Genomic DNA, 57671 nt, shown 5'->3' with positions numbered 1-57671 from the left:
ATCCAGGCTGGGTAACAGGAACGTCATATGGTATTTTTGGTCCTTGGTTAGTTGGGGTATCAAATGTCATACGAGGTGGCCGTTTTAGTCCGCAAGATTGGTATGAAACGTTAGAGCGCTATCAAGTTTCAGTTTGGTATAGTGCACCAACAGCTTTTAGAATGTTAATGAGTGCGGGTGATGAGGTTGTTAAGAAGTATGATCTTTCAAACCTTCGTCATATGCTAAGTGTTGGTGAACCTCTTAACCCTGAAGTAGTTCGGTGGGGAAAGAAGGTATTTGACCTCCGTATTCACGATACATGGTGGATGACAGAAACAGGAGCACAAGTTATTTGTAACTATCCAGCGATGGAAGTTCGTCCTGGTTCTATGGGAAAACCTATACCGGGCATTAAGGCAGCGATTATTGATGATAAAGGCAACGAGCTACCTCCTAACAGAATGGGGAATTTGGCTATTGAAAAAGGATGGCCCTCAATGATGCGTTCTGTTTGGAAAAATGAAGAAAAATACAACAGCTATTTTGAAATAGACGGATGGTATGTTTCAGGAGATTCTGCTTACATGGATGAAGATGGATACTTCTGGTTCCAAGGCCGTATTGATGACGTCATTATGACTTCTGGTGAACGTGTAGGTCCATTTGAAGTAGAAAGCAAGCTTGTCGAACATCCTGCTGTTGCAGAAGCAGGAGTGATAGGAAAGCCTGACCCTGTAAGAGGGGAAATAATTAAAGCATTTGTAGCCCTTCGTGATGGATATGAAATCACGGAGGAATTAAAAGAAGATATTCGTAACTTTGTAAAAAAAGGTCTCGCAGCGCATGCAGCACCACGTGAAATTGAGTTTAGAGAAAAACTTCCGAAAACTCGTAGTGGTAAAATTATGAGACGGGTATTAAAAGCATGGGAATTAGATTTACCAACAGGTGATCTGTCTACGATGGAAGATTAGTTCAGTAATGTCCAAAAAGGATCTGTCTCTAAAGTTGAGTCAGATCCTTTTTGAGTAAGACTAAGACTAGTTTAGGAAAAATGGTCAGCCTTCATGCAGATAAGGCTGACCATTATAATTAATCCACATCCTCTTCTTCGTCTTCTTTTTCTTCCTCGTTATTAGCCTCATTCTCGTCTTCTTCAGGATCAGGCTCAGGATCAGGCTCAGGATCAGGCTCAGGCTCAGGCTCAGGCTCAGGATCAGGCTCAGGTTCAGGATCAGATGCATAGTTAGATCCTTCTGCAAATGAAGAAGCTGATGATTCCCGTCCTTCAGAATCGACGGCTGTTACATAATAAGAGTAAGAGTCATTATTGACCGTAAAGCTCGTGCTTTCATTTCCTTTTACATGATTATATAACTTATAATCTGTACTTCCGTTTGCAGCTCTGTAGATACGATACCCAACAATATCGTTGTCGGAATGCTTTGACCATGAGAGCGTATTGCCATTTAATCCGATTCCTGATACGACATCAGGTTTGCGACCGTTATTTGGAGCTTTTTCATCGGTAATTAAGTTTTTCATATTATCAGGTAGATAACGAGAAATGTCACTAATGTTCCAAAAGTCGTCTGAGACCATGACACCTTCTTCAGTAAACTCTGAAGGTGTAGAGGAGAGAGCTAAATAGTTCTTTCCATTTATCGTAACATAACGAGCGTTGTCTAGGCTGTCATCAGTCTTAGAAGGAACAAATTTCGAGTTAAATAAATCTGTTGTTACGAGTCCAGCATCTTGACATATTTTAGATGGAAGCAAACCAGTTAGGCTACAAATAGAGCGTGAGACAATTCCGTCTGGTCTTGCAAAGCGTTCGCTAGGAGCCATTAAACTTGGTTGCTCTTTGTAGGCAGCATTCGCAAGATTAGCCCATATTTGTTGTGTTCTTGGCCCGTACCTTAATCCATTAACAGTGGTAGAAATTTGTTCACTCTGATCGTAGCCAATCCACACGCCTAATGTTACATTTGGATTCGTTGCGACAAACCAGGAATCACGAGTATTACTTGATGTACCAGTTTTTCCTGCCCAGTCTGCAGAAAAGCTCAATCTGCCTGGTAGAGAACTAGCGGTCCCGCCCGCTTTTAATACATCTCGTAACATATCAATCGTTAAATAGGCTGTTTGTGGACTGAAAACATCTTCCTCAATCGGTTTGTGTTCATAAATTATTTCTCCACCAGGTGTTTCAATTCGATTAATTAAATACGACTCAACATATTTTCCACCATTCGCAAAGGTAGCGTATGCATTCGTATTTTGTTCTACTGTGACGCGAGGAGCGCCAAGGGCAGCTGATTCAAATGGTTCACCTTCATATTCCATTTGAAATCCTAATTTTAGAAACGTTTCACTTAACTGCTCATGTGGTACCATCTGAAAGGCCCGAACTGCTGGGACATTACGAGAACGAGCGAGTGACTGTCGAACGGACAATAATCCTTGATGCCCATGATCAAAGTTTGAGATAGGACCTCCACCTGTGTAATTATGTGGTGTATCTGGGACTACAATTCCAGGTTGGACAGCTCCAATTTCCATAGCAGGCGCATACGCAAGCAGTGGTTTCATAGTTGAACCATTCTGTCTGTACGCTCGTGTGGCACGATTGAACTCTCTGCCATAAACTTCCTCACGCCCACCAACAAAGCCTTTAATCGCACCAGTATGGTTTTCAATTAAGACAGCGCCTACTTCTTCTTGTTGACCATTTTTCTCCGGACCAAAAAGGTGATCTGTTTTTACAGCTTCTTGCATAGCTGTATAAATGCCTTCATCTATTGTTGTATGAATTCTGTATCCGCTGCTTCGTAATTCTGTTGCAGCATCTTCACGATAACGAGATAGTAATTCGACTTTCTCATCTTCTGTTAGCTCTTTAAGATCATTGTCACTAGCAAGCAATTTTTGCTCTGCTAAAACATCCGCTGCTCGACGTAATACCTCATTCGTTAAATAAGGATACTTCTCAATCGATGCAGTTGTTGGTTCTGGGAAATGCTCACGAATGTCATACGCTAGTGCTTCCTCATATTCTTCTTGTGTAATAAATTTAGCATCTAGCATTCTTGATAGAACCGTTCTCATTCGGTTTAAGCCAGGATCTAAGTTCTCTTTAATTTCACCACCGGGTAAGAATGGGGTATATCCAAATGGACTTTGTGGCAAACCGGCAATATAGGCTGCTTGCGGAATGGAAAGTTCACTAGCTTCGACACCAAAAATTCCTCTTGCAGCAGCTTGAACACCAGCGATTTGTCGTCCTGATGCATTTCGACCAAATGGAACAATGTTTAAATATGCTTCTAAGATTTCATCTTTATCAAGAAACTGCTCTAAGCGCATCGCAAGGAGAATTTCTGTTGCTTTCCTGTCAAATGAAACTTCGTTAGTTAAGATTTGATTTTTAATTAATTGCTGTGTTAATGTACTTCCTCCTGTTTGAAGAGTGGAATTCGCAAATTCCTGAAAGGTTGCACGCATAATTGCTTTAGGGACAACCCCTTCATGTTCATAAAAATATTCATCTTCTGTAGCAATGATTGCGTTTTTTAAATGCTTAGAGATGTCGTCTAAAGCAACTTGATGCCTTTCTATATCAGAAGGCAACTCACCTAAATAGACATCGTCAGCAAAAAATACTTGACTCGTCTCTTCATAGTCATAAATTTGTGTACGCATTTCATCGGCCGTACGAAGCGGTTCGTCTTTTACTAATGCAGCAAAATAACCTGCAGCCGTTCCACCTAAGAAAAAGAGCGACATACAACCAACAATTAAACAAATAAGAAATAGATTCCAAAACACTTGGTATGTAATGCCGATTCTACGGAATACTTTTAATTCATGCAATTTTTTTGGAAACCTTTTGAGTTTCTCTATTAATGTTGAAACGTTATTTTTCATAGCAAACCTCCCATATATCAGTAAATATTATATCATATGGTGTCGATTGGTGATATGGTTTAAAGTCAATTGACAATGTAAGAAACATATGGTAAAAACATTTTAGAACAATAAGTGAATATGAAATGCGAAGAATGATGAAAGTAGTCCCTGCTTCCCTGTAAAAGAGAGCTAATGGTCGGTGTGAATTAGTACAAAGGTAGAGGATGAATTACAGTCAGGAGCTTTCTTTGTGATAAGCAAAGAACGGATAATACCGTTACATGAATGAAGTGGGAGGGAAGAATCTATTTCTTTTCTTCAACAAGGGTGGTATCGCGAGACCTCGTCCCTTTTTTAGGGGAGAGGTCTCTTTTTTTTATAAGTTCTGACTAGGTCTGACAGAACTGACGCGCAAAGAGAAAAACCTTGCAGTTTATAGATCAAAAAGATGGTTTTTCCTTTTTTGATTGACTCGACTAGAATATAGAAAATGAGGTATGGATGATGGAAAAAGAGATGAAGTTAACAGAAGCGCAACAAGCAGAAGTAGAAAAACAGTTAGACTATTTGCAACGAGGGGTTGTTGAAATTGTTCCGGAGGCTGATTTCAGAAAAAAAATTGAAAAATCAGTAGTAACAGGAAAACCTCTTAAAATTAAGCTTGGTATGGACCCATCAGCACCAGATGTTCATATTGGTCATACGGTTCCGCTTCATAAGCTTCGTCAGTTTCAAGAATTAGGACATGAAATTCAAATGTTAATTGGTGATTTTACTGGTCGAATCGGAGACCCAACTGGAAAATCAGAAACACGTAAGCAATTAACGGATGAGGAAGTGAAGAGGAACGCGGAAACGTATGTTGAGCAATATGGAAAAGTGCTCGACATGGATAAAGTAACGATCTATTATAACTCTGAATGGTTAAAGCCACTTCAATTTGAAGATGTTGTGAAGCTTGCTGCTAATATGACAGTGGCTAGAATGTTAGAACGAGATGACTTTGAGAAACGTTATAAGTCAGGTCAACCGATTTCTGTACATGAGTTTTTCTACCCTCTGATGCAAGGGTATGATTCAGTGGCACTTGATACGGATATTGAAGTGGGTGGAACGGATCAGAAATTTAATCTTCTGATGGGAAGAACGCTACAAGACGCTTATGGAAAAGAGAAGCAAGTTGCAATGACGTTGCCCCTTATTGAAGGTCTTGATGGCGAAAGAAAGATGTCTAAATCGTTAAATAATTATATTGGAATCGATGAAGACCCTAATGAAATTTTCGGCAAATCTATGTCTATTCCAGATGAGTTAATGATTAAATACTACAAATTAGCTACTGACTTACCAATGGAAGAAATTGAGAAGCTTGAAGCAGATTTGAAAGAGGGAAGAGTTCATCCACGAGATGCGAAAATGAACTTAGGAGCTAGGTTTGTTGAGATGTACCATAGTAAAGAAGCTGCTGATGAGGCAAAGAATTATTTTCAAACTGTTTTTCAAAAACGTGCACTTCCTACAGATATTCCTGAAACAAAGTGGGAGGGCGACTCAGCAATATGGATCGTTGATTTACTCGTTGAATTAAAGATGCTCAGTTCTAAAGGCGAAGCGAGAAGAATGATCCAAAATGGCGGTGTGAAGATCAACGAAGAAAAAGTGGAAGATGTACAGTTGCAGGTGGATATGAAAGAAGATCTGATTCTTCAAGTTGGAAAACGTAAATTTATGAAAGTAACAAAATAAATAAAGTCGAGAGGTAAGACTAAGTAAGTCCGATAATATTTGAGAACACGAGAATTAGTATAGGGGAATCAAGTGTATAACCACCTAAGTTATACACTTGTTTTTTTTACCGTTATATTAGTTCAATGATACCCAAGCAGAGAGGAAATAAGCGAACGCGGGAAAAAATTGAGCTTTTATGAACATATTCTTAATATAGTTTAGATACTAATACATATAGACTCGAATCACTTTGATGAATCCCTTTTTATATGTTTGCTCTACACTTAGATTAAGATTCTCGACTTTTTTATAAAAGTCATTCTTAAGAAAAGGAAAAAAGCCAGTCCAATAGACTGACTTTTTTCTGTAAGACTTAACGTGAATAGAATTCAACGATAAGAGCTTCTGTGATTTCAGCAGGAAGTTCAGCACGTTCTGGAAGACGGCTGTAAGTTCCTTCTAAGCTTTCAGCATCGAATGTTACATAAGCTGGAACAAAATCCGTTCCTTCAAGAGATTCTTTGATGATAGCAAAGTTACGTGATTTTTCACGAACACCGATTGTTTGACCAGGCTTTACGCGGTAAGATGGAATATCAACGCGACTACCATCAACAAGAATATGACCATGGTTTACTAATTGGCGAGCAGCACGACGTGTGCGAGCAAGACCCATACGGTAAACTAAGTTATCAAGACGAGACTCAAGAAGAATCATGAAGTTCTCACCGTGAATACCAGGCATTTTACCAGCATCATCAAAGATACGACGGAATTGACGCTCATTAATTCCGAACATGTGACGAAGCTTTTGCTTTTCTTGTAGTTGTAAACCATATTCAGAAAGTTTCTTACGTTGTGTTGGACCGTGTTGCCCTGGAGCATACGGACGTTTTGCTAATTCTTTCCCCGTACCGCTTAGTGACATTCCTAAACGACGAGATAATTTCCAAGATGGACCTGTATAACGAGCCATAATTTGACTCCTCCTTGTTATTTTGATGTTGCAAAATAACAACCGCTTGGCAATCTCATACAATGTTCATTTTGCTTTCATGCATCTTCGCTTCGACAGCTAGAAGTTACACGATGCACCTCGATATGCAGCCGCACGAGGAACAAAATGGCTACCAATGTACGTTTACCTTGGCTGTCTTATTTCACACAAACACCATTATATGAATTTAAAAATGAAAAGTCAATAGTAACTAGAGATAACCCTTTTCTAAAGTTTATAACTTATTTTTCGCAAGTAGGAGTAAGCATAGTATAATTGGATATGGAAAGTAAATGAAGGTTTACCAATTAAATCTTTCGTGTACGGAACAGGCAGGGGAGTAAGTTGTACTAGAAGGAAGTTCAACCTAACCTTATTTGAAGGAAATACAAATGAAAAAATTGTTGAATAATAGAGGGGGTTTGTCGAGCGATTATTAGAGGAAAATGACTATCTTGGACGAAACAAATACTAGAGAAGGAAATGAAGGGGGACTACCACTATGAAGGAAACAAAAAAGGAAAAGATAATTGATGCTGCTGTACGACTCTTTCAAACGCAAGGTTATGATGGTACTTCTGTCCGTGATATTGCTAGTAAAGCGAACGTCAATGTTGCACTTGTCTCCTATCATTTTGGTGGAAAAAAAGGACTATACGAAGAACTAATGACTCAATTCCTTGAAGGGTATCTTAAAGTAATAAAAGGGGAAGTAGATAAGACGTTTGGCTCATGTAGAGATCAACTGTTGTCCTTAATTCATTCACTTCTTGAATATCAGTCTACGAATCATTTTGTAGCTAGAATGGTTCATCGCGAAATGACAATGGACTCTGTCTTAGTACGTGAACTAATGTCAACATACCTTAGAAAAGAAAAGCACGACCTAGAAGGCTTAATTCGTACTGGGATGAGAAGGGGAGAATTTAGAAAACAGGCGATTGATTTTGTTGTTATTCATATACGTACGATGATCATCATGCCGTATCAATCTCCCCACTATTTAAGTGAATTGTATCAAATTACTACAACCGAACCATATTTTATTGACAGATATATGAAACACATAAGACAGTGGGTTGATCTTTGCCTTTGTAAACATATGGAACTTAGTACGTCCACGTCTTATCTACTACCAAGGTCTATCTCACAATAATATTTGAGGTTTTTTAAGGCTCGCATTAGGCGAAAGTTGTTGATAACCGCTTAGCAAACTACTTGCTTGGTGTGCATCTGACCCATAAACTAATGGGATATCCAAGCTGATGGCTTGGTCAATAATGACGTTACTTGGATAGGGTTCCCTGCATAATGGTTTTATGCAACCAGCTCCATTGTAGTCGAGCTCATATCCTTTTTTCTTTATTTTTTTTAAAATATCCAATGTTTCATCAGTGAAAGGGGATGATATTGGGAATTTTTTATGAAATTTTCGTGCTAGTGTAATATGACCGATTCTTTTCGGGTGAAACGGACCTAAGTCTGTTTCAATAGATTTCGCTACAGTATCATAATAGAGCTTATAGACAGCTTCTACTGAACCTAACCTTACAATCGCATCACCAAATACCTCAGGACTATAATCAATACATAGATAATCAGAGGCAACCTTTAAGAAATGAACCGATAGAATGCTATCATCTAAAACCGGACCTACTTCGTTCAAAAAGTCAGATATCTCCTTTTCAAACCCTTCAATAAAATCTATTTCTAGCCCCAGATATACATTTAATTTTCCTTTGTAGAATTGCTTTATTGCTTGAACTTCCTTTATATAGTCTTCTAGAAATGCACGACTCATTGCACTATCCTTTTGTGGAGTTGGATCAACAAAAGATGGAGGCAGTGGTGCGTGCTCTGCAAAAGTAATACCTTGAATTTGATTTTCTATTGCCGCTTCACAGTATTTATGAAGAGAATCTTTACTACCATGGGGACAATAGGGACTATGTACATGACCATCATGTATAATAACCACTAAGTCTCACTCCTTTAAAAAATAATGGTGAATTTGAGAAAAAAACCGAGCATAAGTTCTATGCTTTTTACAAATATAGTACCTTTCTTTTTGGCTTAAACCAATCTAAAAAAAGCATACAAAGTAGCATTTTCATGGTATCATAATATTTATCAAAATCGTAAAAATCTTAGACAAATTTGTCAAAAATAGAGGGTTTTTGTTTTATATGCCGAAACAACAAGAAGCTTAAAAATGTAATGTTGTAGATTAGAAGAGCGGAAGAAAGGAGTCCTCACATGATTTATTTTATCTATCCAGCTATAGCGCTTATAGTCATTTTCATAATTGTGAGTGCAATTATGCGGAAGCGTATTTATAAAGAGGTTGATCGATTAGAGGAATGGAAAAATGGAATACTGAACCGGGATATCCCGGATGAAATTGGTAAAGTAAAGCGACTGCAAATGTCCGGACAAACAGAAGAAAAGTTTGAAACATGGCGAAGTGAGTGGGATGAAATTGTCGGAACCATTTTACCTGATATTGAAGAACGTCTCTTTGACATAGAGGACTATGCTGCTAAAAATCGCTTTAAAAAAGCACAACAGGAATTAGCAACTACGGATCAAAGGCTTGTTGGGATTGAAGACCAAATCAAACAACTTTTAGAAGACGTGCAAAGTCTTGTTTCTAGTGAAGAACAAAATCGTACTGAAATAGATGAGGTTCGGTCAGCCTATAAAGAGCTATTTACAATTATAACTAAAAAAAGAGGTTCTCTAGGTCCTGGACTTACTGCATTTGATGAAAATATGGATAAAATCAATGAATTGTTCGAGTCATTTGACCAATCGACTTCTGATGGAAGTTACTTGCAAGCAAGAAATTATCTACTAGAAGCTACTACTCTACTTAAGGAATTAGAAGAGTTAATTGAGCGCTATCCTAGACTTCTCGTGCAAGTCGAAACAAAAATTCCCGCTGAGGTGAAAGAGATACAAAACGGCATGGAGGAAATGGATCAAGCTGGCTATCAACTCGAAGCATTTTCGATTCAGTCTAGGTTAGAAATGATTGAGAAGGAATTAGTAAAAATCAAAGAGGATTTATTCGTTTTAAAATGTGATGGAGTCGAGGACAAGCTTACTGAAATGTCTAATCAAATTGACCAGCTTTATGAGATGTTAGAATTCGAAGTTGAATCAAAACAATATGTATTTACTAAATTAGACGAATTAACAAATCAGGTTCAAATAAGCAGAGAAAAAGTTGAAGCATTATTTAATGAAACGGTGGATGTTCAGCAAAGTTATTTCATCTCTGATCAGCAAATAAATGAGCAAAAGCAAATGAAAGAAAATGTACATAACTTAACGAATAAGTTGTATGTTCTATGTGACTTAGCAGACAATCAAAAACAAACATACACGTCGATTAGAGACTTAGTTGATGAATGGCAAAGTGAAATGATTAAGTTAGATACTCGTATTGAACAAGAAAAAGAGACTTTGTTTGCTCTTCGAGAAGATGAGCGGAAAGCAAAAGAAACCTTACATTCTCTTCAGGATACGATGGTTGAGATGAACCGTGTATTAAAAAAGAGTAATATTCCAGGATTGCCTAATCGAGCACTTGATCAATTACAAAGTGCTGAAGAGAAAATTATTGATGCTTCGAATCAGCTACAAGTAGTTCCACTTGAACTCGGGCGTGTAAACGTGTTAGTAGAAGAAGCTACAATAATTGTTGAGGAAAACAGTGAGTTGATTCATGAAATGATTGAATTAGCTGAACTAGTAGAACGTGTTATTCAATATGGAAATCGCTATCGTAGTCGTTCGGAAAAAGTGGAAGCTGGTTTAAATGAAGCGGAATTACTTTTCAGACAATATGAATATGAAGAAGCACTTGATTGTGCTGTTCGTGTAATAGAAAAATATGAACCAGACGTTCTAAACGTTGTAAAAGAATATTTGCCTGTGTAAGATGTAGAAAAGGTCTGATTAAGGAGTCGAGTTACTTCTTGGTTAGGTCTTTTTTTTATGAATTAACAAAATGATAAGCGGTTACGAGAATTTACGCGAGTTCTTCGGTCGAGAAAGAACTCGGAGTGAGTTTGATTTATTTTTTTAGGGATCTTGCAAAAGCCAAGTTTTTCTATTGTCATTTAACATTTTTGTGCTAACATATATGGATGCGTAGAGTTAGAACGAGACTTTAGGAGGGAAGATGAGATGATTTACTTAGATAATAGTGCTACGACGAAACCTTATCCAGAAATAGTTGATACTTACTCAAAAGTAGCATCGACTTACTTTGGGAATCCGTCCTCTCTTCATTCTCTTGGGATGCAGGCTGAAGGTCTTGTAACAGAATCCCGAAGCAGGATAGCGAATGTACTTGGTGTAAAAGCAAAGGAAATCATATTCACTTCTGGTGGAACAGAGGGAAATAATATAGCAATAAAAGGCACGGCTTGGGCAAAAAGAAGTCGCGGAAAGCATCTTATTACGACCCAAGTGGAACATGCTTCTGTTTTCGAAGCGTTTGCTCAGCTTGAACAAGAGGGCTTTGAAGTGACCTATTTACCAGTTGATCATGAAGGGAGAATTCATGTTTCAGAGCTTGAGTCTGCGATACGACCAGACACGACTCTTGTTTCTGTTATTCATGTAAATAACGAGACAGGTACGATTCAACCTGTTTATGAAATTGGGCAATTATTAGGGAACTTTCCACAAATTCATTTTCATGTTGATTATGTACAGGGACTAACGAAAGTCCCTTTGAATATTCGAAAAGCAAGGATAGACCTTTGCTCATGTTCTGCTCATAAATTCCATGGTATGAAGGGAACTGGATTTTTATTTGTAAGAGAGGGACTAAGAATCGATTCATTGTTTCATGGGGGAGACCAGGAAAATCAGCTACGTGCAGGTACAGAAAATGTAGCTGGTATTGTTGCGATGGCTAAAGCACTACGTGTCGCTTTTGAAAAACAAAGTAGGCATAGCGAGCTTGTACGTCTACGTGAGCAATTAATTAGAGATCTCGAAACAATTGAGGGAGTCGTTATAAACAGTCCAATCAAACATGTAGCACCTCATATTATAAACTTTTCGATACTTGGGACGAAACCTGAAGTAGTTGTCCAAGCGCTAACAGCAAAAGAGGTCTATGTATCTACGAAGTCAGCTTGTTCGTCCAAATTATCTGCACCGAGTCGAGTGCTGAGTGCGATGGGATTCAGTGAAGAAAGAGCTAGTTCAGGGATCCGTGTAAGTTTTTCATATGAGACAACAAAGCAAGAGATAGATCGATTTATAACGGAGATTAAAGCTATTATTCCGGAATTACGGGAGGTAATCAATTCATGATGTATGATCATATTCTAATTCGATTTGGCGAGCTTGCCTTAAAAGGGAAAAATCGCTCAATATTTGAAAAACAATTGCAGCAAAACATAAAAATGAGTCTGAAACTCATACCCAACTTACAAGTAAAAAGGACATATGGTCGAATTGTGATTGAACTAAATGGTGAGAATCATGAACCAATTGTTGAAAAGTTACAACATATTTTTGGTATTCATTCTTTTAGTTTGGCTCTGAAGGTTGAAAATACGATAGAAGCAATGCAAAAAGGTGCATTACAAGTATTAAATGATCATGTGAAAGTGAATACATTTAAGATAACCGCGAGAAGAGCTTATAAGCCTTTTCCACTTGATACGATGCAACTAAACCGAGAAATCGGAGGGTATGTATTAGCAAATTCAGAAGATATTAAAGTAGATGTTCACAACCCAGATGTAGATATTCGAGTAGAAGTTCGAGAAACCGCAACGTATGTTACATCAGGATCCTATGCAGGAGCTGGTGGTCTACCGGTTGGTACGAGCGGAAAAGTGTTATTGTTGCTGTCAGGTGGGATTGATAGCCCAGTAGCTGGTTATTTAACGATGAAGCGTGGAGCGAAAATTGAAGCTGTTCACTTTCATAGCCCACCCTATACAAATGAACGTGCTAAGCAAAAAGTGTTGGATTTGGCAAAAGCTTTGACGAAGTTTGGCAGTAGCGTTACAGTGCATTTAGTTCCTTTTACAGATGTACAAAAGCATATTCACCAGCAAATTCCAAGTAATTTACAAATGACGATTATGAGAAGGGTTATGCTAAGAATTAGTGAAAAAATTGCGAATGAGCGGAAGATATTAGCACTTGCTACTGGCGAAAGTCTTGGACAGGTCGCTAGCCAGACGTTGCATAGCATGAATACGATAAATGAGGTTACAAATTTGCCGATAATTCGTCCACTTGTAACGATGGATAAATTAGAAGTTATTAGCCTAGCTAAGAAAATAGATACGTATGAAACATCGATATTGCCCTTTGAAGATTGTTGTACGATCTTTTTACCTCCTGACTCTAAAACAAGACCAAAGAGAGAGCAGGCGAATAAATATGAGCAGTATATTGAAGTGGAGCGCTATGTGAACGATGCGGTTGAACGTACAGAGAAGATAGTTCTTACAAGTTCAACCCCCGTTAATAACGATGTTGATAATCTGTTTTAATCTTTTGTCATAAATAAATCTGGATCATAATTGGCTCATTTATCAAATGATGAATGTGTTTGTGGAGAGCTGAAAATTCTCAGCAATTACCAATAAACTTTTTGCATGTTTTACACGTCTCTTACTCATTCTATGAGTACAGAAGGAGGTGATAAACATGGCAAGTAACAACAACAGTAATTCAAATCAACTTCTTGTACCTGGTGTACAACAAGCTCTTGATCAAATGAAGTATGAAATTGCTTCTGAATTTGGTGTTCAACTTGGTGCTGATGCAACGTCTCGTGCTAACGGTTCTGTTGGTGGAGAGATCACTAAGCGTTTAGTTCAAATGGCTGAACAACAAATGGGTGGATCACAACAATAATTAAATATATCATGGCTGTGAGAAGGGTGTTTGTTCACCCTTCTCTTTTATATGCCCCAGGCATTCGCATATTCTCTACGGTTCAAGTCCCGAACTGTGAAAACAGTAGTAGCAGTTAGCTTAAGACACAAAGGAGTGCGAAATAACCTCAACGTTTTTCATCATCCCTCAAAGAACCAGAAGTCTGCAAAGAGCTGCTCCTATTACAAAAATTGACTTCTCCTTATAAATATCCAAGACGAATTGAGTTTGTAAAAGAACTGCCGAAAACGTCTTCAGGAAAAATTAGAAGAGTGGAACTGCGGCAACAGGAGAAAACAAATCTTGCTTAAAGTAATTTTATTGGACGAACCTTACCATTGTTACAGTAGGGTTCGTTTTTCTATATAAGACTAAATTAAGTACGGGATCGTGTGAAATCAATTAGGTTCTATTTATAAGGATCTAATGACAGATAGATTTTCTCTAAAAAAATTGCATGTTAGTGCGGTTTCTGGCAGGATGAAAGGTGTAAGTGGATTATTGAGGAGGATCGTTTGATGGGAACACTTTGGCATAATGGAACGTTTTTTACAATGAGAGACGAGAATGAGTCAGTTTCTGCTGTTTATGTAGAAGATGGCTTCATTCGTGGATTAGGAGATCAAGAGGAGTTAGAAAATCGTTTCTCTGGTTTGATTGAAAAGAGGCATAACTTACAGGGTGCTTTTGTTTATCCGGGGTTTGTCGACAGCCATCTCCATATTATTGGTCACGGCGAAAAGTTGATTCGTCTTGATTTATCAGAGGTCAATTCTGCTGAAGAAATGAAAAGAAAATTAGAGGAAAAATATAGAAGTTCAAATGACAATGATTGGATTTTTGGTGAAGGATGGAATGAAAATAATTTCTCTGATCGGAAAATTTTTCATAAACAGGAGCTTGATGAAATTTCACTAAATAAACCGATGTTTCTTACACGAATTTGCCGCCATGCTGCACTTGTTAACAGCAAAGCATTAGAACTAGCCCGTATAACAAAGGAAACAGACGATCCAAAAGGGGGAGTTATTGTACGCGATAACAATGGTGAACCGACGGGATATCTTCTTGATACTGCGGCTGATTTAGTGAAAGATGTAATCCCAAATGTATCAGAAGAGTATGTGGAACGAGCTCTTCAAGTAGCTGTTAACGACCTGTTTCGTGTTGGGTTAGTTGGAGGACATACAGAAGACCTCTATTATTACGGGGGGTTCAAAAAGACATTTGACCAATTCTTCAAGGTAATAGACGGTAGAGAAGTTAAGTTTCGCGCACACCTGCTTGTACATCATGAGGCGATATGGGAAATGGAAAAGGAAGGATACGACAAAGGCGAGGTTACACCTTTTATTGAGCTCGGAGCGGTCAAAATTTTTGCTGACGGAGCCCTAGGCGGAAGAACAGCTTATTTATCTAATCCATATACAGATGATCCGTCAACATCAGGAGTGGCCATTCATTCAGAGGAAAGTATGAAAGAAATTGTTATGAAGGCTCGAAAAAAAAATCGTCCTGTAGCTATCCACACGATTGGTGACGGTGCCCTGGATATGGCTTTAACAGTATTGGAGCAATGTCCATTAGAAGAGGGAAGAGACCGTTTAATTCATGTGCAAGTTGTTAATGAATCATTGATTGAGCGTATGAAGAAATTGCCATTAATTCTTGATTTGCAACCTAGATTTGTGGCCTCTGATTTCCCGTGGGTAATGGAGAGGTTAGGAGAAGACAGAATTAAGAAATCATTTGCATGGAAAACTTTGATTGATTCTGGTTTGCATTGTGCGGGAGGCTCTGATGCCCCAATTGAACCAGTTGACCCATTACTGGGTATTCATGCAGCTGTAACAAGAAAAAGAGTGGGAGAATCCCATGAAGGTTACGGGGCAGAGCAAAAACTAACTCCATTTGAAGCCGTTCAACTATTTACTTCAGGAAGTGCGTATGCGATTGAGCGCGAACGAGAACGTGGATACATAGCTGAAGGGTTTGTAGCTGACTTTACAATTCTTGATCGAAATCTTTTTTCAATAAAAGCAGATGAGATTCTACTCACGAACCTGGTTATGACTGTAGTTGATAATACAATTATGTATATGAACTAAAAATAAGCCTGTCCTACTAAGAAAGACGTATGGGGCAGGCTTACTTTTCTTATAAGAAATTGCGCTGTACTTTTTCCCAAAACGAATTATTTTTCAACTTTAATACTTTGATTGAGCGATCTGCTAAACGCAATTTTAGTTGCTTCGCGTGGCGAATGCTAAGAGCTTCATTATCAACGCCGATAATAGGGTGGTCATTTCCATCTTGTACGACCTTTAATGTTAAATCTCGATTAGCACCGAGTAAAAAAGATGTTCCAAGCGTTCTGTATTCATTATTGTTTAAGGAGGCAATTTCACTTACTTGCAGTGATGGAAGGGTTGGGTCGACAACGGCTCCGTTAACTGACATATTATAAGCTGTACTACCAGTAGGAGTTGAAACAATCATTCCATCTCCACGAAATGTTTCAAAAAGGAGGTCATCGATAAAGACATCAATAACAAATGTTTTGATGACATTTGATCGTATAGAACATTCATTTAAACAATAAAATGGTTGTTCTTCATCAATAGTTACTTCTAATACGGGATAGCGACGAACTTCTACTTCATCATTTTTCATAGCATCAATCATACGTTTGATATCGGCAATCGTAAAATCTGTATAAAAGCCTAGCGAATCTGTATTAATTCCAATATATAAACAATCATCGCGAAAGCCTGTTTTACGTGTTGCTTGTAAAAAAGCATTATCACCACCGATGCTTGCGATGATGTTTGCTTCGCTTACAGTTGAAACAAGATTAAAGTCATTGTTTGTAGCTAGTTCTCGAATTGGCTGAATTAGATCTTCCATTTCATTTGTCTGCTTGTAAGATAAATATAGATTCCTTTTTGATGACATGGTATCTCATCCTCTCAAAATGTTCATATTTGGTTTTTATGTTATCATAACCATGGACTAGGAAAAAGAAACCATTATGTGACGAGGAGTGAGAGAATGAGTCGTAAGCGTTGGTTAGCATTAATTGCAGTGGCGATGTTACTAGTTGTATCTCTTGTTGTTAATGCTGCAACTTCAACTATTTTTTCAAATACAAATTCTATTTTTGAGACGATGGGGCAAGATTGGACAGAACAAATCATCGAGTCTGGGGAAGACTTTGGTGGGTCCATTGTAGTTCTGGAAGTAAATGGTGCTATCCAAGATACAGGAGATGGAGGGCTATTTGCAACAACCGGATATAGACATCAAATGTTTCTTTCTCAAATTGAACATGCCGCAAAAAATCCAACTGTAGAAGGCATTATTATAAGGGTCAATACTCCAGGTGGAGGTGTCGTGGAAAGTGCAGAAATTCATGAGAAAATCGTGCAGGCACAATTTGAGTATGATAAGCCAATCTTTGTTTCAATGGGCAGTATGGCTGCCTCAGGTGGATATTATATTGCAGCGCCTGCTGATAAAATTGTTGCCAGTCCACAAACGATAACAGGCTCAATTGGCGTGATTATGGAATCGATAAATGTAGCAGAGCTTGCTGAAAATTATGGTGTGAAAGTGAACACGATCAAAAGCGGTCCTTATAAGGATATTATGTCCGCCACACGTGAAATGACAGATGGAGATCGAGCGATTCTCCAATCGCTTATTGATGAGTCATATGATGAATTTGTTCGGATTATTGCCGAAGGACGTAACATGTCAGAGGCAGAAGTGCGTGAGATTGCTGATGGTCGTATTTATAGTGGACGTCAAGCTTTAGATCTCAACCTTGTAGACGAGTTAGGCAGTTTAGATGACACGATTCTTATGATGCAGGAACTTGTTGGAAAAGTTGATGTTATCAAGTACGAACCACATATAGGCTTTCCATCCTTTTTATCAATGTCAATGAAACAATGGTTTAATGGGGACCATGAACTGGCGACTCTAGAACGAATATTATCAACGCATCGTTCGCCTACGCTTAAATATATTTATACAAATTAAGGGGGAGGGAACCGAGTGAATCAAATCTTTGAACGGCACTCAACACCTTTAAAAAGGAGAAGGTTGGTCAATGAACGTTTGCGAAACAGAATACAGGTTGAGCGCCCAAAGAAGGATCAAACTCAACTTGATAAAAAAGAAGACCTACATTTTGCTGGGTTTTGGATGCGATTTTGGGCATATCTCCTTGATATGATTGTGGTATTTTCAGTAAATGGACTACTCCTCTATCCTTTGTTCAAATTAACAAATATAAATGAGCTGCATTCAGTTGGATTCTTTCGTCTAGAAACTGTCTTAACAGCGCTTGTCTTTTTTCTTTATTTTGCCATTATGACAAAAATCTACGGGCAAACGATCGGGAAAATGGTCATGGGATTGAGAGTTATGTCAGCTACAAAGGATCAACTAAATTGGTCGCAAATACTTTTCAGAGAAGGAATCGGTCGCTTTTTACAACAAGCATTCTTTTTCTTATATGCAATTTATGTAATCATAGCTTTTACAAACAATAAACAAGGACTTCACGATAAGCTAGCGGACACGTATGTCATCTTTGAACGAAATAGTTGAATAGGGTAAGAAGAAACCTGCCAATATTGGCAGGTTTATTTCATATAAAAAAAGGAGATTATAATTGATAACCGCTATAAAAGGGAGACATTTATGATTTGGATGATAGTCATTGGAGCACTCATTTTGCTTGGCTTATTTATTATTATTACAAAAGTGAATATTGATATCTCTTATCGGCATAACCAGGATGATGATTTATTAGAAGTGAAAGTATCACTTTGGCGTATGAGAGTATATACGTTTTCTGCCCCTGTTATTAAGCTAGATGAAGATTCAGCTTCACTCCTTGTAGAAGAAGAACAAAAAATTGGGATGATGGAATCGAAAAAAAAGAAAAAGCCAATTACTCCTGAGTTAATTTTGGAAGATTTAAGGTGGTTAAGAGATTTTTTGAAGCATGTAGTTGGATTGCATAATATTGTTAGGCGTTTTTTGAAAAAGGTTAGTGTGAATCGGTTTACGTGGCATTCAGATATTGGAGTGGGCGATGCTGCCCATACTGCTCAACTGGCAGGAGCAATATGGGCATTGAAAGGGAGCATTATAGGCATTATCGGCAATTCAATGAGGATGAAGTTTATGCCAAAACTGTCAATTGACCCTCAGTTTCAAGGAGTTGTATCTCATACATACCTTTCTTGCATGTTTTCGTTCAGAATCGGACATGCTATCGTTGCAGGTCTAATGTTATTAAAGCATTGGAGACGAAGACCGAAAATGCCTAAAGCAGAATCGGTTGAAAAAAATATGTAATTTAAGAAGGAGGAAACGATTATGACAGACCATCCTATTCAAGGTTTAATGAAAACCGCAATGGAAAATTTAAAAGAAATGGTCGATGTAAACACGATTGTTGGTGACCCAGTTGAAACTCCTGATGGCAGCGTTATTATGCCCGTTTCAAAAGTTGGGTTTGGATTTGCTGCGGGAGGTAGTGAATTTGTCATTGAGGAACGCGGACCAAAAGAAGAGCATAAGCATCCTTTTGGTGGTGGTAGCGGTGGAGGTGTATCTATCACACCGATCGCTTTCTTAGTTGTTAATAGTGAAGGAGTTAAAATGGTTCACTTAGATAGTAACACTCATCTTTATGAAAAATTACTTGACTTTGCTCCACAAGTAGTAGATAAAATCCAACAAATGATTGGAAACGGCAATGCAGGTAACTCGAATCCAAATGCTGCAACAACGACCACGTTTGCTGAAACAACTACTACACCTAATAATCAACAACCGCCACTATAAAGAATGGGGTTCTTCCCCCATTCTTTTTTTTCTGAAAAGAAAAGTCAACTTTTTAGTTTCCACTTTGGAAGAGATAAGAAAACTACACCACCCACCTGAGGACAAACACCGATGGGAGAGAGAGGTTGGAGAATGACTAGCGCATTTTTTTAGGTGGCATGGCGGGAGGTAAGTTTTTGACTAAAAGGAACGGTGCCCAGGCTCCCTACATAACGGAAAGAGAAAGGAAAAGCTGTTTCTCTTTCCGTTATGTAGGGTGTGAGAGGTGAATGGTTAGGTGGTAAGAAAAACTACACCTCCCGCCTGAGGACAAACTCCGGTGGGAGAGAGAGGTTGGAGAATGACTACGCATTTTTTTAGGTGGTCTGGCGGGAGGAGAGTTTTTCTAAAAATTTGGCATATTTTCTTTCCTCATGTAAGATAGAGATTGTACATAATTTTCTTTAGAGGAGGAAGCATGATGGCAGAGATTACTTTTAAAAACAATCCAGTTACTTTATTAGGTACAGAGGTGAAGGTTGGGGAGAAAGCTCCTAATTTTACCGTTTTAGCTAATGATTTATCTGAAGTGACATTAGCTGATTCGAAAGGTAAGGTTCGCTTAATTAGTGTTGTTCCATCAATTGATACAGGGGTATGTGATCAGCAAACACGTCGTTTTAATGAAGAAGCAGCTGGTTTAGAGAATACTCAAGTATTAACAGTAAGTGTTGATTTACCTTTTGCACAAAAGCGTTGGTGTGCAGCAGCGGGGATTGAAAATGTTCAAACTGTTTCCGATCATCGTGACCTTTCTTTTGGGGAGGCATTTGGAGTAGCAATCGAAGAACTACGCCTGCTTGCTCGAGCTGTTTTCGTTATTGATTCTAATGATGTAGTTACATATGCTGAATATGTATCTGAAGCAACGAATCATCCAGATTACGAAGCTGCAATCGAAGCTGCGAAATCTGCTAAGTAAAATTATGAGCTTGATCCAATTTATGTATTTGACTCTATTTTTAGTTAGTAGAGGCCAATAGATTGGATCAAGCCTTTTTTTAATTGTAAGTTTATACACACTTTAATTTTAATCTAGTGGTTAAAAATAAAGACGTTATCAAAGGAATTTTGTAGAACAATTCTTTTTTTGCTACAATATACGGATGGATGAGCAAGGAAAGGGGAAAGAGAATGTATGAAAGATGATAAGATCGAGGGCCTATATACATATCTAGACGATACCGCGACTTTATTAGAAGAGAATGGACTCGGTACTTACTTAGAGGGGTTAGTTGAGGCAGGGGAGAACCTTTTTAGAGAGGAAATTCGTCAATTGTTACCAGATGATCAAGTCAAGGTGCTTAAGCAAACGCTAGAAAAAGTCTTGCAACAGGAAATTTCTCCTGAGGAAGTTCGAAAAGCCTATCAATTAGCTGTTCTAAAAGGAATGAAAGGAGCTGTGCAGCCACATCATTCAATGACACCAGATGCGGTTAGTTTGTTTATAAGTTATCTTGTTAATAAGGTTTTAGGAAAACGGCAAGACCATGTGACCTTACTTGATCTAGCTGTTGGTTCAGGGAACTTAGTGAGTACGCTTTTAAATCATGCAACAACACATCTTCAAGCTTTTGCTTTTGAAGTTGATGAAACATTATTAAAACTTGCCTTTGTAAATGCTAACTTACAAAAACATGAACTAAATTTGTTTCATCAAGACAGTGTAGAACCAATAGCGTTACAAGAAGTAGATATTGTCGTCACAGATCTACCCGTAGGATTTTATCCAAAGGATGATGTAGCACGAGATTATGAGCTACGTTCTTCGCAGGGGCATTCGCTTATTCATCATTTAATGATGGAGCAAGCCATTCAGAAAACAAAAGCAGGAGGGTTCCTCTTTTTTGTGATACCTAACTTTTTGTTTGAAAGTGAACAAGCAAAGCATTTACATGAATATGTAAAAAAAGAAACGAATATTCTAGGACTACTCCACCTACCTAAAAGTATGTTTCAATCCGAACAATTTGGAAAAAGTATTTTTATGTTACAGAAGAAAGGGGAAAGTACGAAGCAGCCGAAACAAGCATTGCTTGCAGAACTTCCTTCTTTCACCAAAAAAGAAGCACTTGCAGATATGATGAAGCAAATTAATGGATGGTTTGAAGCAGAACTTAGCATCAAATAAATATCGGCTTATCTCTTTAGGCATAATAGGACTTGACTAAGAAATGGTTGAGTCCTATTTTCAAATTTTAACTGGAAACGTATTCTTTAACCGTTTTCAATTCTGAAAATATTGAAAATGGTAGAAAGAAGAAGAAAATGAGAGAATAAACTTGAAATGATGATTTCGTGGTGCTTAAATGGAAGAGGATAAATTGATGCAAGTTTGAAGGAAAAAGGAGCTGTCTAAAAGAATGGCAAATATTATTGCAATTAATGCTGGAAGTTCTTCGTTGAAATTTCAACTACTGAACATGCCAGAAGAAACAGTAATTACAAAGGGCTTAGTTGAACGGATTGGATTAGGAGATGGAGTTTTTACAATTGAAGTTGAAGGTGAGAAGAATACAGATACGTTAGATATTCCTGATCATGCTTTTGCTGTAAAAACATTACTAGATAAATTAACAGGTTTAGGAATTATTCAATCATTAGATGAAATTGATGGAATTGGTCATCGTGTCGTACATGGAGGAGAGAAATTTAATGATTCTGTATTGATTACAGATGAAGTATTAACAGGAATTGAAGAAGTAACGGAGCTTGCTCCTTTGCATAACCCAGCAAATCTCGTGGGTATCAAAGCTTTTAAAGAAGTATTACCAAATGTACCAGCCGTAGCAGTTTTTGATACAGCTTTTCATCAAACAATGCCTGAAGCTTCTTTCTTATATAGCTTGCCTTATGAGTATTATGAGAAATTCGGAATTCGTAAATACGGTTTCCATGGTACATCACATAAGTACGTATCAGAACGTGCTGCAGAGCTTTTAGGGCGCCCACTTGAGCAGCTTCGTCTCTTGTCTTGTCATTTAGGAAATGGTGCAAGTATTGCAGCTATTGAAGGTGGGAAATCAATCGATACATCAATGGGCTTTACTCCACTCGCAGGTGTGACAATGGGTACTCGTTCTGGGAATATTGATCCAGCTTTAATTCCTTATATTATGGAAAAGACTGGACAAGATGCATATGAAGTTCTTGATACACTTAATAAGCGAAGTGGACTTTTAGGAGTATCTGGTTTTTCAAGTGATTTACGAGACATTGAAGGACAAGCTGCAGAAGGCAATGAACGAGCTGAGCTTGCGCTTGAAGTATTTACGTCTCGCATTCATAAATACATTGGCTCTTACGCAGCGCGTATGAGCGGGGTTGATGCCATTATCTTTACTGCAGGAATTGGTGAAAATAGTACGGTAATCCGTGAACGAGTTTTAAAAGGGCTTGAGTTCATGGGTGTTTATTGGGATCCAGCACTTAACAAAGTACGTGGGAAAGAAGCTTTTATTAACTATCCACATTCTCCCGTTAAAGTTATTATCATTCCGACAAATGAAGAAGTGATGATTGCACGAGATACAGTTCGTATGTCCATGTAAATGTTAAAAGAAGCATTGCTCAATCTGAGTAGTGCTTCTTTGCTTTTACAAGGGATGCGCGCTATCATTATCATTAGACTGAAAACTTTCTATGTCGCATAGAATGAAGAAAGAAGCGATAAGAGGGGGGATTGCAATTGTTACAATTGCAAGAGGGAGAAATGGTTACAGAATTTTTTCTTATAAAAGAACGAGAAATTAAACAGGCTTCTAATGGAAGTGATTATGCAAATTTCTTGTTAGAACGAAATTTAGAAGTCATACCGGCAAAGCTTTGGGATATTACAGCAGAACAGAAGGAGAAACTTAAACGCAAAGCAATTGTGAAAGTAGAAGGAAGTGTACTTACATATCGGGGGAAACTACAATTAACGATTCAAAGAATTCGAGTAGCTACTGAAGAGGATCAAGTAAATGTTTCTGAATTAATATCAAGAAAAGGAGTCCAACGGGAGGTCTTATGGCATGAGTTAAGGTTAATGATGGAAGAAGTGCAGTCAGAGACACTAAGAGCAATCATGAAGCAGCTTTTTAGTAGACGCATTTTAAGAGAGCGATTAACGACGATACCCGCTTCCAAAAGTTATCATCATACGTATTATGCGGGCTTACTCGATCATATTGTTCATGTCACTCAATCAGCACTGCAGCTTCTTCCTCTTTACCCAAAAGTAAGTAAAGATATTGTCGTGACAACGTGCCTGGTTCATGATTTAGGTAAGACAGAAGTTTTTACAGAGGCAGTAGCTCCTGAATACTCAACAACAGGAGAATTAATGGGACATATTGCTCTTGGATTAGAACTTGTTTATGATGCTGCAAAAGAAGCAGGAATTCCTAGTCATAATGACGAATTAATTGGCTTAAAGCACTGTATAGCAAGTCAGTTTGGGGAGGTAAGTCAAGGATTTGGAAGTACGGCCTCTCCTAAAACAGCAGAAGCTATTTTCTTTCAACATATAAAACAGATGAATACGATGTTACATGCATTTGAGATGGTTCAAGAACGAACAACTGAAGCATGGACTTATTCGCCAATGTTCAAAAGAAAAATGTATACAAAAGAACATGATCACGGTAATGAAGAGGGATAATTTATGAATGAAACAAATCAATTAAAAAGTCGATGGAACGAGATTAAACAATGGGAAGAATCATTTTTCATTTCGGATTCAACCGATATAATGAGCACGTATAGTAGGTTCTCCGAACGAGCTTTTGACCAACTAGGTCAAAAACGCAAGCAGAAGTGGCTAGCAATTATGGACGCATGTCTATTACATTTACAAGGGTGGCTTCAGCATACGAGGTCGTACGAAGAAACGAAGCGAAGAGTAATCGCTCATGCGAGGATGTTTGATCCTAATATTACAACAATCGATGATTTGCAAAGTCTTCCTTTAGAGCAGTTAGATTACTTAGCCGAGCAATTAATGGCCAAACAACGTCTTCTTGCTTTAGGGCAAGGTGGATTAACGGGGATGGGAGGCGCATTTCTTCTTCTTTCTGACTTACCTGCCCTAGCAGTGATTCAGTTACGCTCATTGCAGCATCTAGCACTTGTGTATGGTTATGACGTAAGACGGCCGGTAGAGCTGATGAATATGTTAAAGCTATTTCATGTAGCAACAATTCCAAAATCCTATCAAGCACAAGAGTGGGACAAATTGATTAGGGAAGTTGAAGAACAAGATCGCGAGCATGTATTTTATCAAGGTGATGATTCAATTATAACGGATTCAATCTTTGAACAATTAACGAAACAACTTGTTAAAAGCTTTGTTTTAACGATGTTACGAAAAAAAGTTATTCAAGGTATTCCTCTAATTGGAATGGCTGTTGGTGCAGGAATGAATTATCGTTTTTCACAATCAGTAATTGAAGTAGGTCAACATTTTTATCAGAAGCGTCGTATATTAGAGGAAATTTGAATGATTAGCGGGTAAACTATAAAGGCAAGTAAAACTTAAAGGATGTTTCAAATGGTGTCATACAAACCATTGAAACATCCTTTTTTACGAAGAACAGGCAACAAATTCACCTTCCAAACTTATGATGTTACTAGGTAAGCAGTTGGTGAAATAGAGGGGGTCATACGAAACCAAATCCATAAGTCATTAATAATAGAAGCAAGCTCAGCCATTTCAAGGTTCAATTCACAAGACCGTTCAAAATCTTCTTCATTCGTTAATTGCTCATGTACCGTTTCAATCTTTAATTCAATTTCCTTAACACGATCAGGAATGGTACCTCTAATATTTTCCCATGTATCAACTACATGTTCCTGAGTAATACGTTCTAGTTCATCCCAAGAACATTTCAGGGTGGGGATAGAAAGCCCAAGACGGGGGTCATAAACAAACTCTACACTCATTTGCATTCACCTCATCTTAGATCATAACGAATGGAAAGAACATTGAAAACAAAAACAACATAAAAAAAAGAAAAAAATGACTTGCCAAAACCAATCACCCCTGTTAAAGTAATGAATATTAATAAGAATTGTGTTTGGTTTTATGCAAAAGTGCGTGAGTCATAAGTGCACTCATTTTTTTGAATAATTATGTATAAAAATAATATTTTGAGTATTAATATTCATTGGAGGTAATGAGAAATGAGTAAAGAGAAAGTAGTTTTAGCATATTCAGGTGGTTTGGATACATCAGTAGCAATTAAATGGTTAGCAGATAAAGGGTATGACGTAATTGCCGTAGGACTTGATGTTGGGGAAGGCAAGGATTTAGACTTCGTTAAACAAAAAGCATTAAATGTTGGTGCAATTGAATCGTATTCAATTGATGCAAAGAAAGAATTTGCTGAGGACTTTGTTTTACCGACATTGCAAGCACATACGATGTATGAAGAAAAGTATCCACTCGTATCAGCACTTTCTCGTCCGCTTATTTCTAAGAAGCTAGTTGAGATCGCTGAACAAACAGGCGCTTCAGCTGTTGCGCATGGTTGTACTGGAAAAGGAAATGACCAAGTTCGTTTTGAAGTATCGATTCAAGCATTAAATCCTAATCTGAAAGTGTTAGCTCCTGTTCGTGAGTGGGGTTGGTCTCGTGATGAGGAAATTGCTTATGCTAAACAAAACAATATTCCAATTCCAATTGATTTGGATAATCCTTACTCAGTTGACCAAAACTTATGGGGACGTGCAAATGAGTGTGGGATTCTTGAAGATCCATGGGCAACTCCACCAGAAGGTGCATATGAATTAACAGCTGCTCTTGAAAATACACCAAATCAAGCTGAGATTGTTGAGATTGGATTTGAGCAGGGCGTACCGGTTACATTAAACGGAAAATCTTATCAGTTAGATCAGTTAATTCTAGAATTAAACCAAGTTGCCGGAAAACATGGGGTTGGACGTATCGATCATGTAGAGAACCGTCTTGTAGGAATTAAGTCTCGTGAAGTGTATGAGTGCCCAGGTGCAATGACGTTAATTAAGGCACATAAAGAGCTTGAAGATATTACGTTAACGAAAGAAGTAGCTCATTTTAAACCAGTTATTTCTAAGAAACTTTCTGAAGTAATTTATGATGGTCTTTGGTTTTCACCAATTACAAAAGCACTACAAGCTTTCTTACAAGAAACGCAAAAGACAGTCACTGGAGTTGTCCGTGTAAAACTCTTTAAAGGCCATGCAATCGTTGAAGGACGTAAATCACCTTATTCTTTATATGATGAAAAGCTTGCAACATATTCAACAAATGATGAATTTGATCACAGTGCTGCAGTTGGTTTCATTTCGTTATGGGGATTATCAACAAAAGTAAATAGCATGGTGAACAAAGAGAAGAAGGAGGTCACTCAGTAGTGGCTAAGCTTTGGGGTGGACGTTTTACAAAAACAGCAGAGGAGTGGGTCGATGCATTCGGTGCATCGATCGGCTTCGATCAAGCGCTAGTTGATGAAGATATAGAAGGAAGTCTTGCGCATGTAACCATGCTTGGGAAATGTGAAATTCTTTCAAAAGAAGAAGTTGAAAAAATTAAATCTGGGCTGAACACTCTACGTGAAAAAGCCAAGAAAAAAGAGTTGGTATTTTCTGTTTCTGAAGAAGATATTCATTTAAATCTTGAAAAAATGCTTATCGATGAAATTGGACCAGTTGGAGGAAAGTTGCATACTGGACGTAGCCGTAATGATCAAGTTGCAACCGATATGCATCTTTATTTACGCAATAATACAAAAGAGATAATGGCTGCTGTTAAGAAATTACAAGAAGCGTTGTATAATCAAGCAACAAAGCATATTGAAACGCTCATTCCTGGTTACACACATTTGCAACGTGCTCAACCTGTCTCGTTTGCTCATCATCTGCTTGCTTATTTCTGGATGCTAGAACGTGATTATGGTCGCTATGAGGATAGCCTGAAACGATTAAATATTTCACCTTTAGGTGCTGGTGCATTGGCAGGAACGACTTTCCCAATTGATCGAGCTTATGCAGCTGAACTACTTGGTTTTGATGGTATATATCATAATAGTCTAGATGCAGTAAGTGACCGTGACTTTATTGTTGAGTTTTTAAGTACATCATCTGTTTTAATGATGCATTTGTCTCGTCTTTGTGAAGAGTTAATTCTCTGGTCAACTCAAGAATTTCAATTTATTGAAATGGATGACACGTTTGCAACAGGAAGTAGCATTATGCCTCAAAAGAAAAACCCAGATATGGCCGAATTAATTCGAGGCAAAACTGGACGGGTCTACGGAAATCTTTTCTCTCTTTTAACGACGCTTAAAGGACTTCCGCTTGCTTATAACAAAGATATGCAAGAAGACAAGGAAGGTATGTTTGATACAGTAGAAACGGTTAAAGGGTCATTAAATATCTTTGCAGGCATGATTGAAACCATGACTGTGAATACTGATACGATGGAAAAAGCCGTTCATCAGGATTTCTCAAATGCCACAGAACTTGCAGATTATTTAGCAACGAAAGGTATGCCATTTAGAGAAGCTCATGAAGTCGTTGGAAAGCTGGTACTTGTTGCGATTCAAAAAGGTGTTTTCCTTCTTGATTTGCCGTTTTCAGATTATAAAGAAGCAAGTGAGCTATTTGAGGAAAATATCTTTGACGTTCTCCATCCAAAGACCGTTGTGGCCCGTCGCAATAGTGCGGGAGGGACTGGATTTGAACAAGTCAAAGTTGCGTTAGAAAAGGCAGAAAACTGTTTGAATGTTCAAACACAAAGCTGATTTTTAGCACATAAAACCAATCGTTGTGCCAATACTAAGTAAGAAATGGATTACTTATAAGGGGGCACACGTATGAAAGAACACAAGTTAACAAACATGACATATGATGCAGAAGGTGAAATGTCTGTGCATCAACAAGTTATGGATTCCTATAGCCAAGGGACACATGAACAACGTCATCAAGAAGAAGAAATGGAAAATCAATACGATAAAATGAAATAGTAAAAAAAGAGACTGATTTTCATATAGATTTGATTGAACCTGAGAGAATGGGTGCGGTAGATCTGTATGAAATCGTCTCTTTTTTTACGATCTTAAGAAATCATGGTATGATTTAAAACAATTTTGTAGAGTAGAATGAAAATAGGAATTCATGAATAATATCCCATTTTTGTTGCATCTTAAAAGTGAGGTGATCGGCATGCGAAAATGGAATCTATTTGCTATCTTGTTTTTTCTATTTATGTTCCTTTTTTCTGGTACAGGAAATGCGGCAGGGACTGAACTTATGACTGCCTTTTCTGTACGAATAACGGTTGTTGAAAATGGGATTGAGTACGAATGGGAGTATGATAGCCCTAGTCACTATGAATTTGAACAAGGTGAGCGTGTTATAAAGGGTGCTGCAGCAAAAGAAAAAGTAGAACAAATGGTTAATGACCTAAAGCTAGATGAAGAAGAAGAAGTCGAAGCATTTGTGAGCAGGCTTCAAAAATCCTCATACCCAAATATAGAACGGTTAGACATACGTTATATGAACGGAGAAGGTAAATTGTATACATGGGTCTGGGAGGGAAAATAACGGTGAGGATGTTCAAAAAGGAGTGTTTTCCTATTTTGAACATCCTCTTTTTTCTACATGAGCTTAAGGTTTTACAACCAAAAGCTCTTTTGGATAGTGGGTGAGACATTCATAACCGTCTTCTGTGATAAGTACATCATCCTCTATCCTCACTCCACCTACTTTAGGTACATAAATGCCAGGCTCTATTGTAAACGTCATTCCTACTTGTAATTGGTCTTGATTGTTCTCGTTTAGAGACGGCAATTCATGAACTTCTACACCAAGTCCATGGCCAATCCGATGAGGAAAATAAGCACCATAACCTGCATCGGTAATAATAGATCTTGCTTTACGATCTAAGTCACCAAGTACGGTTCCTTTACGACAGAGACTTAATGTTGCTTCTTGAGCAGTTAATACGGTCTCGTATATTTTCTCTTGTTCAGTGGATATGTTTCCAAAGGCAACTGTTCTAGTGATGTCTGAGCAGTACCCTTCTAACACAACTCCAAGATCAAATAACACAAGTTCCCCTTTTTCAATGCTTTTCATTTTCGGTTTGCCATGAGGATTTGCTGACTGTTCTCCACTTAAGACAAGTGTACCAAATGACATTTCTCTAATGCCTTTTCGTTTCAGTTCATATTCAATCATCGCAAGTATTTCCATTTCAGTGCGCCCCGTATTGAGTGCGTGAACACCTACTTCTACACCAAAATCAGCTAACTTAGCTGCCTCTTTCAATATCGCAATTTCCTTATCATTCTTAATTAGGCGTAATTTCATGATTGTATCTTCACAATTAAGAAGAGCGAGTTCAGGAGATAGTGCTTTTATTTGTTCGGCTCTTGCAACAGATAGCAATTCTTTTTCTACTGCTAAATTTGACCCAACTATTTCGAGAGACGAAAGATGAGTTGAGATAAGCCGCCATGGATCTTCAGAGTCACTGTACCCAATTATAGGATAATTCCAGCCAGACTGGCAAATTAGACTTGTTTCCATATTAGGCGCTATTAGACATGGCTCGTTGTCTTGGAAAACAAGCAAAGAAACTAATCGTTCGTGTGGTTCACACCTGAAACCTGTCAAATAAAATAAGTTTGCTTTCCCTTGGATGAAGGCATAGGCGACATCCTTTTCTTTTAGCCATTGTTGTAACGAGTGTAGTCGGCGTAAGGTCATTTAGATACTCCTTTCAAAGCTTGTACGATTATTCTTAATTTACCATCATATGATAAAATAAGAAAGACAAAGAGAAGAGGAGAAACCAATGAAAATATTTTTTACTTACCTTTTTTTGACGGTGGGTGCAATTATTGTCGCTTGTGGACTTGAACTGATTTTAGCGCCAAATGGATTAGTCGATGGAGGGGTAACTGCAATTGCCATTATGGTTAATTCTCAATTAGGTTGGCCGATTTGGACAGTATATTTAGCATTAAATGTACCTACTCTTCTCGTTTCAGGACGCTTTATGGGGAAGAAGTTTGTTGTGCGAACTCTTTATGCAAACGGAGTGACGACTTTAGCTCTTTGGTGGTTAGCGCCAATGCTTGCGATAACGTCATCTGAAGTTTTGATTATCCTGTATGGTGGGTTGATGCTAGGACTTGGAATTGGTATTGTCGTAAAAGCTGGTGGAGCGGTAGATGGGACGGAAATGATCGCAATTTGGGTTAATCGCCGTTTTCATATTCCTATTAGTACTTTTTTATTAGCGGTAAATGCTGTCATTCTTACTGGTGCAGCTTTTGTGTTTACACTAGAAAAAGCGATGTTTAGTATAGCGGTTTTTTACATTGTATCGAAAATGATCGACTTTGTATTGGATGGATTTAACCAAGGGAAATCGGTCATGGTTATCTCAGAGCATCCACATAAAGTAGGGGAAAAACTTCTCGAAGAGCTCGATGTCTCGATAACGTACTTGTATGGACATGGTGGATATACTGGAGATGAACGCTTAATTATTTATTGTATTACCAATCGATTTATGTATCCAAAATTAAAAGATGTGGTCTTATCTATTGACCCATCCGCTGTACTTGAGGCTTCTTACGTAACTGAGACCTCAGGAGTAAAGAAACCAACGTTCTTTCAAGGTGGAAATATAAAAGAATCGTAAAAATAGCAGGAATCTATCAGGTTGACGGTTAACTAAATGGTAGATGGGGAAAAGAATTTGTTGAAGGAGTGAATGATAGTGAAAATTAGTTATCATGGACATTCAGTAGTCGTGATTGAAACAAAGAAGACGAAACTCATAATTGACCCATTCATTACAGGGAATGGTCAAACAGATTTAAAGGTGAACGATGTGAAAGTTGATGTAATTCTTTTGACACACGGGCATAATGATCACGTTGGCGATACGGTTGAATTAGCCAAACGAAATGATGCTCTTGTCGTCGCTCCATTTGAACTTGCTACATATTTAGGATGGCAAGGTGTAAAAACGCACCCTATGCATATCGGTGGTTCATATGAATTTGAATTCGGTGTTGTAAAGTTTACACAAGCATTCCATGGATCCTCATATACGGTGGAGGAAGAACAAAAAATAATTTATATGGGAATGCCTGCTGGAATCTTATTTTCAGCCGAAGGGAAAACGGTCTTTCACGCAGGTGACACCGCATTATTTAGTGATATGAAACTCATTGGAGAAAGAAATACGATTGATGTAGCCTTTTTACCAATAGGAGATAATTTCACGATGGGACCAGAGGATGCAACGATCGCTGCTGAGTGGCTTCAAGCAAAGAGAGTGGTTCCAATTCATTACAATACGTTTCCGGTGATTGAGCAAGATCCTATTGAATTTGCTGAGAATTTATCTGGAAAGAAAGGTGTCGCGTTACAAGTAGGAGAATCAATTAAACTATGATAAGACATTAATATTGAAAAATAAAGGTGACTCAACAAGGCTCATATGTCCGTTGAGTCACTTTTTTATGGGTATATTGTGAAGCTGTCTAAACAAAGAGGCTTGGTCTTTTTCCACATTTTATAGCATATGCTTTACAAACGAAATTGTGGAGGGGTCAAAATTGAAGCAGCGGTTGTTTATGTCCTTTTTGCTGTCGGTAGCGATGCTAATCTATGGAGCAGAATATTTACCTTATGATGGTACGGTCATTGACCAGATTTTCGCATGGTCTTGGACGGTGTTTGCCTTGTTGGTCATTGGGGGAAATGGCCTCCATCTGTTATATCAAAGAAGGCCGAAAAAAGAGGTAGCTGTACCTATTCGTTATAGACAAAATTCTAGAGAAAAACTGCGAGGATAATAAGAGAGCTTGATAGTCCACATTTTCAAACGTATAATGATAGTAGTACAGAGTACGAATATCGGGTGAAACAGCCGAGTGAGGGTGTGGTGGCTATCATGGCTACAAAGCATGAACAAATTTTACAACATATTACGGATTTGGAAATTGGCGAAAAAATATCAGTGCGTTTGATAGCGAAGGCGCTTGCAGTAAGTGAGGGAACTGCTTATCGAGCCATTAAAGAGGCCGAGAATCAAGGTCTTGTAAGCACGATTGAGCGAGTAGGAACGGTTCGTATCGAAAAAAAATTAAAAGAGAATATTGAAAAGCTGACATATGCGGAAGTTGTCAATATTGTAGATGGACAAGTATTAGGTGGCCGTCAAGGGCTTCATAAGACATTAAATCGTTTTGTTATCGGTGCGATGAAGCTTGAGGCAATGATGCGTTATGTTGAAGCTGGTAACTTATTAATTGTCGGAAACCGTGATCAAGTCCATAAAGTGGGACTTGAAGCAGGGGCTTCAGTACTAATTACAGGTGGTTTCGGTACGAGTGAAGAGGTCATTAAATTAGCTGATGAACTGGAATTACCGATTATTTCAACGAGCTATGATACATTTACAGTTGCAGCGATGATTAACCGTGCCATTTATGATCAACTGATAAAGAAAGAAATTGTGTTAGTTGATGATATATTAATTCCGTTTCAAGATACCTTCTATATGACAACTCAGAATACCGTTGATAAATGGCATGATTTGAATGAAAAGACAGGTCACAGCCGTTACCCAGTTATTGATGGAAATATGAAAGTACAAGGAATGGTTGCTGCCAAAGATGTGTTAGGGGCTTCAAAACAAACACCTATTGAGAAGGTGATGACAAGCAACCCGATTACGGTGCATGAACGAACGTCTGTCGCTGCGGTTGCTCATGTAATGGTTTGGGAAGGAATTGAGCTTCTGCCTGTTATTGATAATCAGAGAAAGCTTCTTGGTGTTATCAGTCGTCAAGATGTGTTAAAAGCCTTGCAAATGGTTCAGAGACAACCTCATATAGGTGAAACAATTGAGGATATTGTTACAAGTCGGGTCGAAGATAAGTCGAAGGCTGATGAGTTGGTTTTTGAATGTGAAGTTACACCGCAGATGACTAATCAACTCGGTACGATTTCTTATGGTGTTATTACGACGCTAGTTACTGAAATAGGTAGTCGACTTATGCGTAAATACAAAAAAGGCGATCTTGTCGTTGAAAACATTACATTGTACTTTATTAAACCTGTTCAAATTGACAGTATTATCACGATTAGACCGAAAATCCTTGAGATAGGACGGAAACACGGGAAGATAGATGTTGAACTTTATCATGAAGAGGAAATTGTCGGAAAAGCGATGATGATGGCTCAGTTGATAGATTAGTTTTCATAACTTTATAATTTGAAGAATGGTAACGAGATAAGAGAAATCTCGTTACCTGTATTTTTCTAAAGGAAAGGACTTCCCCTATAAAGTAGGACAAGCTTAATTAATCATTTAATTGAGCGATGTAATGGCGTGATGCTTTGAAGCCGTAGAAGATATTGGCAATTCCAAGAATGGTGAAGACCGTACCGACTACAATATCAATCATACTTCTTTGATAGATGAGAAGGTTGGCTCCAAATGCAGTTAAAAAGAATCCGAGTGTAAGTGAAGATTTCGTCTGATAGATTCGCTTTAATAATGATTCATTTGCGCGCCATGATCTTATTTTGTTATAAATGAAAAAGACCGCAGAAATAACAATAATGATCGTAAGTAGTTTATCCATGAGAGAAGCCTCCTTGATTTTTTTAGAGATCAGAAAGTGTAAATTTGAGAGAAGCAAATGAAGTACAAAAGCTCCTCAAGGGCGGTAATGTCTTTACACGCTGCGCGTCGAATGACAGTTACCTATTTGTCGTTCAACAAAAAAAGCATCGGTTTCGCTCATTGCTTCTAAGAAACAGCCCGCTCGGCGATCTTTCTTAGAACACATTCAAAGACGATGGCGGTCTTTTCGTGAACCATTGATCACTAAAAGCCATTGTATCTTGATTTGAGTCATTTTGCCAGTGGAGGATCAGTGAACAAGTTTAGAAGGAGTGAAACAACTGTGATTAATCACATTATGGAAAAAATAGAACAATTTGAAACGGTTATACTTCATAGGCATGAACGTCCTGACCCAGATGCCTTAGGATCACAGCTCGGGTTTGCTCATGTTATTAAGGAGAGCTTTCCATATAAGAAAGTATATGTAGTAGGGGAGGAGGAGCCGTCGTTAGCGTTTCTAGGAGAGATGAATTTGATTTCTGATTATGAGTATGAACAGGCGCTTGTCATTGTTTGTGATACAGCCAATACAGAAAGGATTGATGATAAACGCTATCGACAAGGGCAGTATTTGATCAAAATAGATCACCACCCAAATGAAGAACCATACGGAAATCTTAATTGGGTTGACCCATCTTTTAGTTCAACGAGTGAGATGATTGTAGAATTAATTGAACAAGCAGGGTTACAATTAGACTCTGAATCAGCGTTGCTTTTATATGCGGGTATTGTAGGAGATACAGGTCGGTTCAGGTATTCCAATACGACTGCCAACACATTAAGAAGAGCTAGTCTATTAGTTGAACAACCGTTTGATCAAAATACTTTTTATTCAAACTTACATAAAAAAGATTTGAAGATTACACGGCTACAAGGTTATGTATTGCAACAATTTTCTGTTATAAACGATTGTGTAGGCGTGATGAGGTTAACAAAACAAGACTTAGATCGTTTTCAAGTAACCTCCACAGAATCATCACAACTCGTTAATGCTTTTTCTGATGTTGAAGGATTAAAAGTGTGGGTGTTTTTTGTTGAAGATGAAGATAAAATACGAGTAAGGTTACGTTCGAAGGGTCCTGTTATTAATACTATCGCCACTGAGTATAATGGTGGTGGACATCCAATGGCAGCAGGAGCTACTGCTTATAGTTGGGAAGAAACAGAAGAGATTGTTCAAAAGCTAGTTATCGCCAGCAAGTAATGAAAAACACAAGGGTCTGCAAAAAAGCTATACATTATTCGAGCAGACCCTATTAAAGCAGTACCTTGATCATGCTTCCTTCACTGGAATGAACCAAGAACCAACCTCTGTTTTATCCTCATACACGTGAATCTCTTGCTTTTTCAGCTCCTTGCGAATAAGGTCAGAAACTTCCTTAGACTCAGCAAAAGCGGACAGACCATTTTTTATCTTTTCTACTTTTTGTAATGCCATTTCTTTGCGGTTTAAAACCATTGATTTACCAGTTATGTCCATCATTCAACCCTCCTGAAATGTGATCGGGTGCTTGAATCCATTATACTACGAAATCAATGTGTTACGATCAATTTTCTAAAAATTGTAACAAAAAAGACGTGGTACTATTACTTCTCGCTTACATTGACTCACTCTAAAGAGATCACATGACTGAGAAAGGGTCGAATAGAAGGCCACATCAAAGTAACCTTTTTCAGTGGCCTTTCAAATAGGGGTTAACTACTTGGAACAATTTTGACGTGAATTTCTAAGGTCGTGTATAAACTGGTCCCTTCTACAGTAAGTTGGTATCGTTTGTCTCCAACACGGAATACTTTGTTTTCAAGTGTACTAATCATAAGGGCTCTCATGCTCGCTACGGTCTCAATATCTTTCCGTTTAATATCCTGTAACTCGTTTAATGCCTGTTGTTTTAAGTCAAGTAGAGTTAATTGGTTTAGTCTAAGTGTCCTAGAATTTGTGAATTGAATATCGATTTCTTTTACCGTTAATTTCTTTTGATTTTCCTCATTCAATTTATCTTGCTCACTTAAAAGTACGTCGATGTCACCTTCTAGGTCAGCAATCAGTGCTTCTTGTTCAGAAATACGAAACACTAGGCCTTCATAAACTTGTCCATATTGATAAACGAAAAAAGCCCATCCGATTATAATTCCAAGAATCATTCCAGCGAAAAAACGTTTGACTGTTGGTCGTTCATAGATTGGAGGAACCCTCATGATGCTAGTGCCTCTCCGACAATCCATTGGATAAGCAAAGTTCCCGCCTGGGCTCCACAAAGAGCCGCAAAAATCATAAAACCGGTTTTGAAAATATCATCATGAGTTCCATAGAAAAGGCCTCTTTCGATACTTGTAATCGCATCAAATGTTCCACCAATTGCAGCAACAATTGCCCAAATTTTTAAGCTGCCTGCTAGATCGTGCATAACTGACAGTGGTGGTTTGCCAATTAAGAAAGCACCGATGCCACCAATGATAGCACCACCGATAATGACTCCAAACGCAACGAAGAAATCAATAATTAATGTGGCAAGAAGTTCACGACTAAGCATGCGGTTCACCAACTTTCATTCAATCGGATAAAAGAGAATAGCGTGTCTCTATCATTTATAAGACAAACATGAAGTATTTATGACAACTAATCGAAATGCGAAATGAGCAATTCGTACCCAACAGTTATAAAAATGTACTATACTAGAGAAACAAACAGTGAATGTGAGGCGAGTGTTATGGAGATTGTTCATAGTCATGTATATAGTGAGTACAGTCTTCTATCATCAACCAATCGAATAGAGGCACTGGTGAAAAAGGCACACGAAGATGGATTTCAGGCACTTGCTCTATGTGATCATCATGTTATGTATGGTGCGGTGCCATTTTATCAAGCTTGTATGAAATATAATGTCAAACCGATCATTGGTTTGCAATTGACGATCCAAAAAAATGAGAATGAGCTTGCGTTAATTCGATGCTATGCCAAAAATAAAAAAGGTTACGTGAATTTATTAAAACTAGCGACAATAATCGGACATAAAGCAGGGAAACGAGCGTTTTTAAAAAAAGAAGAAGTTACTCCTTTCTTATCAGAAGTAATCGTTGTAATTCCATACAGCCGAGGACCAATTGAAGAGGATCTCGTGCAAAATCAGTTTCAAAAAGCATTAAATTGGTTGAGGGGATGGAAAGGGCAAACTTCTGCTTCAGATTGGTTCTTAGAAATTCAACAGTTACACGATCACGTTTCCAGAAAGCATGAGGCAATTCAGACGTTTTCTGAAACGAGTGGCATACAATTGTTGGCGTCACATCCTTGTCGTTTCTTAGAAAAACAAGATGCTACCGCTTATCAAGTTATTCGGGCGATCCGTGAAGGGGTAAAAGCGGAGGATTACCCTCTTGAAAAGGAAGAAAGATCTTTTTATCTCCTTACTCCTACTGAGATGGTTGAGAGATTTGCTGAAAGAGAAGATGCACTAGTTAATACAAAACGTTTTGCTTCTTTATGTAACGTTCAGCTAACACTAGACCAACAAATGCTTCCTGAATTTCCTGGTATTCTAAATTCGAACGAACTATTACGCAGTTTGTGCGATAAAGGGTGTGAGTTCCGTTACGGGACAATAAACGATGTGATAGAAGCGCGCTTAAATAAAGAGCTAGCAGTTATTGAACGAATGGGGTTTAGTGATTATTTTCTTATTGTTTGGGATTTTATGAAATATGCGAGGGAGAAAGGCATTTTAACGGGCCCGGGAAGGGGTTCGGCAGCAGGTTCAATCGTTGCTTATGTTCTGCAAATAACTGATGTTGATCCACTCCAATATGATTTATTATTTGAACGCTTTTTAAATCATGAACGAGTGTCTATGCCTGATATTGATATTGATTTTCCTGACCATCGTCGTGATGAAGTCATTGAGTATGTTCAACAAAAATATGGGAAGAATCATGTCGCTCAAATTCTTACATTTGGAACTCTTGCAGCTAGAGCGGTTGTACGAGATGTAGGAAAAGTACTGGGGGTTGATAGTTATCTCATTGGGAAGCTGACAAAACAAATTCCGGTAAGTCCAGGCGTCACACTAGAAAAAGCGTTAGCAAGTAGCAAAGAACTTGAATCGATGATAACAGAATCAAAAGACCTTGCTGTATTATGGAAGGTCTCTAAGCAATTAGAAGGTTTGCCACGCCATGCATCGACCCATGCTGCTGGTGTTGTAATTAGTGCTAAACCTTTAACTGAGTTAATGGCTTTACAAGCAGGTCAATCAACGATTTCCCTTACGCAAGCAACCATGGATGTAGTTGAAAAAATCGGTTTGCTTAAATTCGATTTTCTTGGATTGCGAAATTTAACGCTCTTGGAGAATATCTCTTTTTTGATTGAACAACAATATGGGGAAAAAATCGACTATACGAGAATTCCTTTGGACGATAAAAAAACGTACCAATTACTCGGCCAAGGTGATACAACAGGCGTTTTCCAGCTTGAATCAGATGGAATGAGACAGGCCCTAACTAGTTTACAACCAACGGAATTCGAAGACATTGTTGCGGTTAACGCGCTTTATCGACCAGGTCCAATGAAATACATTCCAATGTATCGTCAAGGCAAACATGAAGTAACAAAGGTTGTATTTCCTCACGAAGATTTAGAGCCGATTTTAAAAAGGACGTATGGAGTCATTATTTATCAAGAGCAAATTATGAGAGTTGCCGCAGTAATGGCAGGGTTTACACTGGCAGAAGCAGATCTACTAAGACGTGCGATAAGTAAGAAAAAGAAAGGTGAACTTGAAAAACAACGTAAGGCATTTATTAGAGGAGCCCGCCAAAAAGGATACTCCGAACAAGTAGCGTCTGACGTTTATGAACTGATTGAACGATTTGCTGATTACGGATTTAACCGAAGTCATGCAGTCGCTTATAGCATGATTAGTTATCAGTTAGCTTATGTAAAGGCAAATTATCCACTAGCCTTTTATACGGCCCTGCTATCTGGTGTTTGGAATAATGATGATAAACTATCTCATCATATCCGTGAATGTAGGAAAGCTGGATATGACGTATTGCCTCCTTCCATTTCCAAAAGTCATATTCTTTTTTCAATTGAAAATGAAGCGATTCGCTTTGGGTTGCTTCCCATTGCTCATGTAGGATTTCGAGCTGCTAAATTGATTGTTCAAGAACGAGAAGAAAAACGCTTTACCGATTTATTTAGTTTTGCAGTCCGCATTGATCAAAAGATTGTTAACAAAAAAGCAGTAGAAAATTTAATAAAAGCAGGAGCAATGGATGAGTTTCATCCTGAGCGGGCAACGTTGTTATATTCAGTTGAAGAAGCACTGCGCTTTGCTGCTGAAGTAAATTCCTTTCAAGATGAGACAGAAGGGTTGTTCACTCTTGATATCCAAGCCCCGGATTATAAAGAAATTGAGCCGCTTTCAATCCAAGAAAAACTAGATTATGAGAAAGAGGCGTTAGGATTCTATCTATCAGGACACCCGATTGAAATGTACAAGCCAATGCTCGATGCAAATGGACGTCTTCCCGTTCAAAAAGCGAAAGAGACCAAAGGGAACGTAAGGGTAGCAGGTTTACTTTCACAAGTAAGAAGAATTAAAACAAAAAAAGGAGATGCAATGGCATTTGCTGTTGTAACGGATGAGTCTGGTGGAAGTGAATTGGTTATTTTTCCGCGGACATGGGACAAAATAAAAGATCTCGTTACTGAAGGTGAACTCATATTAGTTGAAGGGCGTTATGATCATACCCGTGAACAAACGCAATTGATTGTAGAAAAAATAGATCTCTTAAAAACTTTGACATTGAAAAAAGAGGAGGAAAAACTTTTTCTTAGAATTAGTGAAGCCTCTCAAAGTCTAGATCTATTAGAACAAGTGAAAGTCCACCTTCTATCAAATACTGGTACTGTTCCAGTTATTTTATATTACGAGCAAACAAAGCAAACAAAACACTTAACAAATGAATATCAAGTCACTCCTGATGAAGCATTTCTATTGAAATTGAAAGAGATATTAGGGGAGAGAAATGTCATTTTGAAAAAATAATTCATAGATCGGGTTATTTTAAAAAAGGGGAAAAACACCTTATTTTGAAATGACCTTTTCTACTTTTAGGCTTGGCTAATGAAGGATTATTCTATATAATTAAGGTGTTTTAGTGGTCTGACCAGTTAATGTTATACTAGAAGAAAAAAAGGAGAGTGTCGTTGTGGCAACAACAAGAGAAGAAGCCTTACATATCCATCGTGTAAACCAAGGAAAGCTTGAATCAAAAGCAAAGGTCGCTGTTAGAAATGCGAAAGACTTAAGTTTGGCCTATTCTCCAGGAGTAGCAGAACCGTGTAAAGAAATTTTTGAAGACATTGAAACTGTTTATGAATATACGATGAAAGGCAACATGGTTGCTGTAGTCAGTAATGGGACAGCAGTTCTCGGTCTAGGAAATATCGGACCAGAAGCTTCTTTGCCTGTAATGGAAGGGAAGGCTGTCTTATTTAAATCATTTGCTGGTGTTGATGCTTTTCCAATTTGTTTACGTACAAATGACGTTGAAAAAATAATAGAAACTGTGAAGCTAATGGAACCAACTTTCGGCGGGGTTAATTTAGAAGATATTGCTGCTCCCGAGTGTTTTGAAATTGAAGAACGCTTGAAGAAAGAAGCAAATATTCCAGTTTTTCATGATGATCAGCACGGTACAGCAATTGTGACGCTTGCTGGTTTAATTAATGCATTAAAAATCTCCGGGAAAAAATTATCTGAAATCAAAGTTGTTGCCAATGGCGCAGGATCAGCTGGAATTGCAATTATAAAATTAATGCAACGAATGGGTGTTAGAGACGTTATCATGTGCGACTCCAAAGGAGCTATTTTCGAAGGGCGTTCTTATGGAATGAATGATATGAAGGCGGAAGTTGCGAAGTTTACGAACCGTGATCAATTAGAAGGTAGTTTAGCAGATGTTATTAAAGGAACAGATGTATTTATTGGAGTGTCGGTTGCTGGGGCGTTAACAAAAGAGATGATTGAAAGCATGAATGCTGATCCAATTATTTTTGCAATGGCCAATCCAACACCTGAAATTATGCCAGAAATAGCAAAAGAAGCAGGTGCAAGTGTGATTGGAACAGGGCGTTCTGATTTCCCGAATCAAGTGAATAATGTATTAGCTTTCCCAGGTATATTCCGTGGGGCATTAGATGTTAGGGCAACACACATCAATGAGGAAATGAAAGTGGCAGCTGTTTATGCAATTGCTAATTTAGTTTCTGAAGAAGATCTTTCTCCTGATTATGTCATACCAGCACCGTTTGATCCACGTGTTGCTCCTGCTGTTGCAGCGGCAGTAGCAAAAACGGCAATGGAGACGGGAGTTGCTCGGAAAAAGGTTGATCCAGAAAAAATTGCTGAAAAAACAAGAAAACTTGCTATTATTGGGGATGAAGAGTAATTAAATTGTTTATAACTGAGGTGAGGGTGACGTATGTCATCAGTACAACCGAAAGTCTATTTAGAAGTCATCAAACAAATTAATCAAATTATTAATGAAGATCAATTAGTAAGTGGTGACAAACTACCCTCAGAGAGAGAACTGAGCGACCGACTCGATGTTGGTCGCTCCTCTGTTCGCGAAGCTTTGCGCGCCCTAGAGCTATTAGATTTAATCGAAACAAGGCGTGGCGAAGGGACGTACATTAAGAGTTTTGGTAGTTACAGGTTAGTAGAAATTGTGTTATCATTCCTTCTTAAAGATAAAAATGCAAGGCAGGATTTAACGGAAACAAGGCGAATTATAGAGCTTGAAGCACTAAAGTTAGCTTGTGAACGTATTACAAATGAGTCTGTCAGGCAGCTTGGCCAATTCATTATCCGTGCAAAAGAAGAGTGGTCACATGGAGATTTACCAGTTGAGGAAGATTATCTGTTTCATAAAACAATTGTTGAATCTTGCCAAAATCGGTTACTACTTAATTTATGGGTATCATTGGTTGAATACAATAAAGTTGCTATTGCCCGTTCACTGCAAAGGGAGGGACGGATGCCCGTATCACTTAGTGAACACGAGGAAATCTTTGACGCTTTAAAGAATCGAGATTGCAAGAGGGCAACAATGGCAATGAAACAACATTTAGAGAATAGTCGTTTTTAGCTTGTACTATTTAGCAAATCAAGATCATAAGATGAACTAATGGTTTAAGCTTAAGCGAGTGAGGTGGAAAAATGCTTAAGGATTTTTTGAAGAAAAAAAAGAGATATGCGACGATTCCTTCAGAACGAGCAAAGCAGGAAGTTCCTGAAGGACTCATGACAAAATGTCCGTCGTGTAGAACGATTATGTACACGAAAGAGTTAAAAAAGAATTTATATGTATGTGATGCATGCGGACACCATCATCGTATAACTGCTTATGAGAGAATGGATAGTTTATACGATGCGGGATCGTTTGTTGAATTTGATAAAGATATGATTAGTGAGAATCCACTGCATTTCCCAACGTATGAAGAGAAATTAGAGGCCGATCGTAAAAAGACAGATCTCAATGAAGCGATCGTCACTGGAAAAGGGACAATTAACGGCTTTGGAGCTGTTGTTGCAGCAATGGACCCAAGGTTTCGTATGGGGAGTATGGGATCTGTTGTTGGTGAAAAAATTACAAGAGCTGTTGAATACGCAATTGAAATAGAAGTTCCCTTTATATTATTTTCTGCTTCTGGTGGAGCAAGGATGCAAGAAGGGGTTTTAAGCTTAATGCAAATGGCTAAGACAAGTGCAGCTTTGCAAAAGCTTAATCGCCAGGGGGGGCTATTTATCTCAATCATGACTCATCCAACAACGGGTGGTGTATCAGCTAGTTTTGCATCACTTGGCGATTATAATTTTGCAGAACCTAAAGCGTTAATCGGCTTTGCTGGTAGACGCATTATTGAGCAAACTATTCGACAAGAACTACCGGAAGACTTTCAAACAGCAGAGTTTCTATTGAAGCACGGTCAACTTGATCGCGTGATTTCACGTCTGGACATGAAAGAAACATTAACAACGATATTAGATATCCATGCTTCGTAGAGGAGGTGTACTAACATGGCAAGTGAATTAGGTTTTGAAAAACCGATTTTAGAATTAAAAAATAAAATTTCAGAGCTTCGAAATTTTACAGAAGAAAAAGAAATAGATTTAACTGATGAAATTATGAAGCTTGAAAGTCGTCTTGAACAACTTGAAAGAGATATTTATGGGAATCTACAACCATGGGAACGAGTGCAAATAGCAAGGCATAATGAGCGTCCAACAACTCTTGATTACATTGAGCATTTATTCACAGACTTTTTAGAAATGCATGGTGACAGGTTATATGGAGACGACGCGGCGATTGTTGGTGGTGTTGCTAAATATAAAGGACGTTCGGTTACGGTTATTGGCCATCAACGTGGAAAAGACACGAAGGAGAATATCCGTCGTAACTTTGGTATGCCGCATCCTGAAGGCTACAGGAAAGCGCTCAGGTTAATGAAGCAGGCAGATAAATTTAATAGACCAATTATCTGTTTCATTGATACAAAAGGAGCTTATCCTGGTAAGGCTGCAGAAGAAAGAGGACAAAGTGAAGCCATCGCTAGGAACCTTCTAGAAATGGCCGGCTTGAGTGTTCCTGTTATTTGTATTGTGATTGGTGAAGGAGGAAGCGGTGGAGCATTAGCTCTTGGTGTTGGGAACCACCTTCATATGTTAGAGAACTCAACATACTCTGTTATTTCACCTGAAGGAGCTGCAGCTCTGCTTTGGAAAGATGCTTCTCTTGCTCAAAAAGCGGCAGAGTCAATGAAAATTACAGCACCTGACTTAAAAGAGCTTGGTGTTATCGATGAAATCATTCGTGAAGTAAAAGGTGGGGCTCACAGAGATCTAGTTCGACAAGGAAAAAACATTGATCTTGTGTTAAATGAGTCACTTGTTCAACTATCAGAGTTAACAGCAGAAGAGCTCATTGAACAGCGCTACCAAAAATATAAAAATATTGGACAATTTACGTATGTAAACGATGTCATAACTGTAAATAAAGGATAAGTGTTTCCCTTTCCTAGGGAAGCACTTTTTATTTTGGTATTAACTGGATTGAATTTACTAAAGTAAAGTGGTATTTTTAAAAATGGAGATAAAAAATTCAGTAGAAACATATTGAGGGTAAAAGTACACATGCTAATAAATAATACGCATTGCACTTTTTAACATATTTTTAAAGTTATCTTTAAGGAGGAATAACATGAAAAGAATTGGAGTTTTAACAAGTGGTGGGGATTCACCTGGAATGAACGCGGCAATCCGTGCTGTTGTTCGTAAAGCAATCTTTCATGGACTTGAAGTCTACGGAATCTCATATGGGTACGCTGGGCTAATTGCAGGCGATATTAAGAAGATGGAGTTAGGGTCAGTAGGTGATATCATTCACCGTGGGGGAACGATCCTCTACACGGCACGCTGTGAAGAGTTCAAGACCCTTGAAGGGCAGCAAAAAGGAATTGAACAATTGAAGAAGTTTGGCATTGAGGGTCTAGTTGTTATTGGTGGCGATGGGTCATATCGTGGTGCTCAGAAGTTGACAGAGCATGGGTTCCCAACGATTGGAGTTCCAGGAACAATCGACAACGATATCCCAGGTACTGATTTTACCATTGGCTTTGACACAGCACTGAATACGGTAATTGATGCAATTGATAAGATCCGTGATACGGCAACATCACATGAACGTACATATGTAATTGAGGTTATGGGTCGTCATGCTGGAGACTTAGCGCTTTGGTCGGGTCTTGCTGATGGAGCAGAAACCATTGTCGTACCAGAGGCAGACTATGACATGGCCGAAATTATCTCACGTTTAAAACGTGGTCAAGAACGTGGAAAGAAACATAGTATTATTATTGTAGCTGAAGGTGCTGGTAGTGGTTTTGATTTCGGTAATCGAATTAAGGAAGAAATGAATTTGGAAACTAGAGTGACCGTGTTAGGGCATATTCAACGCGGGGGTTCTCCAACAGGAAGTGACCGTGTGTTGGCAAGTCGCTTAGGGGCGAAAGCTGTTGATCTTCTTTTAGAAGGCAAAGCTGGAGTAACAGTAGGAATTGAAAAAAATGAACTTGTTTACCATGATATTAACGAAGCTTTATCTCGTAACCATACAATTGATATGGATATGTACAAGCTTTCACAACAACTATCGATTTAAAAGTTTATTTTGTTTATAAATAAATTCGAAATAATGTATAAAAGCCTTTTCTTTATAAGGAAGCTTAATCATAATAAAAAATATAAAGTGAGCATGTAGGAGGAAAATATGCGTAAAACGAAAATAGTATGTACCATTGGTCCGGCAAGTGAGTCGATTGAAAAGCTTGAAGCGCTTATCGAAGCAGGGATGAACGTTGCACGATTAAATTTTTCACACGGTGATTTTGAAGAGCATGGTGCAAGAATCCGTAACATTAGAGAGGCTGCTGAGAAAACGGGAAAAACAGTAGCAATTTTGCTTGATACAAAAGGACCTGAAATTCGTACACAAACATTAGAAAATGGAGTAGTAGAATTAAAGGCTGGAGATGAACTAATTGTCTCAATGACAGAAGTCGTTGGAAATAACAAGAAAATTTCGGTTACATACCCGGGCCTTATTAACGATGTTGGGCCAGGTTCAAAGATTTTACTTGATGATGGGTTAATTGGACTTGAAGTGACTGAGGTTGCTGATGGTGAACTTGTTACAAAAGTATTAAATAGTGGAACACTTAAGAACAAAAAAGGTGTAAATGTACCAAATGTAAGTGTAAATCTACCTGGTATTACAGAAAAGGATGCTGAAGATATTAAGTTTGGTATTGACCAAGGTGTAGACTTTATTGCTGCATCATTTGTGCGTAGAGCAACTGATGTCCTTGAAATTCGTGAACTTCTTGAAAATCATGGCGGTAATGAAATTCACATTATCCCAAAGATTGAAAATCAAGAGGGTGTAGACAATATTGACGAAATTCTTGAAGTGTCAGACGGATTAATGGTAGCTCGTGGAGACCTTGGTGTAGAAATTCCGGCTGAGGAAGTTCCTCTTGTCCAAAAAGTATTAATTAAAAAATGTAACGCAGTTGCAAAGCCAGTTATTACGGCAACACAAATGCTTGACTCCATGCAACGCAATCCAAGGCCAACTAGAGCAGAGGCAAGTGATGTTGCCAATGCAATTTTTGATGGAACGGATGCTATTATGCTTTCAGGTGAAACAGCTGCGGGCGATTATCCGGTTGAATCTGTACAAACAATGCACAATATTGCAACGCGTACAGAGCAGGCATTAAACTATAGTGCAATGCTTAGAAAGAAAACGAGAGAAGAAGTTTCGTCGATTACAACGGCAATTGGTCAATCGGTTGCGCATACAGCTTCTAACCTTTCGGCTGCAGTTATCTTGTCAGCAACAGAAAGTGGATATACAGCACGTGTAGTTTCTAAATACCGTCCGAAGTCACCGATCGTTGCAGTAGCTAGTAATCCAAAAGTCATTCGAAAGCTAAACCTAGTTTGGGGTGTTACACCGATTCTTGGTAAAGAAGCGTCTTCAACTGACGAAATGTTTGACTCTACGATAAATACAGCACTTGAATCTAATTCTATCAAACAAGGGGACCTAGTCGTAATTACAGCAGGAGTACCAGTAGGAGAATCAGGTACAACGAACATTATGAAGGTTCATGTAATCGGAGAAGTTATTGCAAAAGGCCAAGGGATTGGTCGTCGTTCAGCTGCTGGACGAGTTGTTATTGCTAAAACGGCACAAGAGGCAAATGAAAAGACAACAGAAGGATCAATATTAGTAACATATAGTACAGATAAAGATATGATTCCTGCTTTTGAAAAAGCAGCTGCAGTTATAACTGAAGAAGGTGGGTTAACTTCTCATGCTGCTGTTGTTGGACTAAACTTAAGTACGCCAGTCATTGTAGGGGTTGATGGCGCTTTGAGTTTGTTTACAGAAGGCGAAGAGATCACAGTAGATAGTGCTCGAGGCGACATTTACAGAGGTCACACTAGTGTACTATAATGAGCTAGAAGGAGAAGGGAGTTCCCTTCTCCTTTTTCCTTATAAGAGTGTATGGAGTGTAAATGAAAGGAAAGATTAAAAAGTAAAGGAGCATATAATGTTTCGCTTATTACTATTATTAATAATTATCGTACCTGCACTTGAAATCGCTGTTCTTATTCTGTCTGGGAATGTAATAGGAGTATGGCCTACGATTTTTCTTATTATCTTAACAGGTGTGCTAGGGGCTTGGCTTGCTAAAAAAGAAGGTCTCCAAGCACTACGACTTGTTCAGCTTCAAACCCAACAAGGACAATTACCTAGTGGTGTACTCCTTGATGGAATTTGCATATTGATTGGTGGAGTCGTATTACTCACTCCAGGTTTTATTACTGATGCCATAGGATTTTTCTTGTTAATTCCTGTAACTAGAACCATCGCTAAAGGATTCTTATTAAAATTGTTTCACCAGATGATTAAGAATGGGAATTTTATGATCATGACAAGAAAATAACCTTCTATTACAATAGTAGTGTGACGATCTTGTATACCCTTTTTAAGGGAAGATATAATAGCTGCATGTTTTTCATAATGCAATGAATGATTTTAGGCTGCTATGAAGTAAATTCTATGAGAATCGATCAAGGGTAACTTAATGCGAGCGAGGAAGAAAGGTGGTTTCTTGTTTTCACAAGCTTCCGTTTTTATGTTGATTTTATTACTTGTGGCAATTGTCGCAAAAAATCAATCCCTTCTTGTAGCTGTTGTATTTCTACTTGTAGTTAAGTGGATAGGATTAGGAGATAGACTATATCCTATCGTTCAGCAAAAAGGGATTCATATTGGGGTTACAATTATTACAATTGCCGTTCTAACACCTATAGTAACAGGAGAGATTGGATTTAAACAATTAGGAGAAGCCGTGAGATCATCTTATGCCTGGGTAGCTCTAGGTGCAGGAGTGTTAGTAGCAATCATTGCTGCCAGTGGAATCGATTTATTAAAGTCAGACCCACACATTACCACGGCATTAGTCTTTGGTACCATTCTTTCTGTCGCTTTATTTAATGGTGTGGCTGTAGGACCTTTAATCGGCGCGGGAATTGCTTTTTTTGTCATGAAAATCATCCAATTTTTCACTCATCTTGGGGGATGAGTGAATCTAGTTAGTATTTAAAAAGGATCAATTGCATGTATCTTGACCACTTTGCAGATACTAAAAGTGGCACTTTTTTGTATTAATACATAATAATTTTAGAATTTAAGAATAACTTTGGGAGAAAACGTTCACAAAAGTGTAATAAGTAGTTATAATGGAAGTTGTGAGCATCCTACTTACATAGCATCGCTTTTGGATAAGATGTGGAAATGTAAGCATTTACTAGTTTTTACGGAAATATAGTATCAACGAGAAAAGGAGAGGTTAACGTGAGTACAACTCGTGGTCTAGAGGGTATTGTAGCAACTCAGTCAAGTGTTAGTTCTATTATTGAAAGTGTCCTTACTTACCAAGGATATGATATTGATGATTTAGCAGATAATGCGAGTTTTGAAGAGGTTATTTATCTTCTTTGGAATGGATCATTACCTAAAGCAGATGAATTGAGTCAATTTACTCAAGAACTTGCAAATCATGCAGAGGTACCAAGTGAGATTATTGACCAAATGAAAGCTTATCCAATTGAAAAGGTTCACCCAATGGCTGCGCTTCGGACAGCAATTTCAACACTGGCATTATTTGATGAAGAGGCAGACGTTATGGATGAGGCTGCTAATCGTCTAAAAGCGCTTAAGATACAAGCACAAATACCAACAATAGTGACAGCGTTTTCAAGAGTGCGTGAAGGTTTAGAGCCAATTGCACCTCGTAAAGATTTAGGGTTTGCTGCAAACTTCCTTTATATGTTAACAGGAAATGAGCCGGACGAAATTGCCGTAAATGCATTTAATAAAGCACTCGTACTTCATGCTGATCATGAGTTAAATGCTTCTACGTTTACTGCGCGTGTATGTGTAGCGACTTTATCCGATGTATACTCTGGTATGACAGCAGCAATTGGTGCCCTAAAAGGTCCGTTGCATGGTGGAGCAAATGAAGCTGTTATGAACATGTTAATGGAAATCGAAAAAGTTGAGAATGTTGAACCATACATTCGCAAAGCATTGGACAACAAAGAGAAAATTATGGGCTTTGGGCATCGCGTCTACAAAGACGGTGACCCTCGTGCAAAGCATCTTCGTGAAATGTCTAAGCGACTTACTGAAATTACTGGAGAAACAAAATGGTATGAAATGTCAACGAAGATTAATGAAATGGTAACTGGGGAAAAGGGATTGCTTCCAAATGTAGATTTCTATTCTGCAAGTGTTTACCACAGTTTAGGAATTAAGCATGACTTATTTACACCAATCTTTGCGGTGAGTCGTACGTCTGGTTGGTTGGCGCATATTTTAGAGCAATATAGTAACAACAGACTGATTCGTCCGCGCGCTGAATATATCGGACCTAATAAACGTTCGTATGTCCCTCTAGCACAACGCTAAAAGCGTACTTGGGAGTAATAGCCTCCCTGTACATAGATTGACATTTGTCAAAAATCGTAGCAACATAAAAGAGTCTTAGTTTATACTGTAATTAATTTAGGAGGTAATGAATTATGTCAAAAGGTGAAGTAATTAAAGTAAACAATGGTGTTCTTGATGTACCAAACAACCCAATCGTGCCTTACATTGAGGGAGACGGAATTGGACCAGATATTTGGGCAGCTGCGTCACGTGTATTAGATGCTGCGGTTGAAAAGGCATATAATGGCGAGAAGAAGATTGAGTGGAAAGAAATTCTTGCTGGAGAAAAAGCATTTAACGAAACTGGTGAGTGGCTTCCAGAAGCAACTCTAGATGCAGTTCGTGAATATATGATTGCAATTAAAGGACCTCTTACAACTCCAATTGGTGGCGGGATTCGTTCTTTAAATGTGGCACTTCGTCAAGAACTTGATTTATATGTATGCTTACGTCCGGTTCGTTATTTCCAAGGTGTACCTTCACCTGTAAAACGTCCAGAAGATACAGATATGGTTATTTTCCGTGAAAATTCAGAAGATATCTATGCTGGTATTGAGTACAAAGAAGGTTCAGATGAAGTGAAAAAGCTGATTGAATTCTTACAAAATGAAATGGGAGCTTCTAAGATCCGTTTCCCTGAAACTTCTGGTATTGGTATTAAGCCTGTTTCTCAGGAAGGAACAGACCGACTAGTTCGTGCGGCTATCCAATATGCAATTGACGAAGGTCGAAAGAGTGTAACATTAGTTCATAAAGGTAACATCATGAAGTTCACTGAAGGAGCGTTCAAGAACTGGGGATATGAAGTGGCTGAGCGTGAATTCGGCGATAAAGTATTTACTTGGGCTCAATATGACAAGTTAGTAGAAACAGAAGGAAAAGAAGTTGCTGATAAGGCACAAGCTGATGCAGAAGCAGCTGGAAAAATCATTGTAAAAGATTCAATTGCTGATATTTTCTTACAACAAATCTTAACTCGTCCGAAAGAGTTTGATGTTGTTGCAACAATGAACCTAAACGGTGATTATATTTCTGATGCTCTTGCTGCTCAAGTTGGTGGTATTGGTATTGCTCCAGGAGCAAACATTAACTACGATACAGGGCATGCAATTTTCGAAGCTACACATGGTACGGCGCCTAAGTATGCTGGTCTTGATAAGGTGAACCCATCTTCTGTTCTTCTTTCTGGAGAGTTATTGCTTCGTCACTTAGGTTGGTTCGAAGCTGCAGATTTAATTATGGCTTCTATGGATAAAACTATTGCAAGTAAAGTAGTAACTTATGACTTTGCTCGTCTAATGGACGGCGCAACTGAAGTTTCTTGCTCAGGCTTTGCAGAAGAATTAATCAAAAACCTATAAAAGATTTAACCCCCAAAGGTGCCCTTTACCTTTGGGGGTTAAATCGAAGCGATGAGCGGAGCCGCCGTAATGTTTTAAGCCATTAGGGTGACCTTCCCGAATGGCGCACGGCGAGAGAAGCCATCGCAAACGATGTACGCACTATTTAAAGCCAAAGGTGCCCTTTACCTTTGGGGTTAAATCTCAAAGCTAAGTATTCTTTTATACAACTTTCATTTAATCTTACGGGGGAGTGAACGAGCTATGGCAATTAAGCGTAGAAAGATTTCCGTGATCGGTGGAGGATTTACAGGGGCAACAACAGCTCTTATGGTCGCACAAAAAGAACTTGGTGATGTTGTTCTTGTCGACATTCCTCAAATGGAAGGTCCTACAAAAGGGAAGGCATTAGATATGCTTGAGTCAACACCTGTTGCAGGAATTGATTCAAATATCGTTGGTACTTCTAACTATGAAGATACAAAAGATTCTGATGTTGTTGTTATTACAGCGGGTATTGCACGTAAGCCAGGAATGAGTCGTGATGATCTAGTTAGTACAAATGCTGGAATTATGAAGGCAGTAACAAAAGAAGTAGTTAAACATTCTCCAAACTGTTACATAATTGTATTAACAAACCCTGCAGATGCAATGACTTACACAGTTTATAAGGAATCTGGTTTCCCTAAGAATCGTGTTATCGGTCAATCTGGTGTACTTGACACAGCACGTTTTCGTACGTTTGTAGCTCAAGAATTGAACCTATCTGTTGAAGATATTACTGGATTCGTTCTTGGTGGGCATGGCGATGAAATGGTACCACTTATTCGCTACTCAGCTGCTGGTGGCGTTCCGCTTGAGAAGCTTATCCCTCAAGACCGTCTTGATGCAATTGTTGAACGTACACGTAAAGGTGGCGGTGAGATTGTTGGTCTTCTTGGTAACGGAAGTGCTTACTACGCACCAGCTGCATCACTTACTCAAATGGTTGAAGCAATCATTAAGGATAAGAAGCGTGTTATTCCAACCATTGCTTACTTAGAAGGTGAGTATGGTTATCGGGACCTGTATGTTGGTGTACCGACAATCCTTGGTGGAGATGGAATTGAAAAGATTATCGAACTTGATTTAACAGAAGAGGAAAAGGCAGCTTTAGCTAAATCTGTTGAATCTGTACGTGGTGTTATGTCAGCTTTACCGACAACCTAATAGAAAAAGAAAACCTTTTGCTTTATTGCAAGAGGTTTTTTCTTGAATAAAAGCAAGCGATTTTCATTTTTGAAAATAAGAGTCGAAATAGTTAATTCTTTTGCTATACTATAGAGAGAAAAAGAGAAAAATCTTTACTAAAGGGGATGTTAGTAGAGATGACCGTTACATTTACCCGTTCTTTGAAGCGAGTTGGAGGATGAATCATGTCACAGCGTTTACTAATTGTCGATGACGAAGAATCAATTGTTACTCTTTTGCAATTTAATCTTGAACAATCTGGTTATGAAATTACAACGGCTATGGATGGGGTTACAGCACTAGACCTAGCAATGAGCCAATCATTTGATTTATTAATACTTGATTTAATGTTGCCGGAAATGGATGGCCTTGATGTATGCAAGCATCTACGGCAAAATAAAGTATCGACACCCATTTTAATGTTAACGGCAAAAGATGAGGAGTTTGATAAAGTATTGGGACTGGAGCTTGGCGCAGATGATTATATGACGAAACCATTTAGTCCACGTGAAGTGGTAGCGAGGGTTCGTGCTATTTTAAGGAGAGTTCAACCAGTTTTGCCAGAAAACGCACCTAGTCAAGATGAAATAAAAAAGAATGTGATTAGGTTTGGAGAAGTTGAGATTCACCCTGAAAATTTCGAGGTTTTGTTTAAACAAACAGTGCTCGAACTAACGCCAAAAGAATTTGAGCTTCTTTTGTATTTAGCTAATCATAAAGGACGTGTATTAACACGTGATCAATTGTTAAATGCTGTGTGGAATTATGAATTTGTTGGAGATACACGAATTGTGGATGTTCATATAAGTCACCTTCGTGAAAAAATAGAAACGAATACAAAAAAGCCAGTTTATATTAAAACGATTCGGGGTCTCGGATATAAATTAGAGGAACCACAATTTGATGTATAAGTTGCGTTTTAAAATAATTATTGCCGTCTTGTCTATTACTCTGATTGTATTGACAGGGGTTGGTTTTGTTATTGGTCAGCTATATGAAAGTTTTTATTTAAATAACCTTACAGAGCGAGTAGAAAAAGAAGCTTACTTAGCTTCATATAAGCTTGCAGAACAACCACTAATATCAGAGAGAGCTCAAAGTTTGGCTGTAGAAGTTTCAGAAATGCTTGAGGCTAGAGTCACGATTATCCTATCAGATGGAACGGTAATAGGCGAGTCTGAGACAGACCCAGCAACAATGGATAATCATATCATTAGACCAGAAATTGCAGCGATTGAAAGAGGCGAAGAAGGAACCGCTATTCGCTACAGTGAGACGGTTCAAGATGAATTACTATACTATGCAGTTGAAATAATGGATGATAATAATAATCGTGTAGGTTATCTTCGGCTTGGGTTATCGACTCAAACTTTAGATGATATGACAGAGATGATCTGGTGGATATTAGCTGTTAGTTTTGCTGTTGCTTTTTTCATAATTGTTACGATCACGTATCGTGTTACAAACGAAATGATTCGTCCGATAGAAAGTGCAACTGTTGTAGCGAACGAACTAGCAGAAGGGAATTTTCAAGCTAGAACTGCAGAAGGAAAGCGTGATGAGATAGGTCAATTAACGAGATCGATTAATATTCTTGCTTTTAACCTTGAACAACTGACGAAACGACATCAAGCACAAAAAGAACGGATGGAAACATTAATTGATAACATGGGTAGTGGCCTTATATTGATTAATATAAAGGGAGATATTTCTCTTATTAATCGTACTTGTCGCGAAATTTTTGAAGAAGATACGGATCGATGGTTAAATCACCTGTATCATGATGTAATTAAGCATAAAGAATTGATAAAAATTGTACAAATGATATTTATTACTGAACAAAAACAACGAATGCAAATTTACTTTCCTGTTCATTCGGAAATTAGACATTTCGAGGTATATGCTGCTCCTGTAATGAGTAGCCTCGGGAAGTTGAAAGGAATTGTTCTTGTTCTTCATGATATTACCGAATTGAAAAAATTAGAACAAGTACGGACCGACTTTGTTGCAAATGTATCACATGAGTTAAAAACGCCAGTAACATCGATAAAAGGATTTACAGAAACGCTGCTTGACGGTGCTATGAACACAGAATCTTTACGTGAGAAATTTTTAACGATCATTGCAAAAGAAAGCGAGCGTCTTCAAAGTTTAATTCAAGATTTACTTGATTTATCTCGAATTGAACAATCTTATTTTAGATTGAATTGGCAAAGGACGAACCTTAGATTAACAATTGAAGAAGTGATCGAGCTTTTAAAAAAGAAAGCAGTGGAAAAACAAATAGAACTTAACGTAATGATTGAAGGGGATGTCACTCTTGATGGAGATGGTGAGAGGTTAAAACAAATTGCCATTAATCTTATTAATAATGGGATTATGTATACTCCTGTTGGAGGAGTTATCCGAGTTTCCCTTAAGGGTGAAGAGGAGCAAATTGAGATGAAAATTTCTGACACTGGTGTTGGCATAACCGAGAAGGAGTTGCCGCGAATCTTTGAACGTTTTTACCGAGTCGATCGGGCAAGAAGTAGAAATTCGGGAGGAACAGGACTGGGTCTTGCAATTGTCAAACATTTAGTTGAAGCTCATCATGGGAAAATTACAGTTGAAAGTGAAGTAGGAAAGGGAACAACTTTTACGATTTTGTTTAAAAGAAATCGACTGGACATTGAATAAAAATTCGAATTTTTCCCATTGCTTATAGTAAATTATTAAAAGATGATATTAAGCCTCCTATGATAATCCTACTCTTAGGGGGCATATACCATAAGCTGCTTTTGTTGCGCATGGCTTCCAAGATAGTCCAAAAGGGAAATACTCTTTTGGACTATCTTTATTTACAATGTTTTAACATTGCGTTTAAACATTCTTAACCTTGTTTATTTATAATGAAGTGGAACGGTTTTCATCACTACTGCCAAGTATTTAGGTATGGACCTAGGATGCTTGGAGTACATCCCCTAAAAGGACGTGAGCGCCCCCTTATGCTCACGTCTATTTTTATACTTTGAAAGATCCAAGATGAAGTGAATGAATAAATCATGATCAATGTGGAAAGAACCAAGTATTTCTATCGTGAAAACCCACATTAACACTGAAATTTGTACTATAATGAAAAAGATTGAAACTTTTTAAAAATATATGAAACCGTTTCTAAGGAAAATCGTAAAAAGAGTAGAACATCTAGGAAGGGATGATACGATGACGATTAAGCAATTGCTTGTAGGTTTTGTTTCCTTAATAGGGGTGGCCATTCTAGCCTTATTTCTTGCAACAGGATGGTATATAGTTGATGAATCTGAACAAGCAGCACTTATTACATTCGGGAAAGTAGAAGACACAATTACAGAGCCGGGATTAAAGTTTAAGATGCCTTGGCCAATTCAAAGAGTCGAGATTTTATCTAGAGGAACTTATAATCTTCAAGTAGGGTATCATGAGGAAGGCGGAGAAGTAGTTGAATTCACGAATGAAGCGAAAATGATAACAGGAGATGAAAATATCCTATTCGCCGATTTGGCTGTTCAATGGAGAATTACTGATCCAGAGTTGTATCTCTATAGTACAGAAAATGCTCAAACGGTATTATATAACGCAACATCTGCAGCGTTACGCGGTGTGATTGGGAGTACTGGAATTGATGACGCGTTAACAGATCAAAGACCAGAGATTGAAGCACAAGTATTTGAAAACTTAGTTGAACTATTAGAAGTCTATCAAATTGGTGTTAGTATACAAGACGTGAAGCTACAAGATGTCGAACTGCCAACCGATGAAGTTCGACGTGCATTTACCGAAGTAACAGATGCTCGTGAGGAGCGTTTGACGAAAATTAATGAAGCAACAAGATATCGTAATCAACAAGTGAACGAAGCAGAAGGGGAAAAAGACGCGATTATGTCTCGTGCAGAAGGAACTCGTGCTGAGCGAATAGAGCGTGCGAGAGGGGATGTTGCGAAATTTGATGCCCTTTATGAAGAATATCTTGTAAATCCAGATGTAACAAGACAACGTCTTGTTCTTGAAACGCTAGAAAGTGTGTTACCAAATACAGAGATTTATATTATGGATAGCAATAACGATACAGTGAGCTACTTACCAATTAGGCCATTAGAACGCAGTCAAAATACAGCTAATGAAGGAGGGAGTAACTAATGAGCGATGAGAACATTGTTGATCTGAACGAGCGCCGTCCAAATGATGAGTGGAGAAAGTTTATGAAGCTAGGAGCAACGGTTATTGTTCTAATAGCACTTTTAGCAACGATTATTAGTAACCTCTTTATTGTTGAGCAAGGTCAATACAAAGTTGTAAGGCAGTTTGGGGAGGTTGTACGAATTGAGGATGAGCCAGGTCTTAGCTTTAAGATTCCGTTTATCCAATCAGTTACTACTCTACCAAAATATCAAATGATTTATGACATTCCTCCAGCGGAAATAAATACGAGAGACAAAAAGCGTATGCTTGCTGATCACTATGCAATTTGGAGAATTGAAGACCCGCAACTAATGATTTCCAATGCACGAACGGCGGAGCAGGCAGAGGCAATTATGGGAGAATTAATCTTCTCAGCCATTCGAGCTGAGTTAGGTCAATTGGAGTTTGATGAAATTATTAATGAAGAAAAATCTTCTCGAGGAAGCTTTAATGAATTGGTTCGTGACCGAGTCAATGAGGCACTTGAGCGTAACCAGTACGGAATTGTATTAACGGATGTTCGAATGAAGCGTACGGATTTACCAGAAGAGAATGAGCAAGCTGTTTATAGCAGGATGATTTCTGAGCGTCATGCAACAGCACAAGAATATTTATCTCAAGGGGATGCAGAAGCTAATCGGATTCAGTCTAATACAGATCGTGAAGTAACAGAAATGATTGCGACAGCTAATGCAGATGCCAACGAGATTGTAGGGGAAGGGGAAGCAGAGGCTGCCCGTATCTACAATGAATCATTTGGACGGGATACTGAATTTTATCAGCTATATCGTACCCTTGAATCCTATGAAAAAACAATCGGAGATGAAACGGTCATCGTCCTCCCATCTAATTCGCCATACGCGCGTATTTTAATGGGATATACTGATTAACTAATTAAGGGAGCCCTGAAAAGTCAAAACCCGAGCTTTTTGTCAAAGAAAGAAGGGGCTCCACACGATACATGTTCCCTATGAGAAGGGCACTCATAGGGAACGAAAAGGCAGGTATCGGCTCCGCACGCTGATTCAAGGGAGCCCCAAAAAGGTCAAAACCCGACCTTTTTAAACTGGCACCTATGTCAAGGACACTCTAAAAAAAGAGATTAAGCAACTAGAAGATGATTCCTATATTGAATAGG

At 38.3% G+C, this 57671-nt stretch carries 52 protein-coding genes and 1 other annotated feature (1 of these 53 running past the window's edge); of the genes, 42 read left to right on the top strand and 10 right to left on the bottom strand.

The window, feature by feature from the left end; translation table 11 throughout:
- Positions 1-956: the 3' portion of an acetate--CoA ligase gene (gene acsA / locus SLH51_RS06365; protein ID WP_335960011.1), read on the top strand. Its footprint begins 760 nt before the window's first position; 956 of the gene's 1716 nt are visible here — the last part of the coding sequence; its start codon lies off the left edge, out of view; the stop codon is at positions 954-956.
- Positions 957-1074: 118 nt separating this feature from the next.
- On the opposite strand, the gene SLH51_RS06360 is transcribed toward acsA, so the two are convergent.
- Positions 1075-3909, bottom strand: coding sequence for a transglycosylase domain-containing protein (locus tag SLH51_RS06360; RefSeq protein WP_335960010.1), 2835 nt, complete (start codon positions 3907-3909; stop codon positions 1075-1077).
- A 121-nt stretch (positions 3910-4030) separates the two neighbouring features.
- Positions 4031-4245: a binding site (T-box leader), on the top strand.
- 150 nt (positions 4246-4395) lie between these two features.
- On the opposite strand from SLH51_RS06360, the gene tyrS reads away from it, so the two are divergent.
- Positions 4396-5637: a tyrosine--tRNA ligase gene (gene tyrS / locus SLH51_RS06355; protein WP_335960134.1), complete on the top strand. Its 1242-nt coding sequence runs from the start codon at positions 4396-4398 to the stop codon at positions 5635-5637.
- 355 nt (positions 5638-5992) lie between these two features.
- On the opposite strand, the gene rpsD is transcribed toward tyrS, so the two are convergent.
- Positions 5993-6595, bottom strand: a complete 603-nt coding sequence (gene rpsD / locus SLH51_RS06350) for a 30S ribosomal protein S4 (protein WP_335960008.1) — start codon at positions 6593-6595, stop codon at positions 5993-5995.
- Positions 6596-7118: 523 nt separating this feature from the next.
- Between rpsD and refZ the strand changes: the two genes are divergently transcribed.
- The gene (gene refZ, locus SLH51_RS06345) at positions 7119-7772 is read left to right on the top strand and encodes a forespore capture DNA-binding protein RefZ (protein WP_335960007.1); all 654 of its coding nucleotides are present in this window, start codon (positions 7119-7121) and stop codon (positions 7770-7772) included.
- Here refZ and hisJ read toward each other — a convergent pair.
- On the bottom strand, positions 7764-8594 hold the full coding sequence (hisJ, locus tag SLH51_RS06340; protein ID WP_335960005.1) for a histidinol-phosphatase HisJ: 831 nt from the start codon (positions 8592-8594) through the stop codon (positions 7764-7766). The genes refZ and hisJ overlap by 9 nt on opposite strands.
- A gap of 278 nt (positions 8595-8872) precedes the next feature.
- Between hisJ and ezrA the strand changes: the two genes are divergently transcribed.
- The 5 genes from ezrA to SLH51_RS06315 all read left to right on the top strand — a co-directional run bounded on the left by ezrA (position 8873) and on the right by SLH51_RS06315 (position 15648).
- Positions 8873-10561, top strand: a complete 1689-nt coding sequence (ezrA, locus tag SLH51_RS06335) for a septation ring formation regulator EzrA (protein ID WP_335960003.1) — start codon at positions 8873-8875, stop codon at positions 10559-10561.
- A 249-nt stretch (positions 10562-10810) separates the two neighbouring features.
- Positions 10811-11953, top strand: a complete 1143-nt coding sequence (locus tag SLH51_RS06330; protein WP_335960002.1) for a cysteine desulfurase family protein — start codon at positions 10811-10813, stop codon at positions 11951-11953.
- Complete coding sequence (thiI, locus tag SLH51_RS06325; RefSeq protein WP_335960001.1) at positions 11950-13152, top strand: tRNA uracil 4-sulfurtransferase ThiI; 1203 nt, start codon at positions 11950-11952, stop codon at positions 13150-13152. Before SLH51_RS06330 ends, thiI begins: the two co-directional genes overlap by 4 nt.
- Positions 13153-13309: 157 nt before the next feature.
- Positions 13310-13519 carry an alpha/beta-type small acid-soluble spore protein gene (locus SLH51_RS06320; protein ID WP_332689879.1) on the top strand — a complete coding sequence of 70 codons (210 nt, stop codon included), beginning with the start codon at positions 13310-13312 and terminating at the stop codon, positions 13517-13519.
- 539 nt (positions 13520-14058) lie between these two features.
- Positions 14059-15648, top strand: a complete 1590-nt coding sequence (locus SLH51_RS06315) for an amidohydrolase (RefSeq protein WP_335959998.1) — start codon at positions 14059-14061, stop codon at positions 15646-15648.
- A gap of 49 nt (positions 15649-15697) precedes the next feature.
- On the opposite strand, the gene SLH51_RS06310 is transcribed toward SLH51_RS06315, so the two are convergent.
- A complete protein-coding gene (locus SLH51_RS06310; protein ID WP_335959996.1) occupies positions 15698-16495 on the bottom strand; it encodes an NAD kinase in 798 nt (265 codons plus the stop codon).
- A gap of 96 nt (positions 16496-16591) precedes the next feature.
- Here SLH51_RS06310 and sppA point away from each other — a divergent pair, with 96 nt between their 5' ends.
- The 9 genes from sppA (at position 16592) to SLH51_RS06265 (ending at position 24926) form a co-directional block, all read left to right on the top strand.
- Positions 16592-17584 (top strand): signal peptide peptidase SppA, encoded by a 993-nt coding sequence (sppA, locus tag SLH51_RS06305; RefSeq protein ID WP_335959994.1) that lies wholly within the window; start codon positions 16592-16594, stop codon positions 17582-17584.
- 15 nt (positions 17585-17599) lie between these two features.
- Positions 17600-18157, top strand: a complete 558-nt coding sequence (locus SLH51_RS06300; RefSeq protein ID WP_335959992.1) for an RDD family protein — start codon at positions 17600-17602, stop codon at positions 18155-18157.
- A 93-nt stretch (positions 18158-18250) separates the two neighbouring features.
- On the top strand, positions 18251-18913 hold the full coding sequence (locus tag SLH51_RS06295) for a DUF2953 domain-containing protein (RefSeq protein ID WP_335959991.1): 663 nt from the start codon (positions 18251-18253) through the stop codon (positions 18911-18913).
- Between the two features lie 21 nt (positions 18914-18934).
- Complete coding sequence (gene ytfJ / locus SLH51_RS06290) at positions 18935-19405, top strand: GerW family sporulation protein (protein WP_335959990.1); 471 nt, start codon at positions 18935-18937, stop codon at positions 19403-19405.
- Positions 19406-19865: 460 nt separating this feature from the next.
- Positions 19866-20366, top strand: coding sequence for a thiol peroxidase (gene tpx / locus SLH51_RS06285; protein WP_335959988.1), 501 nt, complete (start codon positions 19866-19868; stop codon positions 20364-20366).
- Between the two features lie 216 nt (positions 20367-20582).
- Positions 20583-21575: a class I SAM-dependent methyltransferase gene (locus tag SLH51_RS06280; RefSeq protein WP_335959986.1), complete on the top strand. Its 993-nt coding sequence runs from the start codon at positions 20583-20585 to the stop codon at positions 21573-21575.
- A 232-nt stretch (positions 21576-21807) separates the two neighbouring features.
- The gene (locus SLH51_RS06275) at positions 21808-22995 is read left to right on the top strand and encodes an acetate kinase (protein ID WP_335959984.1); all 1188 of its coding nucleotides are present in this window, start codon (positions 21808-21810) and stop codon (positions 22993-22995) included.
- 137 nt (positions 22996-23132) lie between these two features.
- Positions 23133-24089 (top strand): 3'-5' exoribonuclease YhaM family protein, encoded by a 957-nt coding sequence (locus SLH51_RS06270; RefSeq protein ID WP_335959982.1) that lies wholly within the window; start codon positions 23133-23135, stop codon positions 24087-24089.
- A gap of 3 nt (positions 24090-24092) precedes the next feature.
- Complete coding sequence (locus SLH51_RS06265) at positions 24093-24926, top strand: EcsC family protein (RefSeq protein WP_335959980.1); 834 nt, start codon at positions 24093-24095, stop codon at positions 24924-24926.
- 119 nt (positions 24927-25045) lie between these two features.
- Here the strand turns inward: SLH51_RS06265 and SLH51_RS06260 are convergent, their stop codons facing one another.
- Positions 25046-25369 (bottom strand): hypothetical protein, encoded by a 324-nt coding sequence (locus SLH51_RS06260; protein ID WP_335959978.1) that lies wholly within the window; start codon positions 25367-25369, stop codon positions 25046-25048.
- Positions 25370-25609: 240 nt separating this feature from the next.
- Here SLH51_RS06260 and SLH51_RS06255 point away from each other — a divergent pair, with 240 nt between their 5' ends.
- The 4 genes from SLH51_RS06255 to SLH51_RS06240 all read left to right on the top strand — a co-directional run bounded on the left by SLH51_RS06255 (position 25610) and on the right by SLH51_RS06240 (position 29011).
- Complete coding sequence (locus SLH51_RS06255) at positions 25610-26821, top strand: argininosuccinate synthase (RefSeq protein ID WP_335959976.1); 1212 nt, start codon at positions 25610-25612, stop codon at positions 26819-26821.
- Positions 26821-28209: an argininosuccinate lyase gene (argH, locus tag SLH51_RS06250; RefSeq protein ID WP_335959975.1), complete on the top strand. Its 1389-nt coding sequence runs from the start codon at positions 26821-26823 to the stop codon at positions 28207-28209. Before SLH51_RS06255 ends, argH begins: the two co-directional genes overlap by 1 nt.
- A gap of 72 nt (positions 28210-28281) precedes the next feature.
- Positions 28282-28431, top strand: a complete 150-nt coding sequence (locus SLH51_RS06245; RefSeq protein ID WP_335959974.1) for a hypothetical protein — start codon at positions 28282-28284, stop codon at positions 28429-28431.
- 199 nt (positions 28432-28630) lie between these two features.
- On the top strand, positions 28631-29011 hold the full coding sequence (locus tag SLH51_RS06240; protein WP_335959973.1) for a hypothetical protein: 381 nt from the start codon (positions 28631-28633) through the stop codon (positions 29009-29011).
- Positions 29012-29074: 63 nt separating this feature from the next.
- Here SLH51_RS06240 and SLH51_RS06235 read toward each other — a convergent pair whose 3' ends face one another.
- A complete protein-coding gene (locus tag SLH51_RS06235) occupies positions 29075-30178 on the bottom strand; it encodes a M24 family metallopeptidase (RefSeq protein WP_335959972.1) in 1104 nt (367 codons plus the stop codon).
- An 88-nt stretch (positions 30179-30266) separates the two neighbouring features.
- Between SLH51_RS06235 and SLH51_RS06230 the strand changes: the two genes are divergently transcribed.
- The 4 genes from SLH51_RS06230 to SLH51_RS06215 all read left to right on the top strand — a co-directional run bounded on the left by SLH51_RS06230 (position 30267) and on the right by SLH51_RS06215 (position 33692).
- Positions 30267-31121, top strand: a complete 855-nt coding sequence (locus SLH51_RS06230; protein WP_335959970.1) for a YitT family protein — start codon at positions 30267-30269, stop codon at positions 31119-31121.
- A 78-nt stretch (positions 31122-31199) separates the two neighbouring features.
- Positions 31200-31883, top strand: a complete 684-nt coding sequence (locus SLH51_RS06225; RefSeq protein ID WP_390184048.1) for a metal-dependent hydrolase — start codon at positions 31200-31202, stop codon at positions 31881-31883.
- 163 nt (positions 31884-32046) lie between these two features.
- The gene (locus tag SLH51_RS06220; protein WP_335959969.1) at positions 32047-32286 is read left to right on the top strand and encodes a hypothetical protein; all 240 of its coding nucleotides are present in this window, start codon (positions 32047-32049) and stop codon (positions 32284-32286) included.
- Positions 32287-32384: 98 nt separating this feature from the next.
- Positions 32385-33692: a CBS domain-containing protein gene (locus SLH51_RS06215; RefSeq protein ID WP_335959967.1), complete on the top strand. Its 1308-nt coding sequence runs from the start codon at positions 32385-32387 to the stop codon at positions 33690-33692.
- A gap of 106 nt (positions 33693-33798) precedes the next feature.
- Here SLH51_RS06215 and SLH51_RS06210 read toward each other — a convergent pair whose 3' ends face one another.
- Complete coding sequence (locus SLH51_RS06210) at positions 33799-34083, bottom strand: YtpI family protein (protein WP_335959965.1); 285 nt, start codon at positions 34081-34083, stop codon at positions 33799-33801.
- Between the two features lie 324 nt (positions 34084-34407).
- On the opposite strand from SLH51_RS06210, the gene SLH51_RS06205 reads away from it, so the two are divergent.
- Positions 34408-35331 (top strand): DHH family phosphoesterase, encoded by a 924-nt coding sequence (locus SLH51_RS06205; RefSeq protein WP_335959964.1) that lies wholly within the window; start codon positions 34408-34410, stop codon positions 35329-35331.
- A 69-nt stretch (positions 35332-35400) separates the two neighbouring features.
- Here the strand turns inward: SLH51_RS06205 and SLH51_RS06200 are convergent, their stop codons facing one another.
- The 3 genes from SLH51_RS06200 to ytrH all read right to left on the bottom strand — a co-directional run bounded on the left by SLH51_RS06200 (position 35401) and on the right by ytrH (position 36661).
- Positions 35401-35610, bottom strand: coding sequence for a YtzJ family protein (locus SLH51_RS06200; RefSeq protein ID WP_390184049.1), 210 nt, complete (start codon positions 35608-35610; stop codon positions 35401-35403).
- 212 nt (positions 35611-35822) lie between these two features.
- The gene (ytrI, locus tag SLH51_RS06195) at positions 35823-36326 is read right to left on the bottom strand and encodes a sporulation membrane protein YtrI (RefSeq protein ID WP_335959962.1); all 504 of its coding nucleotides are present in this window, start codon (positions 36324-36326) and stop codon (positions 35823-35825) included.
- Entirely contained in the window at positions 36323-36661 is a 339-nt protein-coding gene (gene ytrH, locus SLH51_RS06190; RefSeq protein WP_335959960.1) for a sporulation membrane protein YtrH, read from the bottom strand. The genes ytrI and ytrH overlap by 4 nt, the downstream gene beginning before the upstream one ends.
- A gap of 177 nt (positions 36662-36838) precedes the next feature.
- Here ytrH and dnaE point away from each other — a divergent pair, with 177 nt between their 5' ends.
- The 16 genes from dnaE (at position 36839) to hflC (ending at position 57423) form a co-directional block, all read left to right on the top strand.
- A complete protein-coding gene (gene dnaE, locus SLH51_RS06185) occupies positions 36839-40180 on the top strand; it encodes a DNA polymerase III subunit alpha (protein ID WP_335959959.1) in 3342 nt (1113 codons plus the stop codon).
- A gap of 163 nt (positions 40181-40343) precedes the next feature.
- Entirely contained in the window at positions 40344-41585 is a 1242-nt protein-coding gene (gene ystJ, locus SLH51_RS06180; protein ID WP_335959958.1) for an NADP-dependent malic enzyme, read from the top strand.
- A 33-nt stretch (positions 41586-41618) separates the two neighbouring features.
- The gene (locus SLH51_RS06175) at positions 41619-42284 is read left to right on the top strand and encodes a FadR/GntR family transcriptional regulator (RefSeq protein ID WP_335959956.1); all 666 of its coding nucleotides are present in this window, start codon (positions 41619-41621) and stop codon (positions 42282-42284) included.
- A 71-nt stretch (positions 42285-42355) separates the two neighbouring features.
- The gene (gene accD, locus SLH51_RS06170) at positions 42356-43201 is read left to right on the top strand and encodes an acetyl-CoA carboxylase, carboxyltransferase subunit beta (protein ID WP_335959954.1); all 846 of its coding nucleotides are present in this window, start codon (positions 42356-42358) and stop codon (positions 43199-43201) included.
- Positions 43202-43216: 15 nt separating this feature from the next.
- Positions 43217-44200: an acetyl-CoA carboxylase carboxyl transferase subunit alpha gene (accA, locus tag SLH51_RS06165; protein WP_335959952.1), complete on the top strand. Its 984-nt coding sequence runs from the start codon at positions 43217-43219 to the stop codon at positions 44198-44200.
- A 196-nt stretch (positions 44201-44396) separates the two neighbouring features.
- A complete protein-coding gene (gene pfkA, locus SLH51_RS06160; RefSeq protein WP_335959950.1) occupies positions 44397-45356 on the top strand; it encodes a 6-phosphofructokinase in 960 nt (319 codons plus the stop codon).
- A 108-nt stretch (positions 45357-45464) separates the two neighbouring features.
- The gene (pyk, locus tag SLH51_RS06155) at positions 45465-47219 is read left to right on the top strand and encodes a pyruvate kinase (protein ID WP_335959948.1); all 1755 of its coding nucleotides are present in this window, start codon (positions 45465-45467) and stop codon (positions 47217-47219) included.
- A gap of 97 nt (positions 47220-47316) precedes the next feature.
- The gene (locus SLH51_RS06150) at positions 47317-47712 is read left to right on the top strand and encodes an FxsA family protein (RefSeq protein WP_335959947.1); all 396 of its coding nucleotides are present in this window, start codon (positions 47317-47319) and stop codon (positions 47710-47712) included.
- Between the two features lie 168 nt (positions 47713-47880).
- The gene (locus SLH51_RS06145) at positions 47881-48354 is read left to right on the top strand and encodes a DUF441 domain-containing protein (protein WP_335960129.1); all 474 of its coding nucleotides are present in this window, start codon (positions 47881-47883) and stop codon (positions 48352-48354) included.
- A gap of 272 nt (positions 48355-48626) precedes the next feature.
- Positions 48627-49742, top strand: coding sequence for a citrate synthase (gene citZ, locus SLH51_RS06140; RefSeq protein WP_335959946.1), 1116 nt, complete (start codon positions 48627-48629; stop codon positions 49740-49742).
- A gap of 113 nt (positions 49743-49855) precedes the next feature.
- A complete protein-coding gene (gene icd / locus SLH51_RS06135; protein ID WP_335959944.1) occupies positions 49856-51124 on the top strand; it encodes an NADP-dependent isocitrate dehydrogenase in 1269 nt (422 codons plus the stop codon).
- 243 nt (positions 51125-51367) lie between these two features.
- A complete protein-coding gene (gene mdh / locus SLH51_RS06130; RefSeq protein WP_335959941.1) occupies positions 51368-52312 on the top strand; it encodes a malate dehydrogenase in 945 nt (314 codons plus the stop codon).
- Between the two features lie 206 nt (positions 52313-52518).
- Positions 52519-53244 (top strand): response regulator transcription factor, encoded by a 726-nt coding sequence (locus SLH51_RS06125; RefSeq protein ID WP_335959940.1) that lies wholly within the window; start codon positions 52519-52521, stop codon positions 53242-53244.
- Entirely contained in the window at positions 53237-55012 is a 1776-nt protein-coding gene (gene pnpS / locus SLH51_RS06120) for a two-component system histidine kinase PnpS (protein ID WP_335960127.1), read from the top strand. The genes SLH51_RS06125 and pnpS overlap by 8 nt, the downstream gene beginning before the upstream one ends.
- Before the next feature lie 525 nt (positions 55013-55537).
- A complete protein-coding gene (hflK, locus tag SLH51_RS06115; protein WP_335959938.1) occupies positions 55538-56491 on the top strand; it encodes an FtsH protease activity modulator HflK in 954 nt (317 codons plus the stop codon).
- The gene (gene hflC / locus SLH51_RS06110; protein WP_335959936.1) at positions 56491-57423 is read left to right on the top strand and encodes a protease modulator HflC; all 933 of its coding nucleotides are present in this window, start codon (positions 56491-56493) and stop codon (positions 57421-57423) included. The genes hflK and hflC overlap by 1 nt, the downstream gene beginning before the upstream one ends.
- Positions 57424-57671 lie beyond the last annotated feature (248 nt).

Source organism: Halalkalibacter kiskunsagensis (assembly GCF_037027555.1).
Lineage (GTDB): Bacteria > Bacillota > Bacilli > Bacillales > Bacillaceae_D > Halalkalibacter > Halalkalibacter kiskunsagensis.
This window is presented reverse-complemented; position numbering and strand designations above follow the sequence as displayed.

Excerpts from the sequence above, each read along its gene's own strand:
- pfkA (WP_335959950.1), top strand. The coding sequence starts at position 44,397 with ATGAAAAGAATTGGAGTTTTAACAAGTGGTGGGGATTCACCTGGAATG.
- thiI (WP_335960001.1), top strand. The coding sequence starts at position 11,950 with ATGATGTATGATCATATTCTAATTCGATTTGGCGAGCTTGCCTTAAAA.
- SLH51_RS06280 (WP_335959986.1), top strand. The coding sequence starts at position 20,583 with ATGAAAGATGATAAGATCGAGGGCCTATATACATATCTAGACGATACC.
- SLH51_RS06275 (WP_335959984.1), top strand. The coding sequence starts at position 21,808 with ATGGCAAATATTATTGCAATTAATGCTGGAAGTTCTTCGTTGAAATTT.
- ezrA (WP_335960003.1), top strand. The coding sequence starts at position 8,873 with ATGATTTATTTTATCTATCCAGCTATAGCGCTTATAGTCATTTTCATA.
- SLH51_RS06125 (WP_335959940.1), top strand. The coding sequence starts at position 52,519 with ATGTCACAGCGTTTACTAATTGTCGATGACGAAGAATCAATTGTTACT.
- refZ (WP_335960007.1), top strand. The coding sequence starts at position 7,119 with ATGAAGGAAACAAAAAAGGAAAAGATAATTGATGCTGCTGTACGACTC.
- pyk (WP_335959948.1), top strand. The coding sequence starts at position 45,465 with ATGCGTAAAACGAAAATAGTATGTACCATTGGTCCGGCAAGTGAGTCG.
- sppA (WP_335959994.1), top strand. The coding sequence starts at position 16,592 with ATGAGTCGTAAGCGTTGGTTAGCATTAATTGCAGTGGCGATGTTACTA.
- SLH51_RS06230 (WP_335959970.1), top strand. The coding sequence starts at position 30,267 with ATGAAAATATTTTTTACTTACCTTTTTTTGACGGTGGGTGCAATTATT.
- ytfJ (WP_335959990.1), top strand. The coding sequence starts at position 18,935 with ATGACAGACCATCCTATTCAAGGTTTAATGAAAACCGCAATGGAAAAT.
- SLH51_RS06200 (WP_390184049.1), bottom strand. The coding sequence starts at position 35,610 with ATGATGGACATAACTGGTAAATCAATGGTTTTAAACCGCAAAGAAATG.
- hflK (WP_335959938.1), top strand. The coding sequence starts at position 55,538 with ATGACGATTAAGCAATTGCTTGTAGGTTTTGTTTCCTTAATAGGGGTG.
- SLH51_RS06210 (WP_335959965.1), bottom strand. The coding sequence starts at position 34,083 with ATGGATAAACTACTTACGATCATTATTGTTATTTCTGCGGTCTTTTTC.
- SLH51_RS06320 (WP_332689879.1), top strand. The coding sequence starts at position 13,310 with ATGGCAAGTAACAACAACAGTAATTCAAATCAACTTCTTGTACCTGGT.
- pnpS (WP_335960127.1), top strand. The coding sequence starts at position 53,237 with ATGTATAAGTTGCGTTTTAAAATAATTATTGCCGTCTTGTCTATTACT.
- SLH51_RS06310 (WP_335959996.1), bottom strand. The coding sequence starts at position 16,495 with ATGTCATCAAAAAGGAATCTATATTTATCTTACAAGCAGACAAATGAA.
- SLH51_RS06245 (WP_335959974.1), top strand. The coding sequence starts at position 28,282 with ATGAAAGAACACAAGTTAACAAACATGACATATGATGCAGAAGGTGAA.
- dnaE (WP_335959959.1), top strand. The coding sequence starts at position 36,839 with ATGGAGATTGTTCATAGTCATGTATATAGTGAGTACAGTCTTCTATCA.
- rpsD (WP_335960008.1), bottom strand. The coding sequence starts at position 6,595 with ATGGCTCGTTATACAGGTCCATCTTGGAAATTATCTCGTCGTTTAGGA.
- tpx (WP_335959988.1), top strand. The coding sequence starts at position 19,866 with ATGGCAGAGATTACTTTTAAAAACAATCCAGTTACTTTATTAGGTACA.
- icd (WP_335959944.1), top strand. The coding sequence starts at position 49,856 with ATGTCAAAAGGTGAAGTAATTAAAGTAAACAATGGTGTTCTTGATGTA.
- SLH51_RS06330 (WP_335960002.1), top strand. The coding sequence starts at position 10,811 with ATGATTTACTTAGATAATAGTGCTACGACGAAACCTTATCCAGAAATA.
- mdh (WP_335959941.1), top strand. The coding sequence starts at position 51,368 with ATGGCAATTAAGCGTAGAAAGATTTCCGTGATCGGTGGAGGATTTACA.
- tyrS (WP_335960134.1), top strand. The coding sequence starts at position 4,396 with ATGGAAAAAGAGATGAAGTTAACAGAAGCGCAACAAGCAGAAGTAGAA.
- hflC (WP_335959936.1), top strand. The coding sequence starts at position 56,491 with ATGAGCGATGAGAACATTGTTGATCTGAACGAGCGCCGTCCAAATGAT.
- SLH51_RS06265 (WP_335959980.1), top strand. The coding sequence starts at position 24,093 with ATGAATGAAACAAATCAATTAAAAAGTCGATGGAACGAGATTAAACAA.
- ytrI (WP_335959962.1), bottom strand. The coding sequence starts at position 36,326 with ATGAGGGTTCCTCCAATCTATGAACGACCAACAGTCAAACGTTTTTTC.
- SLH51_RS06175 (WP_335959956.1), top strand. The coding sequence starts at position 41,619 with ATGTCATCAGTACAACCGAAAGTCTATTTAGAAGTCATCAAACAAATT.
- SLH51_RS06255 (WP_335959976.1), top strand. The coding sequence starts at position 25,610 with ATGAGTAAAGAGAAAGTAGTTTTAGCATATTCAGGTGGTTTGGATACA.
- SLH51_RS06235 (WP_335959972.1), bottom strand. The coding sequence starts at position 30,178 with ATGACCTTACGCCGACTACACTCGTTACAACAATGGCTAAAAGAAAAG.
- SLH51_RS06240 (WP_335959973.1), top strand. The coding sequence starts at position 28,631 with ATGCGAAAATGGAATCTATTTGCTATCTTGTTTTTTCTATTTATGTTC.
- SLH51_RS06260 (WP_335959978.1), bottom strand. The coding sequence starts at position 25,369 with ATGAGTGTAGAGTTTGTTTATGACCCCCGTCTTGGGCTTTCTATCCCC.
- ytrH (WP_335959960.1), bottom strand. The coding sequence starts at position 36,661 with ATGCTTAGTCGTGAACTTCTTGCCACATTAATTATTGATTTCTTCGTT.
- accA (WP_335959952.1), top strand. The coding sequence starts at position 43,217 with ATGGCAAGTGAATTAGGTTTTGAAAAACCGATTTTAGAATTAAAAAAT.
- accD (WP_335959954.1), top strand. The coding sequence starts at position 42,356 with ATGCTTAAGGATTTTTTGAAGAAAAAAAAGAGATATGCGACGATTCCT.
- SLH51_RS06150 (WP_335959947.1), top strand. The coding sequence starts at position 47,317 with ATGTTTCGCTTATTACTATTATTAATAATTATCGTACCTGCACTTGAA.
- SLH51_RS06215 (WP_335959967.1), top strand. The coding sequence starts at position 32,385 with ATGGCTACAAAGCATGAACAAATTTTACAACATATTACGGATTTGGAA.
- SLH51_RS06295 (WP_335959991.1), top strand. The coding sequence starts at position 18,251 with ATGATTTGGATGATAGTCATTGGAGCACTCATTTTGCTTGGCTTATTT.
- SLH51_RS06360 (WP_335960010.1), bottom strand. The coding sequence starts at position 3,909 with ATGAAAAATAACGTTTCAACATTAATAGAGAAACTCAAAAGGTTTCCA.
- SLH51_RS06315 (WP_335959998.1), top strand. The coding sequence starts at position 14,059 with ATGGGAACACTTTGGCATAATGGAACGTTTTTTACAATGAGAGACGAG.